Genomic DNA, 48069 nt, shown 5'->3' with positions numbered 1-48069 from the left:
CGGCTCATGATCGCATTCTGGCGCGCGCGGGCCTCGCGCAGCTTGCCCTGGAGCTTGGCGATGTCGCCTTCCGAGGCGCGCAGCGCATCGTCGAGCACCGCGATCTCGGCATTGAGCTGGTCGGCAAGGTCGGAGGCCTTCTGCTTCTCGACCAGCGCCGCCTTCGCCAGATCCTCGCGGTCCTTCGATAGCGCAAGCTCGGCCTTCTCGGTCCAGTTGCCCGCCAGCGCATCGAGCTTCGCGATCTGGCGGCGCATCTCCTTCTGGTCCGCGATCGTCCGCGCCGCAGATGCGCGCACCTCGACCAGCGTCTCCTCCATCTCCAAAATGATCATCCGGATCATCTTGGCGGGGTCCTCCGCCTTGTCCAAAAGGTCAGTCACATTCGCCGCGATGATGTCGCGCGTGCGGCTGAAAATTCCCATCGAAAACTCCTTGGCCTTGCGTCGCCCGGGGGTCAGGCGATCACGCCAGCGACCGGGCCGGTTGCGGCCGGTCCGACGGCCGCTCCGACCGTCACGGTGCTGAGCGCGAGCGCGCCGATCAGCGCGAGTGCGACGCTCTTGAGGTTAGCATAGTCGAACATGGTGGTCTCCCTGACTTCGGCTGACGCCTCCGCCTGTACTCCGGCGGTTACCCTCTCCTTATCAAGCTCCGTGCCAAGTGCATTTTCGGGGGATTTGCGCGGGTTTTTGCGATATGGCGATCCGGGTGACATGGCACCTCTTGCCAAGAGGTGGGAAAATGCACCAAATATCCGGCATGGAGCGCACCACCCATCTTGTCGGCCAATCCTCTTCCTTCCTCGATGCGGTCGAGCGCGCCAGCCGCGCCGCGCCGCTCGACCGGCCGGTGCTCGTCATCGGCGAGCGCGGCACCGGCAAGGAGCTGATCGCCGAGCGCCTCCACCATCTCTCCTCGCGGTGGGACGGGCCGCTGGTGGTGATGAACTGCGCCGCGCTTCCGGAATCGCTGATCGAGGCCGAGCTGTTCGGCCATGAGGCGGGATCGTTCACTGGTGCGCAGCGCGCCCGTGCCGGCCGCTTTGAGGAGGCCGACGGCGGCACTCTGTTCCTAGACGAGCTGGCGACGCTCTCGGCCGCAGCGCAGGACCGGCTGCTCCGCGCGGTAGAATATGGCGAGGTGACGCGGATTGGCGCTTCCAAGCCGATCACCGTTGACGTCCGCATCGTCGCCGCGACCAACGAGCATCTGCCACGGCTGGCGGAGGAGGGGCGCTTCCGCTCCGATTTGCTCGACCGGCTGTCGTTCGAGGTCGTCACCCTGCCGCCGCTCCGCCACCGCGAGAGCGACATCCCGATCCTCGCCGATCATTTCGCGCGGCGCATGGCGATGGAGCTCGAATGGCCGCGCTGGCCGGGGTTCAGCGAGGAGGTGGAGGCCAAGATGGCGACCTACCGCTGGCCCGGCAACGTGCGCGAGCTCAGGAACGTCATAGAGCGCGCGGTCTACCGTTGGGACGATCCCGAACGCGCGATCGATTCGATTCAGTTCGATCCGTTCGAATCTCCCTGGGTGCCGCTGCCGCTCGCCAAGACAGCCGAGGCGTCGCCCGCCCCGCAGCCGGCGCAGGCGGTAATGACGGCCGCGCACAACCCCGCCGAATGCGCCGATTTCCGCCTCGCCGTAGCGGAATATGAGAAAGCCATCCTCGCCGAGGCGCTTGAGCGCTGCCGCTGGAACCAGCGCGCCGCCGCCACCGCGCTGCAGCTCTCCTACGATCAGCTTCGCCACGCGATGAAACGGCATCAGATACTTTCTCAATGATACGATTCGGAGTATAGCCACCTCAGGGGCAAGGAGGTGTGACATGAGAGGAAGGTTGATCTGTGCTGCGGTCCTGACGATGGCCGCCATCCCCGCGAGTGCCGCCGTCACGGTGGTCGGCACCACCTCGGCCCGGATGTGCTACGAAGCCGCCGAGTCCGGTCTCTACAACGCCGGCGCCACGGCCTATTGCGACAAGGCGCTCTCCGAAGAGGCTCTCACCAACTACGAGACGGTCGCGACGTTCGTGAACCGCGGCATCCTGAAGCTCAAGGGCGGCGTCACCCAGGCGGCGATTTCAGACTTCGATGCCGCCATCGCGCGCGATCCCAACCAAGCTGAGGCCTATCTCAACAAGGGCGTAGCGCTTTCGAAGAACGACGGCTGGGCGCAGGCGCTGCCGATGTTCAGCCTGGCGATCGAGAAGAACACCAACAAGCCGGCGGTCGCCTATTTCAGCCGTGGCGTCGCGCATGAGATGACCGGCGACGTGCAGTCCGCTTATTACGACTACAAGCAGGCCAGCACGATCGATCCGCAGTGGAAGCGGCCGCAGGCCGAGCTGACGCGGTTCACCGTCGTCCGGAAGTAGTTTCCGTCGCGGATGCGGCGGCTCCCGCTCACCAGCGGGGGCCGCCTAAGCCGCGCGGCGCCACTGGTTGACGATCTCGTAGGCGATGACCGCGGTCGCGACCGCGGCGTTGAGGCTGTCCGCCTTCCCGAGCATCGGGATCTTCACCAGCCGGTCGCACTCCGCCTCATAGGCGGAGGGCAGCCCCTGCGCCTCGTTGCCGACGAGGAGGAAGGCGGGCGGCGCGTAACGCGGCGCCTGATAATCCTCGCGCGCCTTGAGGCTGGTGCCGATCAGCTCGCCCGGCCCACCACGCAGCCATGACAGGAAGTCGGCCCAAGGCGCGGTCGCGATCCTTTGCGTGAACAGCGCCCCCATCGACGCGCGCACCGCCTCGACCGAAAAGGGATCGACGCAATCGTCGATCAGGATCAGCCCGCCAGCGCCGGTCGCGTCGCCGGTGCGCAGGATCGTGCCGAGATTGCCCGGATCGCGTAGCGACTGCGCGACGATCCACAGCCCCGCCGCCGATCGATCGAGCCGCGCAAGGCTCGTGTCGAGCGCCGGATAGACGCCGAGCACGGTCTGCGGATTGTCCTTGCCGGACATCTTGTGGAGGATGTCGGCGCTCGTCTCGATCACATCGCCGCCCGCCGCCTCGATCTCGCCGATCAGCGTGTCGAGTAGTGCGTGGCGCGTGCCGGTCGCGAAGAACAGCATCTCGGGCAGGAACCCCGCTTCGCGCGCCTCGGTCAGGATGCGCAGCCCCTCGGCGATGAAAAGCCCCTCCCGGCGCCGGTGCTTCTTGTCGCGCAAGCTCCGGACGCGCTTCACCAGCGTGTTGGAAAAGGCGGTGATCTGGCGCGGCATCAATCCTCGCCAAACTTGTCCTGGACCAGCTCCGTAAGCGCGGTAACGATGGCTTCCGCGCCGTCGCCCTTGGCGCTGATCGTGATCGAATCGCCATAGGCCGCGCCCAGCATCATTAGCCCCATGATCGAGGTGCCGCACACCTTCGATCCGTCCTTCTCCACCTCGACTTCGGCGCCCTGGGCGGCGGCGAGCGTGACGAACTTGGCGCTGGCGCGGGCGTGCAGGCCGCGCTTGTTGGAGAGCGCCACCGTCCGGCTGACCATTCAGGCGACCTCGCCGAGGATTTCGGACGCGACCGAGATATATTTGCGTCCCGCCTCGCGCGCGGCGGCTACCGCCGGCTTGATCTCCATCACCTTGCGCGCGCCTTCCAGGCGGATAAGCATCGGCAGATTGACCCCCGCGATTACCTCGACGACGCCTGATTTCATCAGCGAAATGGCGAGGTTGGAGGGCGTTCCTCCGAACAGGTCGGTGAGAATGATGACGCCCTGGCCGTCGTCGACGCTCGCCACTGCCTCGGCAATGTCGTTGCGCCGCACTTCCATGTCGTCGTCGGGGCCGATGCAGATGCCTTCGATCTGCTGTTGCGGGCCGACCACATGCTCCATGGCGACGATGAACTCCGCGGCGAGCCGTCCGTGGGTCACCAGCACCAGACCGATCATGAAAACACCCTAATCAACCGTTCGAGCCCTCGCGGCACCTTCGATCCCGTCGCGCGGGCGCGTGCCTAGGTCACGGTGGTCCACCGTGGGCGAAAATCCCGCGCCGCGCAACCGTGCGGCAACCCGCTCGGCGACATGAACGGAGCGGTGTCTCCCTCCGGTGCACCCGAAAGCGATCGAGATGTAGGACTTGCCTTCGCTGCGATAGCGCGGAAGCAGCAGCAGCAGCAGATCCTCGATCCGCGTCACGGCCTCTTCATAGGCGGGGTCGCGGGCGATGAAATCGGCGACCGCGGCGTCGAGGCCGGTCTGCTCACGCAGCGCCGAGACCCAATGCGGATTCTTGAGGAAGCGCATGTCGAAGACCAGATCTGCGTTGCGCGGAAGGCCGCGCGCGAAACCGAACGAACTAACCTGCAGGTGCGGTGCGGTCTCGGCGCTGCCGAACCGCTCGCGGATCTGCGCCTGCAGGGTGGGGCTGTCGGTGTCGGTGGTGTCGATGACATGATCGGCCCAGCGCCGGAGCGGCGCCATCAACTCGCGCTCGTCGGCGATGCCGTCGGTCGCCGGCCGGTCGGGCGCCAGCGGGTGGCGGCGGCGGGTTTCGGAGTAGCGCCGCAGCAGTTCCGATCCGGCGCAATCAAGAAACAGCGATTCCACCGGAAAATTCTGGTCGGACGCCAGCGCTTTGATCTGGTCGACGATCCGCTGCGCGCCGAAATCGCGGGTGCGCGTGTCGATGCCGATGGCGAGCGGCCGCCGCCGCCGCGGCCCGCCACGCGCCAGCGGGGTGGAAAGCAGGTGGTCGAGCAGGGTCAGCGGCAGATTGTCGACCACCTCCCAGCCGACATCCTCAAGCGTGCGCAACACGGTCGATTTGCCGGCGCCCGAGAGGCCCGAAACCAGCAGAATCCGCTTGGGTGTGCGCGGCGTCGTCACGGAATTATGCCTTTTAACGCCCATTCCACCTTCATCGGCGCGGACGATTCCCGCGCATCGAGGGCGATCACGCGAACCGCGATCCCCGCGATCACCTGCACCTCGCCCGGCTCCGGCATGCGATCCGCGGCCCGGTCGAGATCGACGGCCAGGGACACGGGCACATCGGCAGACGGCTCCATCGCGACGATGCCGATCCCGCGGACCTCCATCTTGCCGGCTATGCGGCTTGGCGCGGTGGCGCTCAACACGCCGCCGATCCGCTTAACGATGGTGTAATCGTCGCTCACCAGCCGCGCGCCCCGGTCGATGAGGCGCAAGGCGAGATCGGATTTGCCGCTGCCCGACCGTCCGGTGATCAGCACCGCCCGGCCTCCGATCGAGACCGTCGTCGCATGCAGCGTCTCGGACGAGGGCTCGGTCACGCGACATCTCCCGGGAAGCGGATCACGAAGCGGGCGCCCTTGCGGCCGTCGCCGCGATCCTCGACGATGACACGCCCGTCATGCCCCTCGATGATCGCGCGGGCGATGGCGAGGCCAAGCCCAGAATGGCTGCCGAAGGTTTCGCCCTCCGGCCGTACGCTGTGAAAGCGCTGAAAGATGGCCTCGCGCGCCTCGGCGGGAACGCCCGGCCCGGCATCCTCCACCGTCACCAGAACCTCGTTGCCGACCCGCGCTGCCGCGATCTCGACTACGCCGCCCGGCGGCGAGAAGGATATGGCGTTGTCGACCAGATTGTCGATCGCGCGGCCGAGCCGCGATTCCGCGCCGGGGATGACGGCGGTGCCGACCCGCGGACGCGCGAAGGCCAGGCGCACGCCACGCTCGGCGGCGCGCGTCTCCCACAGCGGCAGCAGTGCCTCCATCATCTTGCCGAGATCGACCGATTCGAAGCGCGCACGCGAAAGTTCGGCGTCCAGCCGCGAGGTCTCGGCGATATCGACGATCAGCCGGTCGAGCCGCTGCACGTCGTTTCGGATCACTTCGGTAAGCTGGCGGATCAGCGCCGGGTCCTGCACCTTGTCGAGGCTGTCCACCGCGGAGCGGAGCGAGGCGAGGGGGTTCTTCAGTTCGTGCGTGACGTCGGCGGCGAACGCCTCGGTTGCGTCGATCCGCTGGCGCAACGATTGCGTCATGTCGTGCAGCGCGCGGGCGAGCAGGCCGATCTCGTCGCGCCGCGCGGGGAGGGTGGGCACCGCCACCTCGCGCGCGCGGCCCAGTCGGACGCGGTGCGCGGCGAGCGCCAGCCGCTTGAGGGGGCGGGCGATGGTCCGCGCGAGAAACAGCGAGAGCAGGATCGACAGCAGGATCGTGCCGGTGAGCACGAACCCCAAGCTCAACCGCTCCGCGCGGACGATGCGGCGGATGTCGCGCGCGTTCGTGGTCAGCAGCAGCACCGATCGCCCTTCGACGCCGATCGCCGACGCTGCCGATATGAACGGCGTCCCGTCGGGCGCGCGGCGGACGGTGACGACGGCCGGGCCGCCGGCGATCGCGCGCTGCGCTTCGGGCCAGGCGGCGAGCGTGTCCACGCGCGGCGGCACGTAGTACGGCGGCTGGCGCGCGCCGACGATCGCGTCGAAGGCATTGTCCAGCGCCCGTGCGACGTCCTTGGTCCACGGCTCGCCCTCGGGATCGCGAAACTCATAGGTCGGGTCGACGCCTGCCCAGCTATCGGCGCGCTTAACGCCGTCGGCGCGATAGATGCGCAGCCGCGTCCCGGAATCCGCGCCCACCCGGCGGAGCAGCGCGGCGCGCTCGCCGGGCGCGGCGACGCGTACCGCCTCCGCGATCATCCGCGTTTCGCTCGCCGCCTGCTCCAGCCGTGCCGTCGTCAGCCGGGCGCGGAAGCTGTCGAGATAGAACAGGCTGCCCGCAAGGATCGCGAGCGCGAAGATGTTGACCGCGAGGATGCGGTGCGTGAGCGACCAGCGGCGCGAGAAGCGCAGGTCCAGATCGTCACTCCTCGGCAAAGCGGTATCCGACCCCGTAGAGCGTCTCGATCGCGCTGAAATCGCCGTCCGCGGCACGGAACTTGCGGCGCAGACGCTTGATATGGCTGTCGATGGTGCGGTCGTCGACATAGATGTCGTCATGATAGGCGACGTCCATCAACTGGTTGCGCGATTTGACGACGCCGGGGCGCTGCGCGAGCGCCTCCAGGATCATGAACTCGGTAACGGTCAGCGTCACGTCCTGCCCGGACCAGGTGACGCGGTGGCGCGCCGGGTCCATCGTCAACCGCCCGCGCGCGATCGGCTCGCTCTCGGGCTCGCCGTCGGCGCCGCCGTCCGCGGGGCCGGCGCGCATCTCGGCGCGGCGCAGCACAGCGCGGATGCGGGCAATGAGGAGGCGCTGGCTGAACGGCTTGGCGATGTAGTCGTCGGCGCCCATCGCGAGGCCCAGCGCCTCGTCGAGCTCGTCGTCCTTGGAGGTCAGGAAAATGACCGGGATCGCGCTCTTCTCGCGCAGCCGCCGCAGCAGCTCCATGCCGTCCATCCGCGGCATCTTGATGTCGAGCACGGCAAGGTCCGGCGGGTTCTCGACGAGCGCCTTCAGCGCCGTCTCGCCGTCCGAATAGACGCGCGTTCCGAACCCCTCCGCCTGGAGAGCGATCGACACCGACGTCAGGATATTGCGATCGTCGTCGACGAGCGCGATCGTCACCGCCATGCCTGTCGCCTCGCGCTCACGCCGAGGGGTTTATCCAATCGGCCGTGCCGTCGCAACCGAGCGGCCGGAGTCTTTGACGCGGACCCCCCGCTTCGATATGCGCCGCCGCATAGCGAGGCGCGGTCCGGCGAATCCGCCGTGCCGCGGCAAGTCATGTTGAAAGCAGGAGAATGATCGTGTCCAACCGGGTCCCCGCCTATGGACTTGGCGAACAGGGCATCGCGACGTCCGCGAAGCTTCACTGGAACCTGGTGACCGCGCCGCTGGTCGAGGAATCGGTGAAGCGCGGCGAGGGCGTGATCGCCAAGGAAGGTCCGCTGGTGGTCGAGACTGGCCGCCACACCGGCCGCTCGGCGCAGGACAAGTTCACGGTCCGCGACGCCGAGACCGAAGGCACGATCTGGTGGGACAACAACAAGGGCATGAGCCCAGAGCATTTCGCCGCGCTCAAGGCCGATTTCCTCACCGCGCTGGAAGGCAAGGAGACGCTCTTCGTCCAGGATCTCTATGGCGGCTCGCAGCCCGAGCATCGCGTGAACGTCCGCGTCATCAACGAGCTCGCCTGGCACAGCCTCTTCATCCGCACGATGCTGGTCCGCCCCGAGGCGGAGGCGCTCGCCGGCTTCCGGCCCGACTTCACGATCATCGACCTGCCGAGCTTCCGCGCCGATCCCGCGCGCCACGGTTGCCGCAGCGAAACGGTGATCGCGGTCAATCTCACCGAGAAGCTGATCCTCATCGGCGGCACCCGCTATGCCGGCGAGATGAAGAAGAGCGTATTCGGCGTCCTCAACTATCTCCTGCCGCCCACCGGCGTGATGCCGATGCATTGCTCCGCCAACGTCGGCTCGAAGGGCGACACCGCCGTCTTCTTCGGCCTGTCGGGCACTGGCAAGACGACGCTCAGCGCCGATCCCGCGCGCACGCTCATCGGCGATGACGAGCATGGCTGGTCGGACACCGCCGTCTTCAATTTCGAGGGCGGCTGCTATGCCAAGATGATCCGCCTCTCCGCCGAGGCCGAGCCCGAAATCTACGCCACCACCCGCCGCTTCGGCACGGTACTTGAGAATGTGGTGGTCGATCCCGTTACCCGCGAACTCGATCTCGACGACGCGACACTCGCCGAGAACAGCCGCGGCGCTTATCCGATCGACTACATCCCCAATTCCTCGGTCGAAAATATGGGGCCGGTGCCGCGCAACATCGTGATGCTCACCGCCGACGCGTTCGGCGTACTGCCGCCGATCGCCAAGCTGACGCCCGATCAGGCGATGTACCATTTCCTGTCCGGCTACACCGCCAAGGTCGCCGGCACCGAGATCGGCGTCACCGAGCCCGAAGCCACCTTCTCGACCTGCTTCGGCGCGCCGTTCATGCCACGCCACCCGAGCGTCTACGGCAATCTCCTCAAGGAGCGGATCGCCCGCGGCGGTGTCGATTGCTGGCTGGTCAATACCGGCTGGACAGGCGGCAAATATGGCGTCGGCAGCCGCATGCCGATCAAGGCGACGCGCGCGCTGCTCAACGCCGCGCTCGACGGCAGCCTCAACGATGTTGCGTTTCGCACCGACGACAATTTCGGCTTCCAGGTGCCGGTCAGCGTTCCCGGCGTCGACGATGCCATCCTCGATCCGCGCACCACCTGGGCCGACAAGGCCGATTACGACGCCACCGCGGCGAAGCTGGTCAATCTCTTCATCGACAATTTCGCCAAGTTTGAGGCGCATGTCGATCAGGGCGTCAAGGAAGCCGCCCCCAGCGCGGCATGATGCGGGCGCCTCTCCCGTAGCCGGGAGAGGCGGGCCGGTCAGGCCCGGCTGTATTCACCCACGATCTGCTCCAGCACGGTGATCGGGACGCCGCCGGTCTTCACCACCACGTCGTTGAAGGCCTTGAGGTCGTAGCGCCCGTCCATTTCGGCGCGGGCCTTGTCGCGCAGGCGGACGATCTCGCTGTGGCCGATCTTGTAGCCGCAGGCCTGGCCCGGCCAGGCGCAATAGCGGTCGACCTCGCCCTGCACCTCCTCGACGGTCGATCCGTTGGTCTCGACGAACCACTGGATCGCGCGCTCGCGGGTCCAGCGCTTGGCGTGGAGGCCGGTGTCGACCACCAGCCGGCAGGCGCGGAAGGCGATCGACTGGAGATAGCCGAGCTGGCCGAGCGGATCGCCTTCATAGACGCCAAGCTCGTCGCCGAGCTGCTCGGCATAGAGCGCCCAGCCTTCCGAATAAGCATTGAACGCGAGGACGGAGCGGATCAGCGGCAGCTTGTAGGTATATTCGCCCTGCCAGATGTGGCCGGGAATGCCCTCGTGATAGGTCAGCGTCGGCAGCGAATAGCGCGGCCACATGCCCGTATCGCGCAGGTTGATGTAATAATTGCCCGGCGTCGATCCGTCGATCGCGCCCGCCGCCGCATAGCCGCCCGGCGCGCCCGCCTCGATCTCCGGCGGTACCCGCTTCACCACCAGCCGGCCCGGAACCAGCGTGTTGAACGCGCGCGGCAGGCGGCCGCGGATGTCGTCCACCTTGCCGTTGATATAGGCGAGAATCTCGCGTCGCCCGGCATCGGTGTTCGGAAACAGGTTCTTCGGATCTTTGCCGAGCGCCGTCATCCGTGCACCGACCGAGCCTTGCGTCAGCCCCTGCGCGCGGAGCAGCCCGTCCATCCGCGATTGCAGCGCTTTGAGCTCTTCCTGGCCGCGCTGATGTACTTCGTCCGGGGTCATTTCGGTGGTCGTGCCCGCGCGCAGCGCCCAGGCATAATAAGCCTCGCCCTCGGACAGCTTCCAGACGCCCGCAGCGCCCGTCGCGCCGCGGCGGTGGGTCTCCAGCTCGGCGATCTGCCGGTCCATCGCGGGAGCGACCTTGTCGCGGACGATGGAAAGCGCCTTGCTGCCGGGATCGCCCGCCATGTCCTTGCCACGGCGGGCGATCGAGCCGACCAGCCCCCACTGCTCCAGCGGCAGCGCGCGCGCGTCCTTCTGCTGCTTCAGCGTCTTGTCGAGCAGGAAATCGGGCGCGATCACGCCGGCGCCGCGATCGTGCGCCAGCCGCGCGGTTTCGCCGTCCAGATTGGCGGCATAGGCGTCCAGCCGCGCCAGATAGGCGTCGGCGTCCGCGGCGTTGGCGATGACATGGCTGCTGTCGAGGAAGTCGGGGATTTCGACGAACGATCCGGTGTTCTGCGCCACCACGTAAGGCGCGTTGCGGTAATACCAGTTCTGGCTGAGCTGGATGGGATCGCCGAACGCGAAGCGAAAGCCGTCGACGGCGAGCTGATGCGCCGCCTTCGCCACCTCGACGTCGGCGCGGTCCGCGGGGGAGAGTGATGCGGTGTCGATCTTTTGCAGCTCGGCGAGCCGTGCCGCCGCCGCGTCGCCGCGCCGCTTGCGCCCCTCCGGCGTATGGTCGGTCAGCTGCGCCTTGAGCGCCGCGCGCGCGTCCTTGTCGAGCCCGAGCGCGGTGGCATTCTCCGGATATTCGGACAGGATCGCGTCGGTCATGCGGGCGAGCAGCCGCGCCGCACCGCTCTGGCCGGCCGGCGCGGCGGCACCGTCGGAGGCCGGACCGGCCGCGTCGGGCGCCACCTTGCAGCCGGGGAGGAGAGTGATGGCGGCGGTGGCGCCCGCGCCGATCATGAGGGTGCGGCGATCGAAGGTCATGGCGGGTCCTTGATAGCTTGGGGGAAGGTTATTCGGGGGACGGCAGTTCGGTCACCGGCGTGACGCGAAGCGCCGTGCCCTCCGCGCCCAGGATGCGGACGTGCGCGCCGACCGGGGCGTCGGGGCCGCGGGCGGTCCACACGCCGTCGCCCAGCTTCACCCGCCCGCTGCCGTTCTCGATCGCGGTGACGACGGTCACCGTCTCGCCGATATAGCGGTGGATGCGGTCGTTGAGGTGCGGGTCGGCGCTCGGCACCTCGCGCCGCGCATAATAGCGGCGGCCGGCCTGGAGCGACCCGATTGCGAACAAGGCGAAGGCGGCGAGCTGGAAGGCGACGGGGATGCCGAACGCGCCCGCGACGACGCCGGTGAGCAGGGCCGCTGCGGCGAGGAAGATCAGGAAGACACCGGGGATCAGCAGCTCCGCCCCCGCCAGCACCGCCGCGGCAATCAGCCAGAGCCAGTGCGGCTCGAAGCTCATTCCTTGATCTCGAAGGGGCCGGCGCGGCGCGGTGCGGGCGTTTTGGGCGCGGGCGGCTCGGCGGCCTTGCCGATCGCCTCGCGGGCAAGCTCGCCGATGCCGCCGAGCGTGCCGATAAGCTGCGTCGCCTCGACCGGGAACAGGATCGTCTTGGCGTTGGGCGATGTCGCGAACTGGCTCACCGCATCGACATATTTCTGTGCGATGAAATAGTTGATCGCCTGCGCGTTGCCGCCCGCGATCGCATCCGAGACCATCTGCGTCGCCTTTGCCTCGGCTTCCGCCTCGCGCTCGCGCGCTTCGGCGTCGCGGAAGGCGGCTTCGCGGCGGCCCTCGGCCTGGAGGATCTGGCCCTGCTTCTCGCCCTCGGCACGCAGGATTTCCGAGGCGCGCATGCCTTCCGCTTCCAGGATCGCCGCGCGCTTCTCGCGCTCCGCCTTCATCTGCCGCGCCATCGAATTGACGATGTCGGTCGGCGGGCGGATGTCCTTGATCTCGATGCGGGTGATCTTGACCCCCCACGGCGTCGTCGCATGGTCGATCACGTCGAGCAGCCGCGCGTTGATCTCGTCGCGCTTCGACAGCGTCTCGTCGAGGTCCATCGAGCCCATCACGGTGCGCAGGTTGGTCGTCACCAGATTGAGGATCGCGACATAGAGGTCCGAAACCTCATAAGCCGCCTTGGCGGAATCCAGCACTTGGAAGAACACCACCCCATCCGTAGAAACCATCGCATTGTCTTTGGTGATGATTTCCTGGCCGGGAATGTCGAGTACCTGCTCCATCATGTTCACGCGGCGGCCGACGCGGTAGAAGAAGGCGGGGTAGAAGTTGAAGCCGGGGCGGGCGACCGCTGTGAAGCGGCCGAAATGCTCGATCGTGTACTGATAACCCTGGCGAACGATCTTGATGCTGGAAACGAGATAGAGGGCGACCAGCACCACCACGAACAACAGCGCCGTCACTTCCATCTCACTCTCCTCCTTCTGGTGGGTGCGATATCATGTAGACAAGCGCTCCCGCTTCCAAGCAGAATCGCGCCGCCATGAACCATGCCGCCCTCCACTTCGTCCGCTCGCTGCTGTTCTTGCCAGCGTCGAATTCCCGCGCGATCGAGAAGGCGCGGAGCCTGTCGGCCGACCTCGTCGTGCTCGATCTCGAGGATGCGGTGAAGCCGGAGGACAAGGCGAGCGCGCGCCGCGCCGCGATCGAGGCGGTGTCGCAAGGGTTCGAGGGGCGCCTGGTCGCGATCCGCATGAATGCGCTCGGGTCGCCCTGGTTCGGCGAGGACGTCGTCGCGCTCCGCCATTGCAAGGCTTCGCTGGTGGTGATGCCTAAGATCGAGACCCGCAAACAGATCCACGATGCCGACCGGCTCCTGTCCCGGCCCGTGCTGGCGATGGTTGAAACGCCGGCCGGGGTGCTGGCAGCGGCCGAGATCGCGCATGACGCGGCCGCATTGGTGGCGGGGGTCAACGACCTCTCCGCGGGGCTGCGCATACCGGCGGGCTCGGGCCGCGCAGGGCTCGCGCACAGCCTGCAGGCGATCGTGCTGGCGGCGCGCGCGCAGGGCATCCCCGCCTTCGACGGCGTCTGCAACGCGCTCGACGATCTGGACGTGCTCGAAGCGGAATGCCGCGAGGGCCGCAGCTACGGGTTCGACGGCAAGTCGCTGATCCATCCAAGCCAAGTCGAGACCACGAACCGCCTGTTCGGACCGAGCGAGGAAGAGATCGCCGAGGCGGAGCGGCTGATCGCGGCAGCATCAGGTGGTGCCGAGCGGTTCGAAGGCCGCATGATAGAGGCATTGCACGTCGAGCAGGCGGAGGCGCTGCTAGCCCGCGCGCATCGCTGAGGACCGATCTTGCGGGCGGCGCCGGCTGGCTCTAAGCCGCGCCATGATCAGACGCGTCCTTGCGGCTCTCCCGCTCCTCCTCGTTTCATCGCCGCTCCTCGCCCAGGCGGTCACGCCCAAGGATCTGAAGCGCCACATCGAGGTGCTGGCGAGCGATGCTTTCGAAGGTCGGGCGCCCGGCACCGAGGGCGAGAACAAGACGATCAACTATATCGCGACCCAACTCCAGAAGGCCGGTCTACAGCCGGCGGCGGGTGGAGGAAGCTGGTATCAGCCGGTCGAGATCCTGCGCCGTTCGGCCGAAAGCCACGGCGTGCAATGGGTCGCCGACGGCCAGCCGATCGCCTTCGACCAGGGCAATATCGTCCTGCTCGGCCGCGAGGCGGAGCAGCGGATCGCGAATGCGCCGCTCTGGTTCGTCGGTCACGGCTATGTCGATCGCGCCAAGGACATCGACCAGCTTGCCGGCGCCGACCTCAAGGGCGCGGTGGCGCTGATCCTCTACGATGCGCCCGAAGTGGCCGACTTCCCGAGCTTTGCCCAGCGCGTTGCGGCGGTGACGGCGGCAGGCGCGGACGCGGTGATCGCCATCGTCGGCGAGGACACGCCGTGGTCGGCGGTCACCGCAGGTTACAAGAGAGGTCAGAACCGGCTGGCGATCGATGTGATGCCGCCGGTGCTCGGCGCGATGCCGCTGGCGGCGGCGAGCCGGGTGATCGACCGCGGCGGCGACAGCCTCGACACGCTGATGAATCGCGACTCCGGCCCAGCCTTCCGCGCCGTCCGCCTCAAGCCTAGAATGAGCGCCGACGTCCGAACGCAGGTGACGCGCATCGCAAGCCACAATGTCGTCGGCCGCATCAAGGGCAGTCGCGAGACTGGGGAGTCGCTGCTGCTGCTTGCGCATTGGGATCATCTCGGCATCTGCCGCCCGCAGAGTGCGAAGGACCGCATCTGCAATGGCGCCGTCGACAATGCGAGCGGCATTGCGATGATTGTCGAGGCCGCGAAACGGCTTGCGGGCAAGCAGCGCGCGCCGCGCGACATATTGGTACTGGCGACCACCGCCGAGGAGATCGGCTTGCTCGGCGCCGAATATTTCGCCAAGCGGCCGACCGTACCGCTCGAGTCGATCGTCGGCGCGATCAACATCGATACCGTAGCGATCATGCCCGCAGGAGCGCCGGTGGCGATCATGGGGCGCGGCACGACGCAGATGGACCCGATCATCGTCGAAGTCGCGCGGACGCTCGGCCGGACGATCGACCAGGACGACGGTGCCAATGCGCTCATCACCCGGCAGGACGGCTGGGCGCTCACCCGCGCGGGCGTGCCGACGGTGATGATCGGGGGCGCCTTCTCGGATCTCGACGTCCTCGGCGCATTCCTCACGGGCTCCTACCACAAGCCCGACGACGATCTTTCGCGCCCGCTGGTGCTTGAAGGTGCGGCGGAGGACACGACATTGCTGGCGGAAGTGGCCCGGCGGCTGGCCGATCCGGCGATCTATGCGCCCGGCAAGCCTGCGGGCCATTAGATCAGGCTCTGGTCCCGCCGCCGCAAGCTTCCTATAGGACCGCACCCTTCGAATCCCGGACACGAGACGCTTTCATGGATATTCGCCTAGGCCTGACTTTCGACGACGTGCTGCTCCAGCCCGCGGAATCGAGCGTCCTGCCGAGCGGAGCCGATACGCGGACGCGGGTGACGAAGGAGATCGCGCTCAACATCCCCATCCTGTCCTCGGCGATGGACACCGTGACCGAGGCGGACATGGCGATCGTCATGGCGCAATTGGGCGGCCTGGGCGTACTCCACCGCAATCTCGACGTCGACGAGCAGGCGGCGGCGGTGCGTGCGGTGAAGCGCTACGAGAGCGGGATGGTGGTCAACCCGATCACGATGACGGCCGACCAGACGCTGGCCGACGCGCTCGAGTTGATGAAGCGCCACCGCATCTCGGGCATTCCTGTGACGGACGCGTCGGGACGCCTGGCTGGCATCCTCACCAACCGCGACGTGCGCTTTGCCGAAAATCCCCGCCAGCCGGTGTCTGAGCTGATGACCGCCGAGGATCTTGTGACCGTCGGTCCCGGCGTCACGCAGGAGGAGGCCAAGCGCCAGCTCCACCAACGCCGGATCGAGAAACTGCTGGTGGTGGACGAGAACCGCCGCTGCATCGGCCTCATCACCGTCAAGGACATAGAGAAAGCGGTCAATTATCCCGACGCAACCAAGGACGCTTCCGGGCGGCTTCGCGTCGCCGCGGCGACGACGGTGGGCGACAAGGGGTTCGAGCGCACCGAAGCGCTGATCGACGCCGAATGCGACCTCATCGTCATCGACACCGCGCATGGTCATAACCGCGACGTTGCCAAGGCTGTCGAGCGGGTGAAGAAGCTCAGCAACGCGGTTCAGGTGGTTGCCGGCAATGTCGCGACGGCCGAAGCGACCAAGGCGCTGATCGGCGCTGGGGCGGATGCGGTAAAGGTGGGCATCGGCCCGGGCTCGATCTGCACGACGCGCGTCGTGGCGGGCGTCGGCGTGCCGCAGCTCACTGCGATCCTCGACGCGGCTTCGGCTGCGGGCGACACGCCGGTGATCGCCGACGGTGGTCTTCGCACCTCGGGCGATGTCGCCAAGGCGCTCGCGGCGGGTGCCTCGACCGTGATGATCGGATCGCTGCTTGCCGGCACCGAGGAAGCGCCGGGCGAGACGTTTCTCTACCAGGGCCGAAGCTACAAGAGCTACCGCGGCATGGGCTCCGTCGGCGCGATGGCGCGCGGATCGGCCGACCGCTATTTCCAGCAGGATATCAAGGATCAGCTCAAGCTCGTGCCGGAAGGCATCGAAGGGCAGGTGCCCTACAAGGGCCACGCCAAGGACGTGATCCACCAGCTCGTCGGCGGCGTGAAGGCGGCGATGGGCTATACCGGCTCGGAAACCATTGCCGATCTCCAGAAGAACGCGCGCTTCGTCCGCATCACCAATGCGGGCCTGCGCGAAAGCCATGTCCACGACGTCTCGATCACCCGCGAAGCGCCGAATTATCCGACGCGGTAAGCCATGACTCCTGCAGCGCGGGCGCAGGCGGCCATCGAGTTGCTCGATCAGATCATTACCGCTGCGCGCACCGAGGGCGCGGCGGCGGACACGCTCATCGCACGCTATTTCAAGACGCGGCGCTATGCGGGGTCCAAGGACCGCCGTGCAGTGCGCGATATCGTCTATCGCGCGATCCGGCGCAGCGGCGAGGTGCCGGCATCCGGCCGCGCGGCGCTGCTCGGCCTTGCCGGGGAGGATCCGGCGCTTCCGGCCTTGTTCGACGGATCGCCGCACGGACCAACACAGATCGAAGCAGGTGACGAGGCTGCTGCGGCGTCTGCGGCGCCGAAGTGGCTGTTGCCTCGGTTCGACCCGCTGCTCGACGATGCCGAGATCGCCGCGCTGCTCGATCGCGCGCCCCTCGATGTCCGCGTCAACCGGCTGCGCGCCACGCGCGATGCTCTCGACATCACGGGAGCGGAGCCCACCCCGTTATCGCCGATCGGCCTGCGCTTGCCGGAAGGCACGCAGGTGGAGGCCAGCGACGCCTGGACGGCTGGGCAAATCGAAGTACAGGACGAGGGAAGCCAGCTCGTCTCGATCGCCTGCGGTGCCGCGCCAGGCATGACCGTGGTCGATCTTTGCGCGGGGGCCGGCGGCAAATCACTCGCGCTCGCCGCGGAGATGGACAACAGTGGCCGGATCATCGCCTGCGACACGGATCGGGGACGGCTTTCGCGGCTTCCCGAGCGGGCGGTGCGCGGCGGCATCACAATCGCCGAGACGCGGCTGCTCGATCCACGGCGCGAGGCCGAGGCGCTCGCCGATATCGCGGGCGCGGCGGATGTGGTGCTGATCGATGCGCCCTGTTCGGGGACCGGCACCTGGCGGCGCAACCCGGAAGCGCGGTGGCGGCTTACTCCGGAACGGCTGGAGCGGCTGACCCTGCTGCAGGCGCGGCTGCTCGATCTCGGCGCGGGGCTGGTCCGGCCCGGCGGCGCTCTGGTCTACGTCACCTGCTCGCTGCTGGCCGAGGAAGGGCGGGGGCAGGCGGACGCCTTCACGCGCCGCCGTTCATCCTTCGTATCGGAATTGCCCCCTATATCCTGGGGCCGTCCGGCGGGGTCGGGGCGGCTGCTCACCCCGGCACACGACCGGACCGACGGCTTTTTCGTCGCACGCTGGCGGGCGCCATGCTAGGTTCCCGGTCCGGCAGGATTATGGAGACCTTGATGCGCCTGACGCCCGTTGCTCTTTCCGTCGCTATCGCGGTGGCCACGATGGCGAGCGCGGGGCACAGCCAGCGCGCCGACGACCAGATCAATCCGAAATCGCTCGCGCTGCTCAAGGAAGGGCAGTCGCTCACCGCTGCGGCGCGCTACGTCGAGGCGACCGACGCGCTGGAAACCGCGCTGGCGGTCGATCCGCGCAACCGCGCTGCTTATGTCGCGCTCGCCAAGGTCGCGCAGGGGCAGAAGCTGCCCGGCAAGGCGACCAAGCTCTATGCCGAGGCGCTGAAGCTCGAGCCCAACGACGTCGGCGCACTGGCCGGGCAGGGCGAGGCGATGGTCGAGCGCGGTGCGGTCGAGCGGGCAAAGCGCAATCTCGAGCGGATCAAGACGCTCTGCAAGGAGCCGTGCCCGCAGGCAACGACGCTGGCGGCGGCGATCGCCAAGGGGCCACCGGCTGAAGTCGTGACCGCGCAGGCCGCGACCAAGGTGCCCGAAATCAAAAACTAGGCGTCGATCTCCCGCGCGATCGCGACGAATTCTACGACAGATAGCGTCTCCGCGCGCCGTTCGGAATCGATGCCCAATGTGTCCAGCGCTGTAAGCGCGTCCGGCAGCGCCTGGAGGCTGCGGCGCAGCATCTTCCGCCGCTGGCCGAAGGCGGCTGCCGTAAGTTTTTCCAGCGTCGCAGCACGCACCCCGTCGGGTTGTTCGCCGGGCACGATGTGGACGACCGCCGACATGACCTTGGGCGGCGGGACGAAGGCGGAGCGGTGGACCTTCATCGCGAGTTTGGCTTCCGATCGCCATTGCGCCAGCACCGCGAGCCGACCGTAGGCCGAGCTGTTCGGCTTGGCGACGATGCGCTCGGCGACTTCTCGCTGGAACATCAGGGTCAGCGACGACCACCACGGCGGCCAGGCCTCGCCGCCAAGCCAGCGGACGAGCAGCGCCGTTCCGACATTATAGGGCAGGTTGGCGACGATATGCGCGCCGCGACCGGCTTCGGCCGCCTCGTCGATGGTCAGCGCATCGGCCTCAATCACCCGCAGCCGCCCATCCGACGCTGCGTTGATCTCTTCGAGCGCGGGGAGACAGCGCCGGTCGCGCTCGACAGCGACGACGCTGGCGCCGGCGTCGAGTAGCGCGCGGGTGAGGCCGCCGGGGCCGGGGCCGACCTCGTAGACGCGTGCGCCGTCGAGATCGCCCGGAACGCGGGCGATACGCGCGAGGAGCTGACCGTCGAGCAGGAAGTTCTGGCCCAGCGCCTTGGAGGCGCTGAGGCCGTGCCGCGCGATCACCTCGCGCAGCGGCGGCAAGTCTTTCACGCCGTGCCTATGCGGCGGGCGCAGGCGGCGGCGGTCTTGAGCGCGGCGATCATCGCGCCGGGATGGGCGACGTCCTGCCCGGCGATCGAGAAAGCGGTGCCGTGATCGGGCGAGGTGCGGACGATGGGAAGGCCCAAGGTCATGTTGACGCCCTCGTCGAAATGCAGCGTCTTGAGCGGCACCAGCGCCTGATCGTGATACATGCAGAGCGCGGCATCGTAGCGCGCGCGCGCGCGGGCGTGGAACATCGCATCGGCGGGGTAGGGGCCGGAAACGTCGATCCCTTCGTCGCGCAGCCGCTCGATCGCGGGGACGATGATCTCCGCCTCTTCGCGGCCCAGCGCACCGTCCTCGCCGGCATGGGGATTGAGACCGCACACGGCGATGCGCGGTGCGGCGATGCCGAACTGGCGGGTCAGGCCGCGCGCGGTGGCGCGCCCTCGCGCGACGATCAGATCAGTGGTCAGCGCGTCTGCCACGTCGCGCAGGGGAAGGTGGACGGTCACAGGCACGGTGCGCAGGCTCGGGCCGACGAGCATCATCGCCACCATGTCCCCGGACACGCCGCAACGTTCGGCGACGAATTCCGTCTGACCAGCGTGGGTGAACCCAATCGCATAGAGCTGCGATTTGCACACCGGGCCGGTGACGAGGCCCGATGCGGCGCCCGAGCGTGCGAGCCCGGTCGCCATTTCGAGCGCGTCGAGCGAGTTGCGCGCACCGTCGGTATCGGGCGCGCCGGGGCGGATCCCGGCCTCCGCGCCGACGCGCAGGATCGGCAGGGCATCGTGGAAGGCATCCGCCGCCAAGGCTGGATCGCTGATCTCGCGCACCGGGCCGTCCCACACGGCACGCACCGCGCCTTCGTCGCCCACGGCGAAGAAGGGTGGAACGTCCGCCGTATGGCGCTCCTGCCAAGATTTGGCGATGATCTCCGGGCCGATGCCGGCCGGATCGCCCAGCGCGACGGCGAGCGGGGTCATCGGCACGGCCTCAACGATAATCGACCACCGCGTCGCGGCGAAGATCGCGGAGATAGCGCTGTGCGCGGCGGTTGACGCGCTCCTCGTCGAGCCGCGCATAGACCTGATCGAACGACGGCGCCCCGTTGGTTTGCGGATCGTCGCGCCCGCACAGGACGAGCACGCGCACGCCTTCCTCGATCGAGCCGAACGGCGTGGTCGCCTGGCCGATGTTGAGGCCGAGCATCATTTCCTGCAGCGGGGGCGGAAGATCGCGGACGCGCACCTGATCGTTGGCGACGACTTCGGCGCCGATCTGCTGCGCAGCCTCTTCGGCGCGCCCGCAGCCACCCATATTCTGGCTGATGCGAGTCAGCTCCTCCACCTTCGCCGCCGCCTGATCGCGGTTGGTGTTCGGCGCAAAGCGAACCGCAAGCTGCTTGAGGCTCAATTGCGCGTCGCGCGGATCGGCGGTTAGCACCTGGCGGGTATCCTGCACGGCGAGGATCGAAAATCCGCCGGGGATTTGAATCGGGTCGCTGACTTGGCCGACGGGGATCTGCCGCGCCACGGCCGCCAAGGCGTCCGGAAGCTGCTCGGCGCGCACCCAGCCAAGATCGCCGCCGACCGCGGCCGTCGAGGCTTCGGAGAACTGACGGGCATAAGCGAGGAACGATGCACCGCCGCGGATCTGCTGGACGATGCGCGCCGCGTTCGCCTGCGTCTCGGCCGCGGTCTCTGGCGTCGCCGAGATGAAGATCTCAGCGATGCGATATTCCTGGGCGCCCTTGGACGCTTCCAGCCGCTCGATCACCGAGCGGACTTCCTCGTCGCTGACGTTGACGAACGGACGGATGTTCCGGCTCTGCAGCCGCTGCCAAGCGATCTCGCCCTGGATCTGCCGCTTGATTGACCGCTCCGATGCGCCATTCTCGGTCAGGAATTTGCCGAATTCTTCGACATTCCGCCCAAGGTTCTTGGCATACTCCGCATAATAAGCATCGACTTCGCGCGGCTCGACCTTGATGTCGACCGCCTCCGCCGCTTGGATTTGCAGCGTCTCGTCGACGATGTTGCGCAGCACCTGCGCACGCAGCCGCGGCATTTCCTCAGCGGGAATCTGGCCATTGTTGGCGATGACGAGCAGCGCCAGCCGCTGATCGACGTCGGTGCCCGTCACCACCGATCCGTTGACGATCGCGGTTGCCTTGCGAACATTGGGATCGCCTTGGCCGAAGAACTCCGGATTGGCGGGCAGGTTGAGCGGCGTGTTGGCGCCGGCCGAAGGCTCGCGATCAACGGGTGCCGTCTGTGCCACGGCGCCCACGGCCGCGAGCGAAGCAGCCAGCAAAAACGCCGCCCTGCCATGAGTGCCGAGCTTCATCATTCCTCCGATAAATGCAGGGCGCGATCTTGCCTCTCGCATGCTGAACACCAGCTTAGCGGCCCAGGTTCTTGAGCGCCACCCGGAAGAGGAAGGTGTTTCCTCGGCGGATGTCGCCCGCGGTCTCATAATCGCGCCGCCACGTGACGCCAAGCTCTATGCAATCGTCATCATAACTGATGCCGAGCCGGTGGCGAACGGGCTCATAGCCGTCGGCATTGGAAACGGGGTCTTCCCGCGCGCTCGTGAGGTCGATCACCGTCGAGCCGAAGATCGACCAGTAATTGGCGAAGCGGACTCGTGCGCCGACACGGATTTCCTCGCGGTCGCGCAGATCCTCGATCGCCGGATCGATGTTGCGGTCGAAGCGCAGATAGCCAAGCGTCAGATACGTCTGGCGGCCGCCGATGACCGCGTCGATCTCGTTGCGGCGGACCGCGAAATTGTCCTTGTCGAGCCGGAAGCGGTGGACGAGGCTGAGCTTGCGGCCGACCTTGACCGTCGTCCGTCCGACGAAATCGGAGAAACGGTCCGAAAGGCCGGTGCCGGGCGGCAGGATGCTCGGCTTGTCGGAGAGGCGGTAGCTCTGGCCGATCGTCGTGCCGACCGCCACGCCGGGCAAGTCGAAGTCCCACTCGGCGCCATAGGTGATGCGCGTGCCGTCCTCCCATCGGTCGTAGCCGGGAAAGCGGTTGAGAGAGAAGAGGTTCGAATCCTCGAGATCGACCGCGCGCGCATCCTCGTTGGGGATTGAAAGATTCTTCGTCGGCGGCGAGGCGACGACCTGCACGCGCGGCGTGAACCGCTGCGTACCGCTCAGGAATTCGCCTACGAACGGCCAGCGGAGATCTGCGGCAAGCGCGCCGATCGCACGGCCGGTCCAGCCTTCGTCGCCGCGGTAGGCGATTGTGCTGGTGAGTTCGGTGTCGCTGGTGTGGTAGATATCGCCGCGCGCGAATGCGGTTAGCGTCAACTCCTGGCCCCAGCTGGTAATGCTGCGCCGGTCCCAGCGTGCGCTGGCGAAGGCGCGCTGCGTGTCCTGGCCCTCGGTGCGTAGGATCGCGAGGCTGTTCGCCTGTAGTTCGACGCGGCCGTCCCAGAGGACATTGTCGAAGCGGAAGCGCGCGTCGACCGCCGGTAGCACGACGGGCTGCTGGCCCGCCGTATCGGTGATCCGCAAACCCTGGAATGCCCAGCCGGCGATCGAGATATAGCTGTCGTCGTCGATCCGCTCGGCATCGACGACGCTGCGCAGCCGGTCATCGCGCGAGATGTCGTAGCGGCGGAGGAAGGTGCGGTCTGTGACGTAGCGGCCCGAAGCGGTGATGCTCCACTTGGGGTCGAGCTGGAAGCGGCCGTTGCCCTCGAGATACGCGCGTATGCCGCGGTCGCGCGGGCCAGCGACGACGCCGACCGGCAGACGTGAGCCGTAGGTGACGTAGCCGCCGAGCTGATAGGCGCCGAGATCGGTAAGCTCGCGATAGCGGACGTCCACCATCGGCAGCACTTCGCTATAGACGTGCGGTGTGATGGTGAGATCGCGGTTCGGCGCAAGCTGGACGTAATATGGCAGCGCGATTTCGAGGCCGTTGGTGCGGTCGATCCGGATGTCGGGGACGAGGATGCCGCTGCCGCCGCCGCGGCTGCCATCGGGGTGAGACAGGCCGGGCAGTGCAATGACCGGCAGCCCAAACAGGTTAAGGCTGGCGCCCTTGTAGCTGATCCGGCCCTTCACCGGATCGTGGGTCACCTCGACGGCGGTGATCTTCCAGCTCGGGTTCTTCGGGCAACCGTCCGAATCCACCACTGCGCAGGGCGTGTAGGCCGCCTTGCTGACGATCGTATAGCCGTTCTCGCGCCGCGCATTGTCCGCCACAAGACGGCCGCCGTCCTCCAGCACGAGCAGCAGGTTCTTCACCATGCCGTCCTTCAGCGTGTCGGTCAGCTCGACGCTGTCGCCATACGCGATGTCGCCCTGCGGATTGGTGACGCGAACGCTGCCTTCGGCGCGGACCTCGCCCGTCTTGCGGTTCCAGGTGACGGTATCGGCGCGAAGATCATTGCCCTCGGTCGTCATCTGGACGTTGCCGCTGGCGGTGACGATGTCGGCATCGCTGTCGTAGACGAGCTCGCCGGCCCCGAAATCGACCTGCCGCTCCTCGCCCTGGGCCGGCTGCGTCGCGGGGTTGGGGGGCGCGAGACGCAAGAGTGCCTGCGCATGAAGCGGAGCGCTTACGCACAACAACAGCGGCAGGGCCGTCCAGCTCAGATAACGAAAGGTCTTCACAATCCCCGCCGCTGTGGCACGCGCGACGCCTTGGCCTATCGCACCCGCCGCGCGGCGCCGCAATGGCGAAGCGCCGCCCTTTGCGCTTGCCACCCACTTTGCCTATCAGGCGGCAACCGTTCGTTTTTCCACTCATCGTAAAATAAGGTCATCGCTTCATGAAGATCAGCTTCGCCGATCGCCGTCCCGAAGGCGCCTATGCGCTCGCCATCCCGCTATGGAGCGAGGATCAGATCGCCGATCGATTGAGCAGCTTCGACGAGGCGGGGCGCCAGCTCGCGATCCGCGCCGCCGACGCGCAGCGTTTCGATCGCGAAGCGGCGACGATCGCCGAGAGCTTCGTCAACGAAGGCGATTCCGCGCGGCGGCTGCTGCTCATCGGCCTCGGCGGCAAGCGCGACGACGAGGCGCTTTACGAGCGGATCGGCGGAGCTTTAAGCGCTCGGCTGCTCTGCTCGGGCGAGGTCAAGCTGGTGGTAGACGTCTCCGGCCTCGATCTCGGCGGCGAGGAAGCCGCGCGCATCGCCTACGGCGCGGCGGCGCGCGGCTGGCGTTATGACAAATACCGCACCAAGCTCGGCAAGAAGGCGAAGCCGACGCTGGCCGAGGTGGTCGTGGTGGGCGCTGGCGGCGGCGCGGAGGAAGCCTGGGCGCGCAAGGCCGCGCTACTCGAGGGCGTAAAGCTGACCCGCGAGCTGGTCACCGAGCCCGCCAACATCATCTACCCCGAAAGCTTCGTCGCCCGCGTTCGGGAGTCGCTCGCCGGCACGGGGGTCGAGATCGACGTGCTCGACGGTCCGGCGATGGCGAAGCTCGGCATGGGGGCACTGCTGGGCGTGGCGCAGGGCTCGGTGCGGGCGCCGCAACTGCTGGTGATGCGCTGGAACGGCGGCGGATCGGCAAAGCCCGTCGTGCTCATCGGCAAGGGCGTTACCTTCGATACCGGTGGCATTTCGATCAAGCCGGCCGCTGGTATGGAGGCAATGAAGTGGGACATGGGCGGCGCCGGCGCGGTGGCCGGGGCGATGAAGGCGCTCGCCGATCGCAAGGCCAAGGCCAACGTCGTCGGCATCTGCGGGCTAGTCGAGAATATGCCCGACGGCAATGCGCAGCGTCCGGGCGATGTCGTGACCTCCATGTCCGGCCAGACGATCGAGGTGATCAACACCGATGCCGAGGGACGGCTGGTGCTGTGCGACGCGATGACCTGGGCGCAGCGCGAGTTCAAGCCCGAGGTGATGGTCGATCTCGCGACGCTGACCGGCGCGATGGTGATCTCGCTGGGCTTCGAATATGCGGGCATGTTTTCCAACGACAACGGCCTGGCCGAGAAGCTGGCCGATGCGGGCATGAAGACCGGCGACAAGCTGTGGCGTTTTCCGCTGGGCGATGCCTACGACAAGCTGATGGACTCGCCGATTGCGGACATGAAGAACACTGGCCCGCGCGAAGGCGGATCGATCACCGCAGCGACCTTCCTGCAGCGCTTCGTCGAGGACGGTGTGAAGTGGGCGCATCTCGACGTGGCGGGGACCGTCTGGGCGAGCAAACCCGGCACCTTGTGGGATAAGGGCGCCACCGGCTTCGGCGTCGCGCTGCTCGACCGCTTCGTCGCGGACAATTACGAAAGCTGATGCCGCCACGATCAGCGTGACCGTCGACTTCTATCACCTTGCCGCCTCGCCGCTGGAGCGAGTGCTGCCTGCCGTCGCGGAAAAGGTGGTGGCAGGCGGCGGTCGGCTGCTCGTCGTCGGCGAAGAAGCCCTGCTCGCGCGGATCGACGCGCAGCTCTGGACCTATCGGCCCGACAGTTTCCTGCCGCACGGCCGGGCGGGCGCGGAGGGCGATGCCGAGCAGCCCGTGCTGCTTTCGTCCGGACCAGCCGCAGTGAACGGCGCGCGCAACGTGGCGATCGCCGACGGGATCTGGCGCGAGGAGGCGCTCGGCTTCGAGCGCGCCTTCTATTTCTTCGATTCGGCGAGGCTGGACGACGCGCGCGGGGCGTGGAGGGCGCTCGGCGGGCGCGAAGGTGTCGAGCGGCGCTTCTGGAAGCAGGACGACCGCGGCCGCTGGATCGAAGGGCCGTAACGCCCCTCGCGCTTGCCCTTTTTCCGGGTCGGCCCTAGAGAGCCGCCGATTCCCGACATCCACCCGATATGATGGAGCCTCGCACCGCCATGGCGACGACACGCACCTTTTCGATCATCAAGCCCGACGCCACCCGCCGCAATCTGACCGGCGCCGTCACCCGCATGCTGGAGGAGGCAGGCCTTCGCGTCGTCGCGTCCAAGCGCATCCACATGACGAAGGATCAGGCCGAGGGCTTCTACGCCGTTCACAAGGAGCGGCCGTTCTTCAACGATCTCGTCAGCTTCATGATCTCCGGCCCCGTCGTCGTGCAGGTGCTGGAAGGCGAGGACGCCGTGAAGCGCAACCGCGACATCATGGGCGCGACCAACCCCGAGAATGCCGAGCCGGGCACGATCCGCAAGGAACTGGCTGAATCGATCGAGGCGAATAGCGTCCACGGATCGGACAGCGACGAGAATGCGAAGATCGAGATCGACTATTTCTTCAAGCCGGAAGAAATCGTCGGCTGACCGGCGGTCAGCGGCGTGAGGAGCGCCGCGATTGCCAGATCGCATCGAGACGGGCCTGGGCGTTTGACGCCCGGGCCCGTTCCAGTTGGGATAGGCCGCGCAGCGTGACCTCGGTGCCGCCCAACAGGCTACCGTCGATCCGGTAGCCGATGTCGTAGAGCGTCACGTCGGTGAAGGTCTCGCCGTCGGTGATGAAGCGAGTGGTGATCGCCACCGGCAGGCGGCGGTCTCCCGGCTGGTTCTCGCGGCCCGACAGGCGGCGCGCCGCACGGGCCGCGTCACGCAGCCAGCGCGACTCGATCCGCGGTTCGATTACCGCGTCGATGGGTGCGGCGCGGAGATCCTTGGGAAAGGCGATGGCCAGGCTCTGGACGGCCTGATCTTCATCCACCGGCGCGACCGTCAGCGTGCGGCCGTCCTCCGCGATGGCCGCGCGCAGCGTGATCCGGCGATTGCGCTCGGCATCCCTCGCCTTGGCAGCGGCGCGCTCTTCGGCTTCGGCGGCGCGCGTCGCATCGCTCGATCGCCGCTCCGAATAACTGTTCCAGAAAGTGAGCGCGGATATGACCACCGCGGCCACCGCCAGCAATTCGCCCAGCGTTATCCAGCGGCGGCGGATTGCGGCCGCCTCGCGCTTCTCCTCGGGCGTTTTTGGGGTCTCGCTCAACGCCCGCCCGCTTCCAGCAGCCGTCGCGGCGCGGCCAACTCCCAACTCTGCGCGATACGGTCGCCGACATGATCCCAGTCGGTGTTCTCAGGCGCGATGTTGATCGCGATCCAGCCGGAGGGGCCGATATAGGCCGGCCAGCTATAGAGATCGGGGTCCGCCTCGATCAGCAGATCCTGCTCTTCGCGTCCGCTGGTCTTGACGCACACCACCGTCTTCCCATCGCCGTGATGATCGTCGCGGAAATAGGCGAACATCTTGCCGGCGACCGAAAAGGCCGGGATGCCGTGCGAAATCTTCTCGGCGCTTTCCGGCAGCGCCAAACAGATCGCGCGGACCTGATCGAGCGTTGCGCTCATTCTGGGGGTCGCCCGATGAAAGCGCGGCAGAACGCGTTGAGCGCCTCGGGATAGAGCTTATGCTCTTCGGCCAGCACACGCGCGCCGAGCGAATCGGCATCGTCGCGGGCGGCAATGCGGACGCGGGCCTGCGCGACGACCGGACCGTCATCAAGGTCCTCGGTGACAACGTGGACCGAGCAACCCGCCTCCAGATCTCCCGCCATCAGCGCGCGCCGGTGCGTGTCGAGCCCCTTGTGGAGCGGCAGCAGCGAGGGATGGATGTTGAGGATGCGGCCCTCCCACTTGCGGATGAACTCCGGCGACAGCAGCCGCATATAGCCCGCCAGCGCCACCACCTCCACCTCGCGAGCGCGCAGCTCGGCATCGACCAGATCGTCGAAGGCCGCGCGCTCGAGCCCCTTGTGGCTCTGCGCCCATGTGGGGATGCCGTAACGCTTGGCCAGCACCAGCCCGCGCGCCTCGGGGACGTTCGAGGCGACCGCTACGATGTCGTACGCGCGATCAGGGTCGCGACGGCGATGTTCGACCAGCGCGGCGAGATTGGTGCCGCGGCCGGAGAGGAGCACGCCGACGCGGACGCGCTCAGCCGTCATGCCCGGCGGTCCACGCCACGCGCGCGCTCCAGGTTCCGTCTGATCCCGTGACGGTGCAGCCTTTGGTGCCCGCCGCGACGCGGCCGATAGCGAAGGCGGTTTCGCCCGCGGCCTCGAGATCGCGGATCATCGCATCCGCCTCGCCAGCCGGGACGACCAGCGCCATACCGATGCCGCAGTTGAAGGTGCGCGCCATCTCCTCGGGCTCGATGTTGCCCTGCGCCTGGAGGAAAGCCATCAGCCGCGGCTGCTCCCAAGCGCCGGCGTCGACATGCGCGCGAAGACCGTCCGGCAGGACGCGGGGAATATTCTCGAGAAGGCCGCCGCCGGTGATGTGCGCCAGCGCATGGATGCGGCCGGCGCGGATCAGGGGCAGCAGCGGCTTCACGTAGATGCGGGTCGGCGCCATCAGCGCGTCGATCAGCAAAGTCTCGTTGTCGAAGAGGGCAGGGCGGTCGAGCTTCCAGCCCTTGTCGGCAGCGAGGCGGCGAACGAGCGAATAGCCGTTCGAATGGACGCCCGACGAGGCGAGGCCGAGGATGACGTCGCCGTCGGTGACCTTGCCGCCGGTCAGCGCTTCGCCGCGTTCGACCGCGCCGACGCAGAAGCCCGCGAGATCATAATCGCCATCGGCATACATGCCCGGCATTTCGGCGGTCTCGCCGCCAATCAGCGCGCAACCCGCAATGCGGCAGCCTTCGGCGATCCCCGCGATCACCCGCTCGGCGATGGCGTTGTCGAGCCGCCCGGTGGCGAAATAGTCGAGGAAGAAAAGCGGCTCGGCGCCCTGCACGATGAGATCGTTGGCGCACATCGCGACAAGATCGATGCCGACGCCGTCGTGATGGCCGCTTTCGATCGCGAGCTTGAGCTTGGTGCCGACGCCGTCGTTCGCGGCGACCAGCAGCGGATCGCTATAGCCTGCCGCTTTGAGGTCGAAGAACCCGCCGAATCCGCCGAGCGAGGCATCGGCGCCCGGCCGTGCGGTCGATTTCGCCAGCGGGCCGATCGCCTTCACCAGCGCATTGCCGGCGGCGATCGAAACGCCAGCCTTGGCATAGGTATAGGCTTCGGAAGTCTTGTCGGTGTCGCTCATCTTGCCGCGCCTAGCCGCATGGGGCTTGGATTTCCACGCCCAACTCGCCAAAAGGCGCCTCGTGACGCGTCTTTCCCGCCCGCTCCTCGTCTCGCTGCTGCTCGTCGCGCTCGCCTTCGTCGGCGTGCGTGCCGTCGAGGCGCAGCTTGAAGGCGCCGATCGCGGCGTGCCGCCGGTCGACAGCGCCTCGACGCTGGAGGTGACGGGCGTGGAGGTCGATACCTCCGGCAAGAGCAGCGAAGAGGCGCGGCTCGCCGGTTGGCGCGAGGCGCAGTCGAAGGGCTTCAAAGCCCTTTGGGCGCGCACCACCGGCCGCCCGCTGAGCGAAGCGCCGACGCTGCCCGGATCGACGCTCGACGGCCTCGTCACCGGTATCGTGATCGAGGAAGAGCAGATCGGCCCCACGCGCTACGTCGCGCGGCTGGGCGTGCTCTTCGATCGCGGCCGCGCGGGCGAGATGCTGGGCGTCGGCGGGATCGTCCGCCGCTCCGCGCCGATGCTGACCATCCCCGTGATGCTCACCGGATCGACGCTGCAGAGCTTCGAGTCGCGCACCGAGTGGCAGCGGGCATGGGCGCGGTTCCGCACCGGCGGCAGCGCGATCGATTATGTCCGGCCGACCGGGGCGGGGGTCGATCCGCTTCTGCTCAATGCCGCTGAAACGCATCGCCCCGGCCGGACCTGGTGGCGGATGCTGCTCGATCAATATGGCGCTTCGGGGGTGGTGATCCCTGAAGTGCAGCTTCTCCGCTCCTATCCCGGCGGCCCGGCGATCGGAAATTTCGTTGCTCGCTTCGGGCCGGATGGCGTTGTGCTCGATCGTTTCACGCTGCGCGCCGCCAGCAGCGCCGCGATCCCGCGGATGATGGACGAGGGCGTCCGGCGGCTCGATGCGGCCTATACGCGTGCGCTCAACGCCGGCTTCCTCAAGGTCGATTCGACCTTGCTGGGCGGCAATCCCGACCCTGCGGCGGCGCTCGCTGCGCAGATCGAGGCCGCCAACGCTGCGGCCGAAGCGGCGGCAGCGCCACCGCCGTTGGTCCAGTCGACTGCGCCGGTGCCGGTCGGCGCTGCGACGAGTTTCACAATCCAGGTCACCACGCCCAATGCGGCGGCAGTGAGCCAGGCCGAACTCTCAGTAAGCCGCGTCCCCGGCGTCACCTCGGCGATCACGACCAGCCTCGCGCTGGGCGGAACCTCGGTAATGCGCGTCACCTATGCCGGCGAAGGCGCTGCGCTGGCCGCTGCGCTGCAATCGCAGGGGTGGAACGTCTCGGGGTCGGGCAGCACGCTTACCATCTCGCGGCCGGGTCAGTAACGCGATGGGCCAGATCGCCCTGCCGCTCGACTGGCCAGTGGCGGACGGCGATGCGGACTTCCTGATCTCGGACAGCAACCGCGCCGCCTTCGATCACTTCCGCCGCTGGTCGGTCTGGCCGGTTATGGCGACGCTGTTGACCGGCCCGCGCAAATCGGGCCGCAGCCTTCTTGGCCGCATCTTCGTCCGCAAAACCGGCGGGCGCCTGTTCGACGACGCTGAGGACCATGACGAAGAAGCGCTGTTTCACGCCTGGAACGATGCGCAGGAACGGCGCCGGCCGCTGCTCATCATCGCCCGCGCGCCACCGCCGGCGTGGGAGGTCGCGCTCCCCGATCTGCGCTCGCGGCTGGCGGCGACGCCGCATATCCGCATCGAGGCGCCGGACGATGCGCTGATCGGCCAGCTCATCGTCAAGCTGCTCGGCGATCGCGGCATCGCGGCACCTGCCGAACTGGCGGATTATCTGGTTCCCCGCATCGAGCGCAGCTATGTCGCGATCCAGCAGGTGGTCGATGTGCTGGACCGTGTCATGCTTCTGCAACATAGGTCGATGACGGTGCCAATGGCGCGCCGCGCGCTCGGCGAGGCGGGGCTGATCCGCCGCGCTCAGCAGCGGGCCTGAGGAGCGAACATGGTTGCCGGATCGAGCAAGACGGTGGAGGACACGCCTGCCGCGCAGCCCGCGCCGCGCTATTTCAACCGGGAGCTGAGCTGGCTCGCCTTTAACCAGCGGGTGCTGGAGGAAGCTGGCAACACCGCCCATCCGCTGCTTGAGCGGCTGCGTTTCCTCTCCATCTCCGGCAACAATCTCGACGAATTCTTCATGGTCCGCGTCGCCGGGCTCAAGGGCCAGCAGCTTCGCGGGGTCGAGGAGAAATCCGCAGACGGGATGAGCGCGTCCGATGCGCTGGCGGCGATCGCCGAGGCGGTCGAGGCGCTCGCCGACCGCCAGCAACGCGCGTGGGAGAGCCTGCGCGCCGAGCTCGATGCGGCGGGCATCTCGGTCATCGGTATGGAGCCTATCGACCCCGAATGCTCAGCTTGGCTCGACGATCATTTCCGCGAGCAGATCCTTCCGGTGCTGACCCCGCAGGCGATCGACCCGGCGCACCCGTTTCCCTTCGTCTACAACAAGGCGCTGTCGCTGATCTTCGATCTCAAGCGCCAGTCCGACGGCGAGCCCATCCGCGAGCTGGTGATGCTGCCGAACTCGCTGCCTCGGTTCATCCGTTTGCCAGGGGAGGGTGCGCGTTATATTGCGATCGAGACGCTGATCCGCCGCCAGATCGCGACGCTATTCCCCGGCTACGACTATGTCGACGGGGGTTCTTTTCGCATCATCCGCGACAGCGACATCGAGATCGAGGAGGAGGCGGAGGACCTCGTCCGCTACTATCAGACCGCGATCAAGCGCCGCCGCCGCGGCCGCGTCATCAGACTGAAGCTGGAAGACGGAATGCCGGCCGAACTGGAAGAGCTGGTGCGCGACGGGCTCAATGCCGGCGACGCGCTGGTCTCCGTCTCGACCGGCTTCCTCGGCATCGCCGACCTCGGCCTCATCGTCGAGGAGAACCGCGCCGACCTGAAGTTCCCCAGCTTCACGCCGCGTTTTCCCGAGCGAATCCGCGAATATGGCGGCGATTGCTTCGCGGCGATCCGCTCCAAGGACATTGTCATCCACCACCCCTATGAGACATTCGATGCGGTGGTGGCCTTCCTGCGCCAGGCGGCGGAAGATCCCGACGTCGTCGCGATCAAGCAGACGCTCTATCGTGCCGGCAAGCAGTCCGCGATCATCCGTGCGCTGATCGACGCCGCCGAAGCCGGCAAGTCGGTGACTGCCGTGGTCGAACTGAAGGCGCGATTCGACGAGGAACAGAATCTGTTCTGGGCCAATGCGCTGGAGCGCGCGGGCGTCCAGGTCGTCTACGGCTTCATCGACTTCAAGACGCACGCCAAGGCTTCGATGGTCATCCGGCGCGAGGACAAGGTCTATCGCACCTACTGCCACCTCGGCACCGGCAATTACCACCCGGTGACGGCGCGCATCTATACCGATCTCAGTTACTTCACCGCCGACGCGCGTGTTGGGCGCGATGTCGGGCAGCTCTTCAATTACATCACCGGCTATGTCGAGCCGCGCGGACTGGAACTGCTGACCCTTTCGCCGCGCAACCTGCGGCGCGAACTGTGCCGCCTCGTCGATGCGGAAATCGATCATGCCCGCGCGGGGCGCCCGGCGTCGCTCTGGGCGAAGATGAACGCGCTGGTCGATCCCGATATCATCGACAAGCTCTACGAAGCGAGCGCCGCGGGCGTTTCGATAGATCTCGTCATCCGCGGCATCTGCTGCCTCCGACCCGGAGTCGCCGGCCTGTCCGAAAATATCCGGGTGAAGTCGATCGTCGGCCGGTTCCTGGAACACAGCCGCATCTGGTGCTTCGGGAATGGCGCCGCCCTGCCCGGGCGGGACGCGCTGGTCTATATCAGTTCCGCCGACTGGATGCCGCGCAATTTCGACCGGCGAGTGGAGTTCATGCTGCGACTGGAGAACCCCACGGTACATCAGCAGGTGCTCGATCAGGTGATGGTCGCCAACCTCATCGACAATGAGCAGAGCTGGGTGCTCGATCCCTCTGGTACTTATCACCGCTTGGACGCTGGCGGCTCGAGGCCCTTCAATCTTCACCATTATTTCATGACCAACCCGTCGCTATCCGGTCGCGGTGCGGCGCTCGGTAGTGGCCGTAAGTCGGTGCCCAAGCTTCGCCTTCGCAGCGTGCCGGGCCACTAGCCGATGCCTCGATTGAAGCCGGTCGCGATTATCGACATCGGGTCGAACTCGGTGCGCCTGGTCGTCTACGCCGCCGCCACGCGGGCGCCGCTCGTGCTGTTCAACGAAAAGATCATGGCGGGCCTCGGCCGCGATCTCGGCGAGAGCGGCGAGCTTCCTGACGAGGCGCAAGCGCGTGCTCTGGCAGCGCTCGAGCGCTTCCGCATCCTCACCCGCCAGATGGGCGTCGGCCGTGTCCGCGTCGTTGCGACCGCGGCGGTGCGCGATGCCGCCAACGGCCGCGCTTTCCTCAAAGCGATCAAGGCCACCGGTTTCGACCCCGAAGTGCTGTCGGGCGAGCAGGAGGGGATGATGGCCGGGCTCGGCGTCCTGTCCGCCATTCCGGAGGCGGACGGCATCGTCGCCGATCTCGGCGGCGGCAGCCTCGAACTGGTCGAGGTCGCGGGCGGCGAGGTCGGCGACAGCGTTTCGCTACCGCTCGGCGTGCTCCGCACCGAGCCGCTGTTCGAGCAAGGCCCCGATATATTGCAGCGCCACGCCCGTCGCGCGATCGACAAGGCCGATTTCGCCAAACGCGCCGGCAAGGGCCGACCGCTCTACCTCGTCGGGGGATCGTGGCGCGCACTGGCGCATCTCGACATGGCGCTCGAGGGGCATCCGCTGCCGATCACGCATCATCATCGGATGCCGCCCGATCGGCCCGCCGACCTGGGGCGCGACATCGCGGCGCTGATCGATGGCGGCGAGAAGCTCGCGATGGTCTCGTCGTCCCGCCGGAGCACGCTGCCGACCGCCAACCTGCTGCTCGACGCGCTCTGCCAGACGTTGAGACCGAGCGAGCTGATCGTCTCCGCTTACGGCATCCGCGAAGGTCTGCTCTACGACGCGCTCGGTTCACGCGTCCGCGCCCGCGATCCGTTGATCGAGGCGGTGCGGCAGGCGGGGCGCGGTCTCGGCCGCTTCGCCGAGCATGGCGCGCTGATCGATCGCTGGATCGCGCCGGTGTTCGACGATCCGCCCGAAATGGCGCGTCTCCGCCTTGCCGCCTGTCTGCTGAGCGACGTCGCCTGGGCCGCGCACCCCGATTTCCGGGCCGAGCGCGGCATGGAGATCGCGTTGCACGGCAATTGGGTCGGCGTCGACATCCCGGGCCGCGTGATGCTGGCGCAGGCGCTGTTTACCAATTTCGGCGGCGGCAAGGCGTTCGAAGGCCTGCCGTTCGCGCCGCTGTGCAGCTCGGAAGCGCTCGACCGCGCCGCGCAATGGGGGCTGGCGATGCGGCTCGCGCACCGCCTCAGCGGCGGCGTTGCCGAAAGTCTCCGCCGCTCCCGCCTCAAGGTTGAGGACGACACGCTTCGGCTGGAAGTTGCGCGCGCCGATCTCGCGATCCTCGGCGAGCCGGTGATGCGGCGCCTCAAGACGCTGGCAGGGGCGCTCGGCATCGGCTTCGAAGCGGGGCCGCGCTGACGGTCAGCCGCAGTTGAAGCTTTCGACCTTGCCGCTGTCGTCCAGCTTCACGTTCAGCCGGTCGGATCGATAGTCCATTGTCACCGCATCGCCGGGCCGGATCCAGCGCAAGCCTTTCGCGCCGGTCAGCCGCAACGCATCGGCCCCGAGTTCGGGGCTCGCGGCTTGGCCTACCAGGGTAGCCGCGGCTTCCGCCTTGCATTCGCCCGATGGCATCGGCGGCGTGTCGGCCTCCGCTCCGGCCGTGGTGCAAGCTGATGCCGCGAGCGCGGCGAGGGGGATCATCGCCTTCATCATTCGCTCTCCGTGCGCGTCATCTTGAGCTTGCCGCCCATCACCGCGAAGGCGAGGCGGCCCTCGACGAGGTCCAACGCATCGCGGCCGAATTCGTCGAACCGCCAGCCTTGCAGGATCGACAGCCCGTCGCGCCGCCCCGCCGCCAGCATCTCCAGTTCCTCCGATCGCGCGATGAGCCGCGCGGCGACGTTCGATTCGCGGGCGCGGATCTTGAGCAGCAGTTTGAGGAGATCAGCGACCAGCGCGCCTTCCTTGCCGAGGCCAGGTGCGCGATCCTCCCGCGCGGGCATTTCGGACGCGGGCAGGGGATGCGCCGCAGCGAGCGCGTCCATCATCCGCGCGCCGATGTCGTTGGTCTTCCACGCCGCCGACAGACCGCGCACGCGGCCGAGCGATTCCTGGTTCGACGGCGGGTGTGCCGCAACGTCCGCCAGCGTCTCGTCCTTCATGATGCGGCCGCGCGGCAGATTCTTTGACCGCGCCTCGATCTCCCGCCAGGCGGCGAGCGCCTTCAGGATGCCGAGCGCTTCGGGCTTGCGGCTCGGGAAGCGGACGCGCTTCCACGCCTGCGCGGGATCGTTGGCGTAATTGGACGGGTCCGCCAGACGCTCCATCTCCTGATCGAGCCAGGCGCCGCGGCCGGTCTTGCGCAGCTTGCCGAGCATCTTGGGGAAGAGCGTCGCGAGATGGGTGACGTCGCCGATCGCATAATCGATCTGCCGCGCATCGAGCGGGCGCCGCGCCCAGTCGGTGAAGCGCGCGCCCTTGTCGATATTATGGCCCAGCAGGCTCTCGACCAGATTGGAATAGCCGATCTGCTCGCCGAGCCCGAGCGCCATCGCCGCGATCTGCGTGTCGAACAGCGGGTGCGGCGTCGCGCCGGTGAGATTGTAGATGATTTCGATATCCTGCCCACCGGCATGGAAGACCTTCAGCACATCCTCGTTGTTGACGAGAAGGTTGAGCAGCGGCGCAAGATCGAGCCCGTCCGCCTTGGGGTCGATCGCGGCTGCTTCCGCCTCATTGCCGATCTGCACCAAGCACAGGTCCGGCCAATAGGTGTTCTCGCGCATGAACTCGGTGTCGACGGCGACGAACGGGCCGGCGGCGAGCCTTTCGCACAATTTCAGCAGCGATTCGCTGTCGGTGATGAGAGGATGGATCTGCATGGCGCGGTCCATAGCCCCGGGCTGCTCCCTTGACAAAGGCGGGCTTGCCGGTGAAGCGACGCCGCAATTCCCACAGGTTCGCCAAAGCCGGAAAGCCGATCATCATGCACGCCTATCGCAGCCACACTTGCGGCCAGCTCCGCGCCTCCGACGTCGGATCGACGGTCCGTCTGTCGGGCTGGATCCACCGCAAGCGCGATCATGGCGGCGTACTGTTCGTGGACCTGCGCGATCATTACGGCCTCACCCAGATCGTCGGCAAGGCGGGAAGCGAAGCGCTGGCGACGCTCGATCGGCTGCGCGCGGAATCGGTGGTCACGATCACCGGCGAAGTGGTGGCGCGCGGCGGAGAGGCTTCCAACGCCAATCTCGCGACCGGCGAAATCGAAGTGGTGGCAAGCGAAGTCACCGTGCAATCCGCTGCCGAAGAGCTGCCGCTGCCGGTGGCGGGCGAGGCCGATTATCCCGAGGATATCCGCCTGCGTTATCGCTATCTCGATCTTCGCCGCGACCGCATCCACCGCAACATCGTGCTGCGCAGCCAGGTGATCTCGTCGATCCGCCGCCGCATGGTCGATCAGGGCTTCACCGAGTTCCAGACGCCGATCCTGACCGCGTCGAGCCCCGAAGGTGCCCGCGACTATCTGGTGCCGAGCCGCGTTCATCCCGGCAAATTCTACGCGCTTCCGCAGGCGCCGCAGATGTTCAAGCAGCTCATCATGGTCGCCGGCTTCGATCGCTATTTCCAGATCGCGCCCTGCTTCCGCGACGAGGATGCACGCGCCGACCGCAGCCCGGGTGAATTCTACCAGCTCGATCTCGAGATGAGCTATGTGACGCAGGACGACGTGTTCGCGGCGCTGGAGCCGGTGCTCGCCGGCGTGTTCGAGGAATTTGCCGACGGCCGGAGCGTCACGCCCGCGGGCCAGTTCCCGCGCATTCCCTACAAGGAAGCGATGCTCAAATACGGCTCCGACAAGCCGGACCTGCGCAATCCCATCCTCATCACCGACGTGACCGGCCATTTCGCCGGTTCGGGCTTCGGCCTGTTCGCGCGGATGGTGGAGGGCGGCAACGTCGTTCGCGCCATTCCGGCGCCGGGCACCGCCGACAAGAGCCGCAAGTTCTTCGACGACATGAACGATTGGGCGCGGGGCGAAGGCCATGCCGGCCTTGGCTACATTACCCAGAAGGGCGGCGAGCTCGGCGGCCCCATCGCCAAGAACCACGGCGAGGATGCGACCCGGAAGCTGGTCGATGCGCTCGGCCTCGGCCCCGACGACGGCATCTTCTTCGCGGCAGGCAAGGAAGCGCAGGCGGTGAAGCTCGCGGGCGCGGCGCGCACCCGCGTCGGCGAACAGCTCGGGTTGATTGATGAGGGGCGGTTCGATTTCTGCTGGGTCGTCGATTTCCCGATGTTCGAATATGACGAGGAAGCGAAGAAGATCGATTTCAGCCACAACCCCTTCTCGATGCCGCAGGGCGAGCTGGAGGCGCTGGAGACGAAGGACCCGCTCGACATCCTCGCTTTCCAGTATGACATCGTCTGCAACGGCGTGGAGCTGTCGTCGGGCGCGATCCGGAACCACCGGCCCGACATCATGTACAAGGCGTTCGAGATTGCCGGCTATTCCAGGGACGACGTCGACACCAATTTCTCGGGCATGATCAACGCCTTCAAGTTCGGCGCGCCGCCGCATGGCGGATCGGCGCCGGGCATCGACCGCATCGTGATGCTGCTGGCCGGCGAGCCCAACATCCGCGAGGTCGTCCTCTTCCCGATGAACCAGAAGGCCGAGGATCTGATGATGGGCGCGCCGGGCGAAGTGAGCATGAAGCAGCTTCGCGAGCTCCACATCCGCCTCGTCCCACCGAGCGGCACCAAGGCCGCCGACCCCGCCAAGACGGTTGCACCGGAATAGGACAGCGGCATCGCTGCCCTGGAACGAGGCAACTATTTCGCCGGAACACGGTTAATCTCCCTCCGAGACCGAAGGGGAGGGGGGACCTCATGCGCTTACCGTTGATCGCGTTCGTCGTGCTTGCCGCCGGCGTCACCGCCGCCTGCGCCTATCGGGGCGATTACGGCTACGCGCACGACCCCTATGGCGAGGAAGGGATGCGCTACGGCGAATATTCCTATCTCGGCGACCGCTTCGCCGGACGGGGCGCCGACCTTCTCGATCCGTGGCTGGCCGATACCGAAGAGGGGCGCACGATCGTCGCGGCCGGGTTCAGCGGCGCGGCGAACGGCCGGATCGGTGTCGGCACGGCCGATCGCGCAAACGTCTGGTTCCGGCGCTATGCCGATACCGATGCCGACTTGCGCCTCACCGACGAGGAAATCCGTGTCGCGCTGGTGCAGGCCGCGCGCGACCAGGATTACTGGTAGGCGCTTCAAGCCTCAGGATAGGCGATCGCGACAACTTCATATTCGCAGCTCCCTGCGGGCAGCGGCACGCTTCTGACATCGCCGATCGCGGCGCCGCGCACCGCCCGCGCGATCGGCGACGACCAGCTCACCCGGCCCGCGCCCGCGTCCATCTCGTCCTCCCCGACGATGGTGATGACGCGTTCGCAATCCTCCTCGTCGGCCAGTGTCACGGTCGCGCCGAAATAGACGCGCGCCTTGTCCGGCTGCGCGGCGGGATCGACGACCTGCGCCTTCTCCATCCGCTTCGACAGAAAATTAATCCGCCGGTCGATTTCGCGGAGCCGCTTGCGGCCGTAAATATAGTCGCCGTTCTCAGACCGGTCGCCGTTGCCTGCCGCCCAGGCAATCGTTTCGAGCAGCTTTGGCCGCTCGTCGCCGTAGAGCGCGTCATATTCGACACGCAGCGCCTTATACCCCGCTGGGGTGATGTAGTTCGGGCGGTCCCCCATGCCGCGCGTCAGCCCGGGCGGCTGGTCTTGCCGAGATACCAGGACAGGCGGTGGCGATCGGGCGAGCGTGCGCGATCGGGGTGCATCGCATCATAGACCACCGCATTTTCCAGCACGCGCTGCACATAGTTGCGCGTCTCGAAGAAGGGGATGTCCTCGATCCACTGGATCACGTCGACGCTCGGCAGCCGCGGATCGCCATTGGCGGCGAGCCATTTGTTCACGTTGCCCGGCCCCGCATTGTAAGCAGCGATCGCGAGCGGTGCATAATTGCCGTAGCGCTGCAGCAGCCCCTGAAAATAATGGCTGCCGAGCATGATATTGTACTGCGGATCGCTGATCAGCCGGCCGAGATCGTAGGACATGCCGAGCTTGCCCGCCGTCTCGCGCGCGGTACCGGGCATGAGCTGCATCATGCCGCGCGCGCTGGCCGAGCTGACCGCGGCGCGATCGAACGAGCTTTCCTGCCGCATGATCGCGTGGTTGAGCGTCCACTGGCTCGAATAGGCTGGCGGCACCGGCACTTCGGGAAAGCTGTCGCGGGCGTAGAAGCTGTCGCCGCTGGTGCGCGCGTTGCGGGCGATCCAGACGCCGAGATCGGGGCGGCCGATCTGCCGCCCGAACTCGCTCGCGACCTGCCGTTCCTCGTCGCTCTCGATCTGTTCGGAGAGAGCGCGGACGAACAGCGACTGATCTGTATGCTGGCCCATCTGCCCGAGAAGCTGTGTGGCGGCGACGAGATCGCGCTGTGCGAAGCGCTGGCGCGCCGACGGGCTGGGCGTGACGGCAGCGGCGGGCGGCGGTGCGACGCGGCGATCGAGCCGCTCGAGCGCGAGCTGGCCGTAGAATTGATCGTTGAAACGCGCCGCCCGGTTGAACAATTGCTGTGCGCGCTCGGTTTGCCCCGCCTGCTGCGCGGCGCGCCCGGCCCAGTAGAAGCCCTTGGTCTGCGTCTGCGGCGAGCGGGCCGCGTTCGCATATTTCTCGAACAGCACCACAGCATCTGCGGGGCGGTTGAGCTTCAGCAGCGCCGAAGTTCCGCCGAGCCAGGCGATGCTCGTATATTTGTCGCGCTCGCCATAGGATTTGGCGCTGACGTCGGTGCCCGCCGGATAGGCGTCGTCGACCTGCGCGGCGATCTGATAGGCGGTCATCCAGTTGCGATCCGCCGCCGCCGCCCGCGCCATCGTCAGCAAAGTGTCATACCATTTGTCGGCGTCCGCGGGACGGGTGACGAGCGTGCGCGATCGCGCCAGCGTCAGCCGCGCCGCCGCGCTCTGGTTGGTGTTGCGCAGATAATTAGCCCGGTCCTTGAGGACGCCGGCTTCCTGCTCGGCGGCGCGGCCCAGCGCGGCGACGCGCGATTCGGCGTCGGGCATCCGCGTCTGGAGTGCGATGCGGGTATCGTAAATCTGGCGGCGGCCCGCGGAGGCCATCGGCAGCACGCGCTGCGCGCTCGCGACGTCATTGTTGTCGAGCAGCATCTCCAGCCGCGCGTCATGGTCGCGCTGATCGAAGGTCGATCCGAATTGCGCGAGCAGCCGGTCCTCGTCGGGGCGCGGCAAGAGGCCGCCGCGCCATGCCGAGCGGGCCGCCTCGCGCGCTTCCTGCGTGCGGCCGAGCGCCTGGAGCGCAAACGCCTGGCGCGCGAAGCCGGTGTTGGTGAGCGGCGGATGGACGCGGAAGAAGGCGACCACATCGCTCGGCGACGTGCCGGAATCGAGATTGATCGCGCGCTCGGCGGTGCGGCGCATCGCCGTTTCGCCCGGCCAGCCGCGATAGCGGGTCAGGAACGCGGAATAGGACGAGAAGGGATAGCTGTCGCTTTGACGCAGGCTGTTCCACTGCGCGATCGCCTGGCTGACGTTCGCGGTCGGCTGGATGCGCTGCTGATATTGCTGCTGTGGTTGTTGTTGCTGATAGGCCGGCGGCTGCGCCTGCTGCTGACCCGGCGCGTATTGCGCGAGGCGAACCGGGGGCTGGGGGTTGACCGTGGCGGCCACCGCTGCGGCGGAAACGGCGGTGAGGGCGAGCGTCGCGATCCTTGTCTGCATGCTGGACAGAATGTGGTCCCCCTCCTTATCAGACGCTGAACGATCCCCGAACCGCCCGTCTTAGCGGTTGTTTATGAACGGATCGCTCCGGCAGGTGAAGGAGATAGTGATGTTTCGCGGGTCGATCCCGGCTCTGGTGACTCCTTTTCGCGACGAGGCGTTCGACGAGGGCGTCTATCGCGATTTCGTCGAATGGCAGATCGCCGAGGGAACCCATGGGCTCGTCTCGTGCGGCACCACTGGCGAAGCATCAACGCTGAGCTTCGAGGAGCATTTCGCGGTCGTCGCCGCCTGCGTCGATCAGGCGAAGGGGCGGGTGCCGGTCATCGCCGGCTGCGGATCGAACGACACGCGGGTCGCGGTCGCCAATGTCAAAAAGGCTGCCGAAGTCGGCGCCGATGCGGTCTTGCTCGTGCCACCTTATTACAACCGTCCCAATCAGGAGGGCATCTACCGCCACTTCGAGGCCGTCGCGCAGGCGAGCGCGCTGCCGGTCCTCCTCTACAACGTGCCGGCGCGCACGGTAACCGACATCCAAGTTGAGACGGCGGGCCGGATCGTGAAGGACTTCCCCAACATCGTCGGCATCAAGGACGCGACCGGCATGTTGGGCCGGGTGACCGCGCACCGCGCCGCGTGCGGGCCGGACTTCATCCAGATTTCCGGGAATGACGACACCGCACTCGGTTTCATGGCGATGGGCGGCGCTGGCTGCATCTCGGTGACCGCGAACGTCGCGCCGCGGCTCTGCGCCGATTTTCAGAACGCCTGCCTCGGCGGCGAATGGGCCGAAGCGCTGCGGCTGCAGGACCTTCTTTATCCGCTGCACATGGCGCTGTTCACCGATGCTTCACCCGGCCCGGTCAAATATGCGCTCACTCGCGTGCGCAAAGATTTCCCCTCCGCTCTCCGCTTGCCCATGACGTCCGCCGGCGAAGCGAGCCGTCGCGCCGTCGACGCGGCGCTGGCGCACGCCGGGCTCACCTGATGGCCCGTCCGCGCCCCGAGACGTTCGACAAGCAGAATGTGGTCGCCGAGAACCGACGCGCGCGCTTCGATTATGCGATCGAGGACAAATATGAGGCGGGCATCGCGCTGACCGGCACCGAGGTGAAGTCGCTGCGCTCCGGCGAAGGATCGATCGCCGAGAGCTATGCCGAGGTCAAAGACGAGCAGGTGTGGCTGATCAACGCCAACATCCCCGAGTTCAGCCACGGCAACCGTTTCAATCACGAGCCAAAGCGCCCCCGCAAACTGCTGCTCCACGAGCGTGAAATCGCCAAGCTGCACGGCGCCGTCGCGCGCGAGGGCATGACGCTGGTGCCGCTTTCCGTCTATTTCAACGGCCGCGGCCGCGCCAAGGTCGAGCTGGCGCTCGCCCGCGGTCGCAAGGCGCCCGACAAGCGCGAATATCAGAAGGAAAAGGACTGGAAGAGGGAGCAGGGCCGCCTGCTGCGCGAGCGTGGTTGAGCGGATCGGCCGCTGGATCGCGGCGAACACGCCGGATCGCGAGGAGCTTGCCAAGAGCCGCTGGCTGAAGCCCGTCGCGCATCGCGTGCTGCGCAGCGACCTGTGGCGCTTCACCCGCCGGTCGGTGCCGCGCGGTGTCGCCGTCGGGCTCCTGATCGGCATCTTCCTGATGATCCCGGGGCTTCAGATCATCGGCGCGGCGCTGCTCTGTGTGCCGTTCCGCGGCAACATCCCGATCGCCGCAGCGATGACCTTCCTATCGAACCCGGCGACGACGCCGTTCATCATGGTCGCGTCGATCTATATCGGCAACAAGCTTGGCTTTCACGCCGATCTCGCCTCCTTCTGGCGGCTATACGACAGCGGCGCCGGCGCCAAGGAATGGCTGCGCTGGCTGGCGTCCGATGCGGCGCCATCGCTCGTCACCGGCCTCTTCATCATCGCCGCGATCAGCGCCGTGATCGGCTATGTCGGCTCGGTCTGGGGCTGGCGCTGGTGGACGGGGCGCAAATGGCGCCGCCGCGTATGGGCTGCCAAGATCCGCGATTGATCCCAGGCGCTTCGGCGCTATAGTGTCTTAATACCCCACATCGCACCAAGGATATGTCATGCGCTACCTGATCGCTCTGCTGTGGGCGTCCACGGCTGTTGCCGGTTATGCCGTTTCCGCCGCCGCGCAGGATGCACCGGCGCCCGCCGCGGCGCCTGCCGCCGCTGCCAAGCCGACGATCGGCGATTTCGGGTTCGACGCTGCCGGCATGGACCGCAGCGTCAACGCTGGCGATGATTTCTACGCTTATGCCAATGGCACGTGGGCGAAGGACACCGCAATCCCGGCGGACCGCTCCAACTACGGCATGTTCACCATGCTCGAGGAGCTTTCCAACGAGCGGACCCACAAGATTCTCGAGGAACAGCAGAAGGCGGCCGGCTCGAAGAGCGGCGATTTCTACGCGAGCTTCATGGACCGCGCGGCGGTCAACAAGGCGGGGATCGCGCCGCTGCAGCCCACGCTGAAGGAAATCGACGGCGCCGACACCCCCGCGGCGCTCACCGCGGTGATGGGCAAGCTCAGCCGCAAGGGGATCAATCTTCCGTTCGGTACCTACGTCGACTCGGACGACAAGAGCCCCGACTCGCCGATCTTCCAGATCCTCCAGGGCGGGCTGGGGCTGCCCGACCGCGACTATTATCTTAGCGAGGATCCGGGCCTGGTCTCGAAGCGCGAGGCGTATCGCGGCTATATGGTCAAACTGATGGCGCTGGCCGGCGAGAAAAATGCCGAGGCGCGCGCCAAGGCGGTGCTCGACCTTGAGACTGAGATCGCACGCCTGCACTGGACGCAGGTCGACAGCCGCGATGCCGACAAGACCTATAACAAGATGACCGCGGCCGAGCTCAAAAAGGCCGCGCCAGCGTTTAACTGGGACGGCTATCTGAAGGAAATCGGCGTTGCGCAGCAGCCGGCGTTCCTTGTCCGCCAGCCGACCGCCGTCACCGGCATGGCGGCGCTGATCGCGAAAACGCCGGCCGCGGTGCTCAAGGATTACACCAAGGTCCATACGATCGACGAAATGGCGCCCTATCTCTCGCAGCCGTTCGTCGATGCGAATTTCGCCTTCCACGGCACCTCGCTCAACGGAACGCCGGAAAATCAGGCGGACTGGAAACGCGGCGTGACGCTCGTCACCGGCGCGATGGGCGAGGAAGTCGGCAAGATCTACGTCGAACGCTATTTCCCGCCCGAATCCAAAGCTGCGGCCGACACGCTGGTCAAGAATGTGATTGCCGCGATGGACCGCCGCATCCAGGGCCTCGCCTGGATGGCGCCGGAGACCAAGGCGCGCGCCCGCGCCAAGCTCGCCGCCTTCACGCCCAAGATCGGTTATCCCGAGACGTGGCGTGATTATTCGGCGCTCACGGTCAAGCGCGACGATCTGCTCGGCAACGTCATGCGCGCCAACGAGTTCGAACATGCCCGCGGTATTGGAAAGCTCGGCAAGCCGATCGACCGGACCGAATGGTTCATGACGCCGATGACGATCAACGCCTATGCCAATTTCGCGTGGAACGAGATCGTTTTCCCGGCCGCGATCCTGCAGCCGCCTTTCTTCGATCCGTATGCCGACGCGGCGATCAATTATGGCGGGATCGGCGCGGTGATCGGCCACGAGATCAGCCACCATTTCGACGACCAGGGATCGAAATATGACGAGACCGGATCGCTCAAGGAATGGTGGACGCCGGGCGACGTCCAGCGCTTCAACGCGCTCACCGACAAGCTCGGCGCGCAGTATGACGGTTACGAGGTGTTCCCCGGCAAGTCGGTCAACGGCAAGCTGACGATGGGCGAAAATATCGGCGATCTCGCCGGCGTGACGATCGCCTATGACGCCTATCAGGCGACGCTCGGTGGCAAGCCGGCGCCCGCGATCGATGGGTTCAGCGGCGATCAGCGCTTCTATCTCGGCTGGGCGCAGGTCTGGCGGCGCAACTATCGCGACGACAATCTGCTCCAGCGGCTGATCACCGATCCCCACTCGCCCTCGAAGCAGCGCACCTATGTCGTCCGCAACTTCGACCAATGGTATAAGGCCTATGGCGTGCAGCCGGGCCAGAAGCTCTATCTCGCCCCCGACCAGCGCGTGCACATCTGGTAGCCCAAGCCGCGCTTGACCCGCTGTGCAGCGCGCGCACAGTGGGGTGATGGCGACGGCAGCATTCGATTCCGTGACTCCGCGGCAGAGGGGCCGGCTGGGTGGCTGGCCCGGCGCGGCCGCGTTGGCTGTCGCGGTGGCGTCGGCGGCGCTCGTCTTCTGGGTGCTCGGCGATCCGCTTATCGCATGCGTGTTCCTCGCGGGTCTGGTCGGCGCGGGCGCGATCCTCATTGCGCGGGGCTCCGCAGCCCCGTTGATCTTCGAGGCGGACGCGGCGGACGGGATCGACGTCGCATTGCTGCGCGCGGCGCTCGATGCCTCCAGCGCGGGCGTGGCCATTACCGGCGCGGCGGGCGATATGATCGCCGCCAACCATTGCTACGTCGGCTGGTTCGGCGGCGATACCGCGCCGCAGACGATCAGCGCGGAGGGTGCGGGCGAAGCGCTGATGAGCCACGCGCCCGGCATCGCCCGTCGCGACGGATCGGCGACACTGCCCGGTTTGCGTTTCGGCGACGTGACTTTGGACGTAACCGTCGAACCCGTCGGTCTCGGCGGCTCCTACCTACTCTGGCGCTTCACGCGTGCCGACGACATCGACCTCGTCCGCGATGCAGGGCGGCTGGTGACCGGAGAAGGCGGAAGGCGGCTGGGCGAAGCCGGGCTGATGGCCGCGCTGGTCGATGGCGAGGGGCGGGTGATCGGCGCCAACGCCGCGTTTGCGGCGCGCGCGACGGGGCAGGTCGATGGCGACGCTGCGGGCAAGTCGCTGGTCGAGATGCTGTTCGGCGGCGAGGATGGCGGGCTGCGCTTCGTATCGGAAGGGCGTGCCGCGCCGCCTCTTCATCTCATCCAGATCCCGCTCACCGATGCGGTCGAGACGCCGAGCTTCTTCGTGATGCTCGACGATCCCTCGGGCGGTTTCGGGCGGCTCGGCAAGGAAGAGAGCGCCAGCGTCAACGCGCTGGTCGATTTCCTGCCGCTGGGTCTCGCGCTCGCCAATGTGGATGGCCGCTTCGTCTATATGAACAAGGCGTTCCGCCGCGCCGCGGGGCTCGCCCGCGACGAGCTTCCCGCCTATCCCGGCGATCTCGTCGTCGATATCGACAAGGCAGCGCTTTCGGATTCGGTGCGCCGTCTGGCGCGGGGACCGGCAACCTCAAGCAGCATATCGCTCCGGCTCCGTGCGCGTCCGGAGGAGTCGGTGCCGGTCACCATCGCCGGGGTCCGGGGGCTCGGTGAGGCGGCAGTGATTCTGGCGCTGAAGGATTCGAGCGAGGAGGACAAGCTCAAGCACCAAGTTGCGCAGGCGACAAAGATGCAGGCGGTCGGCCAGCTCGCCGGGGGTGTCGCGCATGATTTCAACAACATCCTGACCGCGATCATCGGCCACTGCGATCTCATGCTGATGCGCCACACGCCGGGCGACAGCGATTATGACGACATTCAGCAGGTCCGATCCAACTCCAACCGCGCCGCTGGGCTCACGCGCCAGCTCCTCGCGTTCTCCCGCCAGCAGACGCTGCGCCCGCAGGTGCTGCAGCTTCCGGACGTGATTTCCGAGGTCTCGACGCTGCTCAAGCGGCTGATGGGCGAGACGGTGCAGCTGCAGGTGAAGCACGGTCGAAACCTGGGATCGGTTCGCGCTGACCCCGGGCAGCTTGAGCAGGTCGTCGTCAACCTTGCCGTCAACGCGCGCGACGCGATGCCGGGCGGCGGGACGCTCACCATCCAGACCTATGCGATGCCGTCGGACGAGGTGCGCAAGCTCGGCTACGAGTTCCTGCCGATCGGCGACTATACCGCGCTGAAGGTGATCGACACCGGCACCGGCATTCCGGCGAACGTGCTGCCCAAGATCTTCGAGCCCTTCTTCACGACCAAGGAAGTCGGCAAGGGCACCGGGCTCGGCCTCTCGACCGTCTACGGCATCGTCAAGCAATCGGGTGGCTTCATCTTCGCCGATTCGGAGGAGGATGTAGGGACCAGCTTCACCATCTACCTCCCCGTCAACCGCGCCGAGCCGGCGCCGACGCGTGTGAAACGTGCCGAAAGCGCGGGCGAATTGTGGGGCACCGGCACCGTCCTCCTGGTCGAGGACGAGGCGATGGTCCGCGCGGTCGCGGAGCGGGCGCTGACGCGGCACGGCTATACGGTGTTCACGGCCGAGAATGGAGAGGCTGCGCTGGAGATCCTCGCGCGCGGAGACCAGATCGATCTCATGATTTCCGACGTCGTGATGCCGACGATGGATGGGCCGACCACGGTCCGTGAGGCGCGCAAATCGCATCCCGATCTGCCGATCCTCTTCATCTCCGGCTATGCCGAGGAGCAGCTACGCAAGTCGATCGATCTGGAGCGTGTCGCCTTCCTCTCCAAGCCTTTCTCCATCCAGCGCCTGGCCGAAGCCGCGCGCGATGCGCTCGCGCAAAAATAAAATCTTTCGATTCCGGCGGGATGAACGTAAGCGCGCGAAATGTATGAACCGCGTTCCATCCTCATCGTCGAAGACGAGCCGCTGATTGCCATGATGCTCGAGGATTTCCTCGATTCGCTCGGCCACCGTATCGTCGGCACTGTCGATAGTGTCGAGGAGGCGCTGGATCGCGTCGCTCAGGGCGGGTTCGATGTCGCCATCGTCGACGTCCAGCTCCGCGGGGGCGAGAAGGTGTGGCCGGTCGCCGACAAACTCGCAGAGACGGGCGTGCCGTTCGTGCTCGCGACGGGCGGCCATGTCGATCCGCCGCCTGCCGAACATGCGGCGGTGCCGGTGTTGGCGAAACCCTATACGATCGATGCCATCCAGCCCGCGATCGAGGCCGCGATCGCCGGCTGATCGGCGCTAAGGGGAGGGGCCTTTGCCGACCGTCCTGCTGCTGATCGGCTC

At 67.1% G+C, this 48069-nt stretch carries 48 protein-coding genes (1 of these 48 only partly in view); 24 read left to right on the top strand and 24 right to left on the bottom strand.

Annotated elements, in window-relative coordinates; translation table 11 throughout:
- Both B9N75_RS13830 and B9N75_RS14425 read right to left on the bottom strand, forming a co-directional pair.
- Positions 1-425: PspA/IM30 family protein (locus B9N75_RS13830; RefSeq protein WP_172840910.1), on the bottom strand; the 425-nt coding region annotated here is incomplete at its 3' end.
- 32 nt (positions 426-457) lie between these two features.
- Positions 458-586, bottom strand: a complete 129-nt coding sequence (locus B9N75_RS14425) for a hypothetical protein (protein ID WP_280173570.1) — start codon at positions 584-586, stop codon at positions 458-460.
- 176 nt (positions 587-762) lie between these two features.
- Here B9N75_RS14425 and pspF point away from each other — a divergent pair, with 176 nt between their 5' ends.
- Both pspF and B9N75_RS13820 read left to right on the top strand, forming a co-directional pair.
- On the top strand, positions 763-1788 hold the full coding sequence (gene pspF, locus B9N75_RS13825) for a phage shock protein operon transcriptional activator (RefSeq protein WP_085219310.1): 1026 nt from the start codon (positions 763-765) through the stop codon (positions 1786-1788).
- Positions 1789-1831: 43 nt separating this feature from the next.
- Positions 1832-2380: a tetratricopeptide repeat protein gene (locus B9N75_RS13820; RefSeq protein WP_157123859.1), complete on the top strand. Its 549-nt coding sequence runs from the start codon at positions 1832-1834 to the stop codon at positions 2378-2380.
- A gap of 45 nt (positions 2381-2425) precedes the next feature.
- On the opposite strand, the gene B9N75_RS13815 is transcribed toward B9N75_RS13820, so the two are convergent.
- The 7 genes from B9N75_RS13815 to B9N75_RS13785 are packed head-to-tail and all read right to left on the bottom strand — an operon-like array spanning position 2426 to position 7514.
- Entirely contained in the window at positions 2426-3229 is an 804-nt protein-coding gene (locus B9N75_RS13815) for a TrmH family RNA methyltransferase (RefSeq protein ID WP_085219308.1), read from the bottom strand.
- Positions 3229-3495: an HPr family phosphocarrier protein gene (locus B9N75_RS13810; protein ID WP_085219307.1), complete on the bottom strand. Its 267-nt coding sequence runs from the start codon at positions 3493-3495 to the stop codon at positions 3229-3231. The genes B9N75_RS13815 and B9N75_RS13810 overlap by 1 nt, the downstream gene beginning before the upstream one ends.
- On the bottom strand, positions 3496-3900 hold the full coding sequence (locus B9N75_RS13805; RefSeq protein ID WP_085219306.1) for a PTS sugar transporter subunit IIA: 405 nt from the start codon (positions 3898-3900) through the stop codon (positions 3496-3498).
- A gap of 9 nt (positions 3901-3909) precedes the next feature.
- The gene (rapZ, locus tag B9N75_RS13800) at positions 3910-4839 is read right to left on the bottom strand and encodes an RNase adapter RapZ (RefSeq protein WP_244552368.1); all 930 of its coding nucleotides are present in this window, start codon (positions 4837-4839) and stop codon (positions 3910-3912) included.
- Positions 4836-5264, bottom strand: a complete 429-nt coding sequence (locus tag B9N75_RS13795) for an HPr kinase/phosphorylase (protein WP_085219304.1) — start codon at positions 5262-5264, stop codon at positions 4836-4838. Before B9N75_RS13795 ends, rapZ begins: the two co-directional genes overlap by 4 nt.
- Entirely contained in the window at positions 5261-6814 is a 1554-nt protein-coding gene (locus B9N75_RS13790; protein ID WP_244552367.1) for a sensor histidine kinase, read from the bottom strand. The genes B9N75_RS13795 and B9N75_RS13790 overlap by 4 nt, the downstream gene beginning before the upstream one ends.
- Complete coding sequence (locus tag B9N75_RS13785; protein WP_085219303.1) at positions 6801-7514, bottom strand: response regulator transcription factor; 714 nt, start codon at positions 7512-7514, stop codon at positions 6801-6803. The genes B9N75_RS13790 and B9N75_RS13785 overlap by 14 nt, the downstream gene beginning before the upstream one ends.
- 170 nt (positions 7515-7684) lie before the next feature.
- Here B9N75_RS13785 and B9N75_RS13780 point away from each other — a divergent pair, with 170 nt between their 5' ends.
- Entirely contained in the window at positions 7685-9286 is a 1602-nt protein-coding gene (locus tag B9N75_RS13780) for a phosphoenolpyruvate carboxykinase (protein WP_085219302.1), read from the top strand.
- Positions 9287-9324: 38 nt separating this feature from the next.
- Here B9N75_RS13780 and B9N75_RS13775 read toward each other — a convergent pair whose 3' ends face one another.
- The 3 genes from B9N75_RS13775 to B9N75_RS13765 are packed head-to-tail and all read right to left on the bottom strand — an operon-like array spanning position 9325 to position 12633.
- On the bottom strand, positions 9325-11181 hold the full coding sequence (locus tag B9N75_RS13775; protein WP_085219301.1) for a DUF885 domain-containing protein: 1857 nt from the start codon (positions 11179-11181) through the stop codon (positions 9325-9327).
- 28 nt (positions 11182-11209) lie between these two features.
- Complete coding sequence (locus B9N75_RS13770) at positions 11210-11662, bottom strand: NfeD family protein (RefSeq protein ID WP_085219300.1); 453 nt, start codon at positions 11660-11662, stop codon at positions 11210-11212.
- Entirely contained in the window at positions 11659-12633 is a 975-nt protein-coding gene (locus tag B9N75_RS13765; protein WP_085219299.1) for an SPFH domain-containing protein, read from the bottom strand. The genes B9N75_RS13770 and B9N75_RS13765 overlap by 4 nt, the downstream gene beginning before the upstream one ends.
- A gap of 74 nt (positions 12634-12707) precedes the next feature.
- On the opposite strand from B9N75_RS13765, the gene B9N75_RS13760 reads away from it, so the two are divergent.
- From B9N75_RS13760 to B9N75_RS13740, 5 genes are all read left to right on the top strand, one after another.
- A complete protein-coding gene (locus tag B9N75_RS13760; RefSeq protein WP_085219298.1) occupies positions 12708-13517 on the top strand; it encodes an HpcH/HpaI aldolase/citrate lyase family protein in 810 nt (269 codons plus the stop codon).
- Between the two features lie 43 nt (positions 13518-13560).
- Positions 13561-15054 (top strand): M20/M25/M40 family metallo-hydrolase, encoded by a 1494-nt coding sequence (locus tag B9N75_RS13755; protein ID WP_085219297.1) that lies wholly within the window; start codon positions 13561-13563, stop codon positions 15052-15054.
- A gap of 74 nt (positions 15055-15128) precedes the next feature.
- Positions 15129-16580 carry an IMP dehydrogenase gene (gene guaB, locus B9N75_RS13750; RefSeq protein ID WP_085219296.1) on the top strand — a complete coding sequence of 484 codons (1452 nt, stop codon included), beginning with the start codon at positions 15129-15131 and terminating at the stop codon, positions 16578-16580.
- A 3-nt stretch (positions 16581-16583) separates the two neighbouring features.
- Entirely contained in the window at positions 16584-17762 is a 1179-nt protein-coding gene (locus tag B9N75_RS13745; protein WP_085219295.1) for an RsmB/NOP family class I SAM-dependent RNA methyltransferase, read from the top strand.
- Between the two features lie 32 nt (positions 17763-17794).
- Entirely contained in the window at positions 17795-18301 is a 507-nt protein-coding gene (locus B9N75_RS13740) for a hypothetical protein (protein ID WP_085219738.1), read from the top strand.
- Here B9N75_RS13740 and rsmA read toward each other — a convergent pair.
- Genes rsmA through B9N75_RS13720 form a run of 4 tightly spaced genes read right to left on the bottom strand, consistent with a single transcriptional unit; the run spans position 18298 to position 23752 of the window.
- Positions 18298-19119, bottom strand: a complete 822-nt coding sequence (gene rsmA, locus B9N75_RS13735) for a 16S rRNA (adenine(1518)-N(6)/adenine(1519)-N(6))-dimethyltransferase RsmA (protein WP_085219294.1) — start codon at positions 19117-19119, stop codon at positions 18298-18300. The genes B9N75_RS13740 and rsmA overlap by 4 nt on opposite strands.
- Entirely contained in the window at positions 19116-20102 is a 987-nt protein-coding gene (gene pdxA / locus B9N75_RS13730) for a 4-hydroxythreonine-4-phosphate dehydrogenase PdxA (protein ID WP_085219734.1), read from the bottom strand. The genes rsmA and pdxA overlap by 4 nt, the downstream gene beginning before the upstream one ends.
- Positions 20103-20112: 10 nt before the next feature.
- Positions 20113-21468 (bottom strand): peptidylprolyl isomerase, encoded by a 1356-nt coding sequence (locus B9N75_RS13725; RefSeq protein WP_172840895.1) that lies wholly within the window; start codon positions 21466-21468, stop codon positions 20113-20115.
- 52 nt (positions 21469-21520) lie between these two features.
- Positions 21521-23752: an LPS-assembly protein LptD gene (locus B9N75_RS13720; protein WP_172840894.1), complete on the bottom strand. Its 2232-nt coding sequence runs from the start codon at positions 23750-23752 to the stop codon at positions 21521-21523.
- A 158-nt stretch (positions 23753-23910) separates the two neighbouring features.
- On the opposite strand from B9N75_RS13720, the gene B9N75_RS13715 reads away from it, so the two are divergent.
- From B9N75_RS13715 to ndk, 3 genes are all read left to right on the top strand, one after another.
- On the top strand, positions 23911-25386 hold the full coding sequence (locus tag B9N75_RS13715; protein WP_085219293.1) for a leucyl aminopeptidase: 1476 nt from the start codon (positions 23911-23913) through the stop codon (positions 25384-25386).
- Positions 25387-25402: 16 nt separating this feature from the next.
- A complete protein-coding gene (locus B9N75_RS13710; RefSeq protein WP_085219292.1) occupies positions 25403-25840 on the top strand; it encodes a DNA polymerase III subunit chi in 438 nt (145 codons plus the stop codon).
- 89 nt (positions 25841-25929) lie between these two features.
- Complete coding sequence (ndk, locus tag B9N75_RS13705) at positions 25930-26352, top strand: nucleoside-diphosphate kinase (RefSeq protein ID WP_085219730.1); 423 nt, start codon at positions 25930-25932, stop codon at positions 26350-26352.
- 7 nt (positions 26353-26359) lie between these two features.
- On the opposite strand, the gene B9N75_RS13700 is transcribed toward ndk, so the two are convergent.
- Genes B9N75_RS13700 through purM form a run of 4 tightly spaced genes read right to left on the bottom strand, consistent with a single transcriptional unit; the run spans position 26360 to position 29070 of the window.
- Complete coding sequence (locus B9N75_RS13700; RefSeq protein ID WP_244552365.1) at positions 26360-27019, bottom strand: hypothetical protein; 660 nt, start codon at positions 27017-27019, stop codon at positions 26360-26362.
- On the bottom strand, positions 27016-27378 hold the full coding sequence (locus B9N75_RS14235) for an MmcQ/YjbR family DNA-binding protein (protein WP_172840893.1): 363 nt from the start codon (positions 27376-27378) through the stop codon (positions 27016-27018). The genes B9N75_RS13700 and B9N75_RS14235 overlap by 4 nt, the downstream gene beginning before the upstream one ends.
- Positions 27375-27974, bottom strand: coding sequence for a phosphoribosylglycinamide formyltransferase (purN, locus tag B9N75_RS14230; protein WP_172840892.1), 600 nt, complete (start codon positions 27972-27974; stop codon positions 27375-27377). The genes B9N75_RS14235 and purN overlap by 4 nt, the downstream gene beginning before the upstream one ends.
- Complete coding sequence (gene purM, locus B9N75_RS13690; RefSeq protein WP_085219291.1) at positions 27964-29070, bottom strand: phosphoribosylformylglycinamidine cyclo-ligase; 1107 nt, start codon at positions 29068-29070, stop codon at positions 27964-27966. The genes purN and purM overlap by 11 nt, the downstream gene beginning before the upstream one ends.
- Before the next feature lie 61 nt (positions 29071-29131).
- On the opposite strand from purM, the gene B9N75_RS13685 reads away from it, so the two are divergent.
- Genes B9N75_RS13685 through B9N75_RS13670 form a run of 4 tightly spaced genes read left to right on the top strand, consistent with a single transcriptional unit; the run spans position 29132 to position 34652 of the window.
- Complete coding sequence (locus B9N75_RS13685) at positions 29132-30388, top strand: heavy-metal-associated domain-containing protein (protein WP_244552364.1); 1257 nt, start codon at positions 29132-29134, stop codon at positions 30386-30388.
- A 4-nt stretch (positions 30389-30392) separates the two neighbouring features.
- Complete coding sequence (locus B9N75_RS13680; RefSeq protein WP_085219289.1) at positions 30393-31013, top strand: HdaA/DnaA family protein; 621 nt, start codon at positions 30393-30395, stop codon at positions 31011-31013.
- Positions 31014-31022: 9 nt separating this feature from the next.
- On the top strand, positions 31023-33185 hold the full coding sequence (locus B9N75_RS13675) for an RNA degradosome polyphosphate kinase (RefSeq protein ID WP_085219288.1): 2163 nt from the start codon (positions 31023-31025) through the stop codon (positions 33183-33185).
- Between the two features lie 3 nt (positions 33186-33188).
- Complete coding sequence (locus B9N75_RS13670) at positions 33189-34652, top strand: Ppx/GppA family phosphatase (protein ID WP_085219287.1); 1464 nt, start codon at positions 33189-33191, stop codon at positions 34650-34652.
- 3 nt (positions 34653-34655) lie between these two features.
- Here the strand turns inward: B9N75_RS13670 and B9N75_RS13665 are convergent, their stop codons facing one another.
- Positions 34656-34949: an I78 family peptidase inhibitor gene (locus tag B9N75_RS13665; RefSeq protein WP_085219286.1), complete on the bottom strand. Its 294-nt coding sequence runs from the start codon at positions 34947-34949 to the stop codon at positions 34656-34658.
- Positions 34946-36118 carry a ribonuclease D gene (gene rnd, locus B9N75_RS13660; protein WP_085219726.1) on the bottom strand — a complete coding sequence of 391 codons (1173 nt, stop codon included), beginning with the start codon at positions 36116-36118 and terminating at the stop codon, positions 34946-34948. Before rnd ends, B9N75_RS13665 begins: the two co-directional genes overlap by 4 nt.
- A 104-nt stretch (positions 36119-36222) precedes the next feature.
- Between rnd and aspS the strand changes: the two genes are divergently transcribed.
- The gene (gene aspS, locus B9N75_RS13655; RefSeq protein ID WP_172840909.1) at positions 36223-38040 is read left to right on the top strand and encodes an aspartate--tRNA ligase; all 1818 of its coding nucleotides are present in this window, start codon (positions 36223-36225) and stop codon (positions 38038-38040) included.
- Between the two features lie 89 nt (positions 38041-38129).
- Positions 38130-38510: a hypothetical protein gene (locus tag B9N75_RS13650; protein WP_085219285.1), complete on the top strand. Its 381-nt coding sequence runs from the start codon at positions 38130-38132 to the stop codon at positions 38508-38510.
- Between the two features lie 5 nt (positions 38511-38515).
- Here the strand turns inward: B9N75_RS13650 and greB are convergent, their stop codons facing one another.
- Positions 38516-39001 carry a transcription elongation factor GreB gene (gene greB, locus B9N75_RS13645; RefSeq protein WP_085219284.1) on the bottom strand — a complete coding sequence of 162 codons (486 nt, stop codon included), beginning with the start codon at positions 38999-39001 and terminating at the stop codon, positions 38516-38518.
- Positions 39002-39009: 8 nt separating this feature from the next.
- Positions 39010-41055, bottom strand: coding sequence for a lytic transglycosylase domain-containing protein (locus B9N75_RS13640; protein WP_085219283.1), 2046 nt, complete (start codon positions 41053-41055; stop codon positions 39010-39012).
- A gap of 109 nt (positions 41056-41164) precedes the next feature.
- Here B9N75_RS13640 and dapA point away from each other — a divergent pair, with 109 nt between their 5' ends.
- The 7 genes in view from dapA to B9N75_RS13605 are tightly spaced (at most 58 nt apart) and all read left to right on the top strand, a layout consistent with a single transcriptional unit that may run on beyond the window.
- Positions 41165-42043, top strand: coding sequence for a 4-hydroxy-tetrahydrodipicolinate synthase (gene dapA, locus B9N75_RS13635; protein ID WP_085219722.1), 879 nt, complete (start codon positions 41165-41167; stop codon positions 42041-42043).
- The gene (gene smpB / locus B9N75_RS13630; protein ID WP_085219282.1) at positions 42043-42525 is read left to right on the top strand and encodes an SsrA-binding protein SmpB; all 483 of its coding nucleotides are present in this window, start codon (positions 42043-42045) and stop codon (positions 42523-42525) included. Before dapA ends, smpB begins: the two co-directional genes overlap by 1 nt.
- Positions 42518-43075, top strand: a complete 558-nt coding sequence (locus B9N75_RS13625; RefSeq protein ID WP_085219281.1) for a DUF2062 domain-containing protein — start codon at positions 42518-42520, stop codon at positions 43073-43075. The genes smpB and B9N75_RS13625 overlap by 8 nt, the downstream gene beginning before the upstream one ends.
- Positions 43076-43133: 58 nt before the next feature.
- Positions 43134-45185, top strand: coding sequence for a M13 family metallopeptidase (locus B9N75_RS13620; RefSeq protein ID WP_085219280.1), 2052 nt, complete (start codon positions 43134-43136; stop codon positions 45183-45185).
- 46 nt (positions 45186-45231) lie between these two features.
- Entirely contained in the window at positions 45232-47619 is a 2388-nt protein-coding gene (locus B9N75_RS13615) for a response regulator (protein ID WP_085219279.1), read from the top strand.
- A gap of 39 nt (positions 47620-47658) precedes the next feature.
- Entirely contained in the window at positions 47659-48018 is a 360-nt protein-coding gene (locus B9N75_RS13610) for a response regulator (protein ID WP_085219278.1), read from the top strand.
- 22 nt (positions 48019-48040) lie between these two features.
- A protein-coding gene (locus B9N75_RS13605) for a DMT family protein (RefSeq protein WP_085219277.1) crosses the window boundary here: on the top strand, positions 48041-48069 show its 5' portion. Its footprint extends 307 nt past the window's final position; only the first 29 of its 336 coding nucleotides appear in the window; the start codon lies at positions 48041-48043; its stop codon lies beyond the right edge, outside the window.

This window comes from Allosphingosinicella indica (assembly GCF_900177405.1).
Classification (GTDB): domain Bacteria; phylum Pseudomonadota; class Alphaproteobacteria; order Sphingomonadales; family Sphingomonadaceae; genus Allosphingosinicella; species Allosphingosinicella indica.
This window is presented reverse-complemented; position numbering and strand designations above follow the sequence as displayed.

What these genes read in the sequence shown, in the direction of transcription:
- B9N75_RS14425 (WP_280173570.1), bottom strand. Translation starts at nt 586, where the DNA reads ATGTTCGACTATGCTAACCTCAAGAGCGTCGCACTCGCGCTGATCGGC.
- pspF (WP_085219310.1), top strand. Translation starts at nt 763, where the DNA reads ATGGAGCGCACCACCCATCTTGTCGGCCAATCCTCTTCCTTCCTCGAT.
- B9N75_RS13820 (WP_157123859.1), top strand. Translation starts at nt 1,832, where the DNA reads ATGAGAGGAAGGTTGATCTGTGCTGCGGTCCTGACGATGGCCGCCATC.
- B9N75_RS13815 (WP_085219308.1), bottom strand. Translation starts at nt 3,229, where the DNA reads ATGCCGCGCCAGATCACCGCCTTTTCCAACACGCTGGTGAAGCGCGTC.
- B9N75_RS13810 (WP_085219307.1), bottom strand. Translation starts at nt 3,495, where the DNA reads ATGGTCAGCCGGACGGTGGCGCTCTCCAACAAGCGCGGCCTGCACGCC.
- B9N75_RS13805 (WP_085219306.1), bottom strand. Translation starts at nt 3,900, where the DNA reads ATGATCGGTCTGGTGCTGGTGACCCACGGACGGCTCGCCGCGGAGTTC.
- B9N75_RS13785 (WP_085219303.1), bottom strand. Translation starts at nt 7,514, where the DNA reads ATGGCGGTGACGATCGCGCTCGTCGACGACGATCGCAATATCCTGACG.
- B9N75_RS13780 (WP_085219302.1), top strand. Translation starts at nt 7,685, where the DNA reads ATGATCGTGTCCAACCGGGTCCCCGCCTATGGACTTGGCGAACAGGGC.
- B9N75_RS13775 (WP_085219301.1), bottom strand. Translation starts at nt 11,181, where the DNA reads ATGACCTTCGATCGCCGCACCCTCATGATCGGCGCGGGCGCCACCGCC.
- B9N75_RS13770 (WP_085219300.1), bottom strand. Translation starts at nt 11,662, where the DNA reads ATGAGCTTCGAGCCGCACTGGCTCTGGCTGATTGCCGCGGCGGTGCTG.
- B9N75_RS13765 (WP_085219299.1), bottom strand. Translation starts at nt 12,633, where the DNA reads ATGGAAGTGACGGCGCTGTTGTTCGTGGTGGTGCTGGTCGCCCTCTAT.
- B9N75_RS13760 (WP_085219298.1), top strand. Translation starts at nt 12,708, where the DNA reads ATGAACCATGCCGCCCTCCACTTCGTCCGCTCGCTGCTGTTCTTGCCA.
- B9N75_RS13755 (WP_085219297.1), top strand. Translation starts at nt 13,561, where the DNA reads ATGATCAGACGCGTCCTTGCGGCTCTCCCGCTCCTCCTCGTTTCATCG.
- guaB (WP_085219296.1), top strand. Translation starts at nt 15,129, where the DNA reads ATGGATATTCGCCTAGGCCTGACTTTCGACGACGTGCTGCTCCAGCCC.
- B9N75_RS13745 (WP_085219295.1), top strand. Translation starts at nt 16,584, where the DNA reads ATGACTCCTGCAGCGCGGGCGCAGGCGGCCATCGAGTTGCTCGATCAG.
- B9N75_RS13740 (WP_085219738.1), top strand. Translation starts at nt 17,795, where the DNA reads ATGCGCCTGACGCCCGTTGCTCTTTCCGTCGCTATCGCGGTGGCCACG.
- pdxA (WP_085219734.1), bottom strand. Translation starts at nt 20,102, where the DNA reads ATGACCCCGCTCGCCGTCGCGCTGGGCGATCCGGCCGGCATCGGCCCG.
- B9N75_RS13725 (WP_172840895.1), bottom strand. Translation starts at nt 21,468, where the DNA reads ATGATGAAGCTCGGCACTCATGGCAGGGCGGCGTTTTTGCTGGCTGCT.
- B9N75_RS13715 (WP_085219293.1), top strand. Translation starts at nt 23,911, where the DNA reads ATGAAGATCAGCTTCGCCGATCGCCGTCCCGAAGGCGCCTATGCGCTC.
- ndk (WP_085219730.1), top strand. Translation starts at nt 25,930, where the DNA reads ATGGCGACGACACGCACCTTTTCGATCATCAAGCCCGACGCCACCCGC.
- B9N75_RS14235 (WP_172840893.1), bottom strand. Translation starts at nt 27,378, where the DNA reads ATGAGCGCAACGCTCGATCAGGTCCGCGCGATCTGTTTGGCGCTGCCG.
- purN (WP_172840892.1), bottom strand. Translation starts at nt 27,974, where the DNA reads ATGACGGCTGAGCGCGTCCGCGTCGGCGTGCTCCTCTCCGGCCGCGGC.
- purM (WP_085219291.1), bottom strand. Translation starts at nt 29,070, where the DNA reads ATGAGCGACACCGACAAGACTTCCGAAGCCTATACCTATGCCAAGGCT.
- B9N75_RS13680 (WP_085219289.1), top strand. Translation starts at nt 30,393, where the DNA reads ATGGGCCAGATCGCCCTGCCGCTCGACTGGCCAGTGGCGGACGGCGAT.
- B9N75_RS13675 (WP_085219288.1), top strand. Translation starts at nt 31,023, where the DNA reads ATGGTTGCCGGATCGAGCAAGACGGTGGAGGACACGCCTGCCGCGCAG.
- B9N75_RS13670 (WP_085219287.1), top strand. Translation starts at nt 33,189, where the DNA reads ATGCCTCGATTGAAGCCGGTCGCGATTATCGACATCGGGTCGAACTCG.
- B9N75_RS13665 (WP_085219286.1), bottom strand. Translation starts at nt 34,949, where the DNA reads ATGATGAAGGCGATGATCCCCCTCGCCGCGCTCGCGGCATCAGCTTGC.
- rnd (WP_085219726.1), bottom strand. Translation starts at nt 36,118, where the DNA reads ATGCAGATCCATCCTCTCATCACCGACAGCGAATCGCTGCTGAAATTG.
- aspS (WP_172840909.1), top strand. Translation starts at nt 36,223, where the DNA reads ATGCACGCCTATCGCAGCCACACTTGCGGCCAGCTCCGCGCCTCCGAC.
- B9N75_RS13650 (WP_085219285.1), top strand. Translation starts at nt 38,130, where the DNA reads ATGCGCTTACCGTTGATCGCGTTCGTCGTGCTTGCCGCCGGCGTCACC.
- greB (WP_085219284.1), bottom strand. Translation starts at nt 39,001, where the DNA reads ATGGGGGACCGCCCGAACTACATCACCCCAGCGGGGTATAAGGCGCTG.
- B9N75_RS13640 (WP_085219283.1), bottom strand. Translation starts at nt 41,055, where the DNA reads ATGCAGACAAGGATCGCGACGCTCGCCCTCACCGCCGTTTCCGCCGCA.
- dapA (WP_085219722.1), top strand. Translation starts at nt 41,165, where the DNA reads ATGTTTCGCGGGTCGATCCCGGCTCTGGTGACTCCTTTTCGCGACGAG.
- smpB (WP_085219282.1), top strand. Translation starts at nt 42,043, where the DNA reads ATGGCCCGTCCGCGCCCCGAGACGTTCGACAAGCAGAATGTGGTCGCC.
- B9N75_RS13620 (WP_085219280.1), top strand. Translation starts at nt 43,134, where the DNA reads ATGCGCTACCTGATCGCTCTGCTGTGGGCGTCCACGGCTGTTGCCGGT.
- B9N75_RS13615 (WP_085219279.1), top strand. Translation starts at nt 45,232, where the DNA reads ATGGCGACGGCAGCATTCGATTCCGTGACTCCGCGGCAGAGGGGCCGG.
- B9N75_RS13610 (WP_085219278.1), top strand. Translation starts at nt 47,659, where the DNA reads ATGTATGAACCGCGTTCCATCCTCATCGTCGAAGACGAGCCGCTGATT.